The 56964-nt window shown below is 71.9% G+C and carries 51 protein-coding genes and 3 pseudogenes (1 of these 54 only partly in view); 36 read left to right on the top strand and 18 right to left on the bottom strand.

All coding sequences use genetic code 11. The features are described 5' to 3' along the window. From NI25_RS00540 to NI25_RS00550, 3 genes are all read right to left on the bottom strand, one after another. Positions 1 to 646, bottom strand: partial view of an SDR family oxidoreductase gene (locus NI25_RS00540; RefSeq protein WP_061440503.1) — the 5' portion only. The gene continues 104 nt to the left of window position 1, outside the view; the window shows 646 of its 750 coding nt (coding positions 1–646); its start codon is at positions 644 to 646; its stop codon lies off the left edge, out of view. Between the two features lie 211 nt (positions 647 to 857). Continuing rightward, on the bottom strand, positions 858 to 3485 hold the full coding sequence (locus NI25_RS00545) for a SpoIIE family protein phosphatase (RefSeq protein WP_324610061.1): 2628 nt from the start codon (positions 3483 to 3485) through the stop codon (positions 858 to 860). Positions 3486 to 3631: 146 nt separating this feature from the next. Then, on the bottom strand, positions 3632 to 3997 hold the full coding sequence (locus NI25_RS00550) for a DoxX family protein (RefSeq protein WP_061440504.1): 366 nt from the start codon (positions 3995 to 3997) through the stop codon (positions 3632 to 3634). Positions 3998 to 4057: 60 nt separating this feature from the next. Here NI25_RS00550 and NI25_RS00555 point away from each other — a divergent pair, with 60 nt between their 5' ends. Further along, positions 4058 to 4939, top strand: a complete 882-nt coding sequence (locus NI25_RS00555; RefSeq protein WP_061440505.1) for a LysR family transcriptional regulator — start codon at positions 4058 to 4060, stop codon at positions 4937 to 4939. A gap of 132 nt (positions 4940 to 5071) precedes the next feature. On the opposite strand, the gene NI25_RS00560 is transcribed toward NI25_RS00555, so the two are convergent. The 5 genes and pseudogenes from NI25_RS00560 to NI25_RS00575 all read right to left on the bottom strand — a co-directional run. Next, positions 5072 to 5983 carry an SDR family oxidoreductase gene (locus NI25_RS00560; protein ID WP_061440506.1) on the bottom strand — a complete coding sequence of 304 codons (912 nt, stop codon included), beginning with the start codon at positions 5981 to 5983 and terminating at the stop codon, positions 5072 to 5074. A 96-nt stretch (positions 5984 to 6079) separates the two neighbouring features. Beyond that, positions 6080 to 6394 (bottom strand): YrhK family protein, encoded by a 315-nt coding sequence (locus NI25_RS00565; protein WP_061440507.1) that lies wholly within the window; start codon positions 6392 to 6394, stop codon positions 6080 to 6082. A gap of 168 nt (positions 6395 to 6562) precedes the next feature. After that, positions 6563 to 6718: pseudogene (locus NI25_RS40590) on the bottom strand (helix-turn-helix domain-containing protein); the annotation flags it as partial. A gap of 574 nt (positions 6719 to 7292) precedes the next feature. After that, positions 7293 to 7733: an OsmC family protein gene (locus NI25_RS00570; RefSeq protein WP_061440508.1), complete on the bottom strand. Its 441-nt coding sequence runs from the start codon at positions 7731 to 7733 to the stop codon at positions 7293 to 7295. 237 nt (positions 7734 to 7970) lie between these two features. Further along, positions 7971 to 8387, bottom strand: a pseudogene (locus tag NI25_RS00575) (MarR family winged helix-turn-helix transcriptional regulator); the annotation flags it as partial. A gap of 101 nt (positions 8388 to 8488) precedes the next feature. Between NI25_RS00575 and NI25_RS00580 the strand changes: the two are divergent. The 4 genes from NI25_RS00580 (at position 8489) to NI25_RS00595 (ending at position 14350) form a co-directional block, all read left to right on the top strand. After that, positions 8489 to 9130, top strand: a complete 642-nt coding sequence (locus NI25_RS00580) for an MBL fold metallo-hydrolase (protein WP_061446680.1) — start codon at positions 8489 to 8491, stop codon at positions 9128 to 9130. 182 nt (positions 9131 to 9312) lie between these two features. Continuing rightward, a complete protein-coding gene (locus NI25_RS00585) occupies positions 9313 to 11631 on the top strand; it encodes a beta-L-arabinofuranosidase domain-containing protein (RefSeq protein ID WP_061440509.1) in 2319 nt (772 codons plus the stop codon). Between the two features lie 173 nt (positions 11632 to 11804). Next, complete coding sequence (locus NI25_RS00590) at positions 11805 to 12233, top strand: cold-shock protein (RefSeq protein ID WP_061440510.1); 429 nt, start codon at positions 11805 to 11807, stop codon at positions 12231 to 12233. 206 nt (positions 12234 to 12439) lie between these two features. Next, positions 12440 to 14350: an ATP-binding cassette domain-containing protein gene (locus NI25_RS00595; protein ID WP_061440511.1), complete on the top strand. Its 1911-nt coding sequence runs from the start codon at positions 12440 to 12442 to the stop codon at positions 14348 to 14350. Between the two features lie 19 nt (positions 14351 to 14369). Here NI25_RS00595 and NI25_RS00600 read toward each other — a convergent pair whose 3' ends face one another. The 3 genes from NI25_RS00600 to NI25_RS00610 all read right to left on the bottom strand — a co-directional run bounded on the left by NI25_RS00600 (position 14370) and on the right by NI25_RS00610 (position 16158). Continuing rightward, positions 14370 to 14885: a hypothetical protein gene (locus tag NI25_RS00600; protein ID WP_061440512.1), complete on the bottom strand. Its 516-nt coding sequence runs from the start codon at positions 14883 to 14885 to the stop codon at positions 14370 to 14372. After that, a complete protein-coding gene (locus NI25_RS00605; protein WP_061440513.1) occupies positions 14886 to 15614 on the bottom strand; it encodes an SDR family oxidoreductase in 729 nt (242 codons plus the stop codon). 130 nt (positions 15615 to 15744) lie between these two features. Beyond that, positions 15745 to 16158: a Fur family transcriptional regulator gene (locus NI25_RS00610; protein WP_061440514.1), complete on the bottom strand. Its 414-nt coding sequence runs from the start codon at positions 16156 to 16158 to the stop codon at positions 15745 to 15747. 187 nt (positions 16159 to 16345) lie between these two features. Here NI25_RS00610 and NI25_RS00615 point away from each other — a divergent pair, with 187 nt between their 5' ends. Next, positions 16346 to 17809 carry a catalase gene (locus NI25_RS00615; protein ID WP_061440515.1) on the top strand — a complete coding sequence of 488 codons (1464 nt, stop codon included), beginning with the start codon at positions 16346 to 16348 and terminating at the stop codon, positions 17807 to 17809. 97 nt (positions 17810 to 17906) lie between these two features. Then, positions 17907 to 18302, top strand: a complete 396-nt coding sequence (locus tag NI25_RS00620) for an ankyrin repeat domain-containing protein (RefSeq protein WP_061440516.1) — start codon at positions 17907 to 17909, stop codon at positions 18300 to 18302. A gap of 95 nt (positions 18303 to 18397) precedes the next feature. Here the strand turns inward: NI25_RS00620 and NI25_RS00625 are convergent, their stop codons facing one another. After that, a complete protein-coding gene (locus NI25_RS00625; RefSeq protein ID WP_061440517.1) occupies positions 18398 to 19177 on the bottom strand; it encodes an NAD(P)H-dependent oxidoreductase in 780 nt (259 codons plus the stop codon). 143 nt (positions 19178 to 19320) lie between these two features. Between NI25_RS00625 and NI25_RS00630 the strand changes: the two genes are divergently transcribed. The 22 genes from NI25_RS00630 to NI25_RS00735 all read left to right on the top strand — a co-directional run bounded on the left by NI25_RS00630 (position 19321) and on the right by NI25_RS00735 (position 48264). Further along, on the top strand, positions 19321 to 20169 hold the full coding sequence (locus NI25_RS00630; protein ID WP_061440518.1) for a helix-turn-helix transcriptional regulator: 849 nt from the start codon (positions 19321 to 19323) through the stop codon (positions 20167 to 20169). A gap of 447 nt (positions 20170 to 20616) precedes the next feature. Continuing rightward, entirely contained in the window at positions 20617 to 22095 is a 1479-nt protein-coding gene (locus tag NI25_RS00635; RefSeq protein ID WP_061440519.1) for a sugar transferase, read from the top strand. Between the two features lie 70 nt (positions 22096 to 22165). Then, on the top strand, positions 22166 to 23491 hold the full coding sequence (locus tag NI25_RS00640; protein WP_061440520.1) for a nucleotide sugar dehydrogenase: 1326 nt from the start codon (positions 22166 to 22168) through the stop codon (positions 23489 to 23491). Further along, positions 23481 to 24764 carry a glycosyltransferase family 4 protein gene (locus NI25_RS00645; RefSeq protein ID WP_199560794.1) on the top strand — a complete coding sequence of 428 codons (1284 nt, stop codon included), beginning with the start codon at positions 23481 to 23483 and terminating at the stop codon, positions 24762 to 24764. Before NI25_RS00640 ends, NI25_RS00645 begins: the two co-directional genes overlap by 11 nt. Further along, on the top strand, positions 24761 to 26128 hold the full coding sequence (locus NI25_RS00650) for a Wzz/FepE/Etk N-terminal domain-containing protein (protein WP_061440521.1): 1368 nt from the start codon (positions 24761 to 24763) through the stop codon (positions 26126 to 26128). The genes NI25_RS00645 and NI25_RS00650 overlap by 4 nt, the downstream gene beginning before the upstream one ends. Then, a complete protein-coding gene (locus NI25_RS00655) occupies positions 26125 to 27687 on the top strand; it encodes a Wzz/FepE/Etk N-terminal domain-containing protein (protein ID WP_061440522.1) in 1563 nt (520 codons plus the stop codon). The genes NI25_RS00650 and NI25_RS00655 overlap by 4 nt, the downstream gene beginning before the upstream one ends. 3 nt (positions 27688 to 27690) lie before the next feature. Next, positions 27691 to 29625: an asparagine synthase (glutamine-hydrolyzing) gene (gene asnB / locus NI25_RS00660; RefSeq protein ID WP_061440523.1), complete on the top strand. Its 1935-nt coding sequence runs from the start codon at positions 27691 to 27693 to the stop codon at positions 29623 to 29625. 62 nt (positions 29626 to 29687) lie between these two features. Further along, positions 29688 to 31898 (top strand): bi-domain-containing oxidoreductase, encoded by a 2211-nt coding sequence (locus NI25_RS00665; protein ID WP_061440524.1) that lies wholly within the window; start codon positions 29688 to 29690, stop codon positions 31896 to 31898. Then, positions 31895 to 33856, top strand: a complete 1962-nt coding sequence (locus tag NI25_RS00670) for an alginate lyase family protein (protein WP_061440525.1) — start codon at positions 31895 to 31897, stop codon at positions 33854 to 33856. The genes NI25_RS00665 and NI25_RS00670 overlap by 4 nt, the downstream gene beginning before the upstream one ends. Positions 33857 to 33888: 32 nt before the next feature. Then, positions 33889 to 35433 carry a right-handed parallel beta-helix repeat-containing protein gene (locus NI25_RS00675; RefSeq protein ID WP_061440526.1) on the top strand — a complete coding sequence of 515 codons (1545 nt, stop codon included), beginning with the start codon at positions 33889 to 33891 and terminating at the stop codon, positions 35431 to 35433. Position 35434: 1 nt separating this feature from the next. After that, positions 35435 to 36667 carry a hypothetical protein gene (locus NI25_RS00680; protein ID WP_061440527.1) on the top strand — a complete coding sequence of 411 codons (1233 nt, stop codon included), beginning with the start codon at positions 35435 to 35437 and terminating at the stop codon, positions 36665 to 36667. A 2-nt stretch (positions 36668 to 36669) separates the two neighbouring features. Continuing rightward, the gene (locus tag NI25_RS00685; RefSeq protein WP_061440528.1) at positions 36670 to 37914 is read left to right on the top strand and encodes a glycosyltransferase; all 1245 of its coding nucleotides are present in this window, start codon (positions 36670 to 36672) and stop codon (positions 37912 to 37914) included. Further along, positions 37911 to 39161: a class I SAM-dependent methyltransferase gene (locus NI25_RS00690; RefSeq protein ID WP_061440529.1), complete on the top strand. Its 1251-nt coding sequence runs from the start codon at positions 37911 to 37913 to the stop codon at positions 39159 to 39161. The genes NI25_RS00685 and NI25_RS00690 overlap by 4 nt, the downstream gene beginning before the upstream one ends. Further along, positions 39158 to 39967, top strand: a complete 810-nt coding sequence (locus NI25_RS00695; protein WP_061440530.1) for a hypothetical protein — start codon at positions 39158 to 39160, stop codon at positions 39965 to 39967. Before NI25_RS00690 ends, NI25_RS00695 begins: the two co-directional genes overlap by 4 nt. Then, the gene (locus NI25_RS00700) at positions 39964 to 40611 is read left to right on the top strand and encodes a PIG-L deacetylase family protein (protein WP_061446682.1); all 648 of its coding nucleotides are present in this window, start codon (positions 39964 to 39966) and stop codon (positions 40609 to 40611) included. The genes NI25_RS00695 and NI25_RS00700 overlap by 4 nt, the downstream gene beginning before the upstream one ends. A 6-nt stretch (positions 40612 to 40617) precedes the next feature. Next, complete coding sequence (locus NI25_RS00705) at positions 40618 to 41643, top strand: NAD-dependent epimerase/dehydratase family protein (protein WP_061440531.1); 1026 nt, start codon at positions 40618 to 40620, stop codon at positions 41641 to 41643. Continuing rightward, on the top strand, positions 41631 to 42914 hold the full coding sequence (locus NI25_RS00710) for a DUF4910 domain-containing protein (protein ID WP_061440532.1): 1284 nt from the start codon (positions 41631 to 41633) through the stop codon (positions 42912 to 42914). Before NI25_RS00705 ends, NI25_RS00710 begins: the two co-directional genes overlap by 13 nt. Positions 42915 to 42919: 5 nt before the next feature. Beyond that, positions 42920 to 44209, top strand: coding sequence for a hypothetical protein (locus NI25_RS00715; protein WP_061440533.1), 1290 nt, complete (start codon positions 42920 to 42922; stop codon positions 44207 to 44209). After that, positions 44206 to 45153, top strand: a complete 948-nt coding sequence (locus NI25_RS00720; RefSeq protein ID WP_061440534.1) for a glycosyltransferase family 2 protein — start codon at positions 44206 to 44208, stop codon at positions 45151 to 45153. Before NI25_RS00715 ends, NI25_RS00720 begins: the two co-directional genes overlap by 4 nt. Next, a complete protein-coding gene (locus tag NI25_RS00725; RefSeq protein WP_061440535.1) occupies positions 45150 to 46382 on the top strand; it encodes a polysaccharide pyruvyl transferase family protein in 1233 nt (410 codons plus the stop codon). Before NI25_RS00720 ends, NI25_RS00725 begins: the two co-directional genes overlap by 4 nt. Then, a complete protein-coding gene (gene rfbC / locus NI25_RS00730) occupies positions 46379 to 46930 on the top strand; it encodes a dTDP-4-dehydrorhamnose 3,5-epimerase (RefSeq protein WP_061440536.1) in 552 nt (183 codons plus the stop codon). The genes NI25_RS00725 and rfbC overlap by 4 nt, the downstream gene beginning before the upstream one ends. An 8-nt stretch (positions 46931 to 46938) precedes the next feature. Next, positions 46939 to 48264, top strand: a complete 1326-nt coding sequence (locus NI25_RS00735) for a glutamate-1-semialdehyde 2,1-aminomutase (RefSeq protein WP_061440537.1) — start codon at positions 46939 to 46941, stop codon at positions 48262 to 48264. A 45-nt stretch (positions 48265 to 48309) separates the two neighbouring features. On the opposite strand, the gene NI25_RS00740 is transcribed toward NI25_RS00735, so the two are convergent. After that, positions 48310 to 49071: a phosphatase PAP2 family protein gene (locus tag NI25_RS00740; RefSeq protein ID WP_404964029.1), complete on the bottom strand. Its 762-nt coding sequence runs from the start codon at positions 49069 to 49071 to the stop codon at positions 48310 to 48312. Between the two features lie 283 nt (positions 49072 to 49354). Here NI25_RS00740 and NI25_RS00745 point away from each other — a divergent pair, with 283 nt between their 5' ends. After that, complete coding sequence (locus NI25_RS00745) at positions 49355 to 49789, top strand: VOC family protein (protein WP_061440538.1); 435 nt, start codon at positions 49355 to 49357, stop codon at positions 49787 to 49789. Positions 49790 to 49806: 17 nt separating this feature from the next. Here NI25_RS00745 and NI25_RS00750 read toward each other — a convergent pair whose 3' ends face one another. Next, entirely contained in the window at positions 49807 to 50622 is an 816-nt protein-coding gene (locus NI25_RS00750) for an SAM-dependent methyltransferase (protein ID WP_061440539.1), read from the bottom strand. A gap of 97 nt (positions 50623 to 50719) precedes the next feature. Between NI25_RS00750 and NI25_RS00755 the strand changes: the two genes are divergently transcribed. Genes NI25_RS00755 through NI25_RS00765 form a run of 3 tightly spaced genes read left to right on the top strand, consistent with a single transcriptional unit; the run spans position 50720 to position 53204 of the window. Next, a complete protein-coding gene (locus tag NI25_RS00755) occupies positions 50720 to 51394 on the top strand; it encodes a HEAT repeat domain-containing protein (protein WP_061440540.1) in 675 nt (224 codons plus the stop codon). Between the two features lie 3 nt (positions 51395 to 51397). After that, positions 51398 to 52486, top strand: a complete 1089-nt coding sequence (locus NI25_RS00760; protein WP_078884469.1) for a MerR family transcriptional regulator — start codon at positions 51398 to 51400, stop codon at positions 52484 to 52486. Beyond that, the gene (locus tag NI25_RS00765) at positions 52458 to 53204 is read left to right on the top strand and encodes a class I SAM-dependent DNA methyltransferase (RefSeq protein ID WP_061440541.1); all 747 of its coding nucleotides are present in this window, start codon (positions 52458 to 52460) and stop codon (positions 53202 to 53204) included. The genes NI25_RS00760 and NI25_RS00765 overlap by 29 nt, the downstream gene beginning before the upstream one ends. A gap of 80 nt (positions 53205 to 53284) precedes the next feature. On the opposite strand, the pseudogene NI25_RS00770 reads toward NI25_RS00765, so the two are convergent. Further along, positions 53285 to 53703, bottom strand: a pseudogene (locus NI25_RS00770) (NAD(+)/NADH kinase); the annotation flags it as partial. Here NI25_RS00770 and NI25_RS00775 point away from each other — a divergent pair. Both NI25_RS00775 and NI25_RS00780 read left to right on the top strand, forming a co-directional pair. Next, positions 53697 to 53936 (top strand): hypothetical protein, encoded by a 240-nt coding sequence (locus tag NI25_RS00775; protein ID WP_030183180.1) that lies wholly within the window; start codon positions 53697 to 53699, stop codon positions 53934 to 53936. The pseudogene NI25_RS00770 and the gene NI25_RS00775 overlap by 7 nt on opposite strands. Then, positions 53936 to 54319, top strand: a complete 384-nt coding sequence (locus tag NI25_RS00780; protein WP_061440543.1) for a hypothetical protein — start codon at positions 53936 to 53938, stop codon at positions 54317 to 54319. Before NI25_RS00775 ends, NI25_RS00780 begins: the two co-directional genes overlap by 1 nt. 12 nt (positions 54320 to 54331) lie before the next feature. Here NI25_RS00780 and NI25_RS00785 read toward each other — a convergent pair whose 3' ends face one another. Both NI25_RS00785 and sigJ read right to left on the bottom strand, forming a co-directional pair. Beyond that, entirely contained in the window at positions 54332 to 54934 is a 603-nt protein-coding gene (locus NI25_RS00785; protein ID WP_061440544.1) for a GPP34 family phosphoprotein, read from the bottom strand. 40 nt (positions 54935 to 54974) lie between these two features. Continuing rightward, a complete protein-coding gene (gene sigJ, locus NI25_RS00790; protein WP_061440545.1) occupies positions 54975 to 55871 on the bottom strand; it encodes an RNA polymerase sigma factor SigJ in 897 nt (298 codons plus the stop codon). Between the two features lie 101 nt (positions 55872 to 55972). Between sigJ and NI25_RS00795 the strand changes: the two genes are divergently transcribed. Next, positions 55973 to 56335: a hypothetical protein gene (locus NI25_RS00795; RefSeq protein ID WP_061440546.1), complete on the top strand. Its 363-nt coding sequence runs from the start codon at positions 55973 to 55975 to the stop codon at positions 56333 to 56335. Positions 56336 to 56355: 20 nt separating this feature from the next. Here the strand turns inward: NI25_RS00795 and NI25_RS00800 are convergent, their stop codons facing one another. After that, the gene (locus NI25_RS00800; RefSeq protein ID WP_061440547.1) at positions 56356 to 56946 is read right to left on the bottom strand and encodes a DUF998 domain-containing protein; all 591 of its coding nucleotides are present in this window, start codon (positions 56944 to 56946) and stop codon (positions 56356 to 56358) included. Positions 56947 to 56964: the final 18 nt, after the last annotated feature.

Below are 56964 nucleotides of genomic sequence, written 5' to 3' on the forward strand. Positions count from 1 at the left end.
TGAGCTGGTCGCCCATGGCCTGCGACTTGTGGAACTCCACGCGTTCCGGCGTCTCCTGCGGGTAGAAGAACGGCGTGTCCATCGGCCCCGGCGCCACCACGTTCACCGAGATCGACCGGTCGGCGAACTCCTTGGCCGCCGCCCGGGTGAAGTGCTCCAGCGGCGCCTTGCCACCGGCGTAGGTGGAGTACCCGTCGGTGAAGGCTGCCAGCAGGGACGTGCCGAGGCTGATGATCTTGCCGTGGTCGGCAAGGCGGCGCCCCGCCTCCTGGATGAAGAAGTACGCCGCCTTGGCATTGATGCCGAACATCCGGTCGTACTCTTCCTCGGTGGTCTCCAGGATCGGCTTGCGCAGCACCATTCCGGTCGTGTTCACCGCGATGTCGACGCCGCCGTAGGTGTCCACCGCGGTGTCGAACAGTCGCCGCGTACTCGCCACGTCCGTCAGGTCCCCCTGCACGGAGACCGCCTGACCGCCGGCGTCCTGGATGGCCTGGACGGTTTCCTCTGCTTCCTTCTGCGACGTGTGGTAGTGCACCACGACCTTGGCCCCGGCCTCGGCGAACGACCTGCTGAGCAGTCCGCCCAGATTCTTCTCCCCGCCGCCGACGACCGCGACCTTGTCCTTCAGCATGTGCTCGGCCATGTCCACAAACTCCTCATATCACCATCGGTGACCGGGTTGATCACTTCCACTCACGAGATTAGGCAGGCATGCCGGACCCGGGCCAACACGATCTGTGCGTCGCCCCACAAAAGCTCTTGATAACCGCTGGTCACGCCGCGCGTGGGTTGACCGCGCGCAACCTCCGGAGCGGCCGGGCCGGTGTCTTCGCCTCGCAGGCCAGAACGGCCGCTCATGGAGCGAGTGACTGTTCGGCCCAGATGACCTTGCCTTCTGGCGTGTAGCGCACGCCCCACCGATCGGCGAGCTGGGCCACGAGGAACAAGCCGCGTCCGCCCTCGTCGAACTCGGCTGCTTGGACGACGCGCGGCGCGGTGCTGCTCGCGTCGTGCACCTCGCAGATCAGGACGTGGTGCCGGAGCAGCCGGACGGTGACCGGCGGCGCGCCATACCGTACGGCGTTCGTGATCAGTTCGCTGAGGATGAGCTCCGTGGCGAAACCGGTGTCGACGCCCCACGTCTCCAGTTGCCGCATGCACTGGGTCCGGACCGCGCCGACCGCCTCGAAGTCGGCGGGCACGTCCCACTGCGCGATGTTCTCGGCCGGGAAGCTGCGGGTGCGGGCGACGAGCAGGGCGGCATCGTCGTGCGATCCGGTGGAGACCATGGCCTCGATGACGGTACGGCACGTGCTCTCGCAGTTCGGCTCCGTGTCGGTGAGTACCGTCCGCAGCAGGTCCATTCCGGCGTCGATGGTCCTGCCCCGGCTCTCCACCAGCCCGTCGGTGTAGAGGACGAGGCGACTGCCCGGCGGGATGCTGATGTCGGTGGTCTGAAACGGAACGCTTCCCAGGCCGAGCGGCAGGTTGGCCGGCACGTCGACGAACTCGACCGAGCCGTCGGGCAGGGCCAGCGCCGGCGGTGGGTGTCCGGCACCGGCGAAGGCACACCGGCCGCTGGTCGGGTCGTAGACCGCGTACACGAGGGTCGCGCCTGTGATGGTGTGGTCTTCGCCGCCTGTCTGATGGGCGGCGTCCACACGCGTGACGAGTTGGTCCAGGGAGAGGAGGAGGTCCTCCGGCGTCAGGTCGAGGGCCGAGAAGGTCAGGACCGCGGTTCTCAGCCTGCCCATGGTGGCGGCGGCCCGCAGTCCGTGTCCGACCACGTCGCCCACCACCAGGGCGACCCGGGCGCCCGAGAGGGGGATGACGTCGAACCAGTCGCCGCCGACGCCTGATTGGGCCGGCAGGTAGCGGTGGGCCGCTTCGACGGCATCCTGTCGGGGCAGGTCCCGCGGCAGCAGGCTGCGCTGGAGGGAGACCGCGGTGGCGTGCTCGCGCGTGTAGCGGCGCGCGTTGTCGATGCAGACCGCAGCGCGGGCCGACAGTTCCTCAGCGGGCGACACGTCGTCCGGCTGGAAGGGAGGTTGGCCGCTGCGCCAGAAGACGACGAGTCCCAGCACCACTCCCCGGGCGCGCAGCGGCACCGCGAGGAGTGAGTGGAAACCCAGTCGGAGAACATGCTGCGCGCCTTCCGGGTCCGGTACCCGCCAGTCCTGCGACTGCGCCAGGTCGGAGACGAGGACGGCGTCCTCACCGTCCATCGCCCGACGCTGCTGCGCGACGGGCCCGTACGACAGACTGGTGCCCGCCTTGTGGAAGGGCCAGGCTTCGACCGCTCCGCGTACGGCGACGCGGCGCACCGGCGACGCCACGCCCGGTGCGGGTTCCTCTCCGCGCAGTACGGCGTCGAAGAGGTCGACGGTGGCGACGTCTGCGAACCGGGGGACGACGAGGTCGGCGAGTTCTTCGGCGGTGCGCACCACGTCCAGGGTGCTGCCGATCTCGGCGCTCGCCCGGTACAGCAGTTCCAGGCGTTCGTGCGCGACTTCCGCTCGTCCGGCGAGGGCGCGGAGCTCGGTGGTGTCTCGCAGTGTGGCCACGCCGCCGGCCGGGCCGTGGCCGCCACGGCTGGTCCGTCGCACACTGACGGCGAGCAGGCGTCCGCCCACCGGCTGAACGGCGTCGTCCACACCGCGGTCGGACGCCAGGAGCCGCACCATCGAGTCGGGCAGACCGAGGTCTCGCAGCGGCCGGTGCTCGGCATCCGCCGGCAGCCGCAGCAGTCGTCGTGCCTCGTCGTTGACCAGCGACAACCGGCCGTCCGCCCCGATCACCAAGACTCCTTCGCGCGCCGCGTGCAGCACCGCGTCGTGGTGTTCGTACATGCGCGTCACCTCGGTCGGTCCCAGCCCGTGTGTCTGCCGCCGCAACCGCCGGCTGACCAGCCACGCCGCGCCCGTGGCCAACGCCAGTGACCCTGCGGCGCCGACTGCCAGCAGCGGAAGTTGCCGGTAGAAGGTGCTGCTCACCGTGCTGATCTCCAGCCCGGCCGTCACCAGGCCCGTCACCGCGCCGTCCGCGTCGGTGACCGGTACGACCGCGCGGACGGCATCCGTCGGCGCTCCCCTGAACAGTTCGGTGTAGGACTCGCCGTCCAACGCCCGGCTGAAGTCTCCGGTTGCCCGCTTGCCGATCAGATCAGGGCGGACGTCGGTATAGCGGACACCGTCGCGGTCCAGGACGGCGACGAAATCCACGCGCGAGGTCTGCCGGGCCTCTTCGGCCGGCGGCTGAAGCACAGCGGTCGGGTTCGTACCTTTCAAGGCCGCCGCGACCCCGGGGGAACTGGCGAAGCCCGCAGCCGCCGCGAGTGCTTGGCGCCGTGCCCCGCGCACCGTCTGGCTCCGCGTTTCATACACCAGGGTGACGTCACTCAGTACGGCCAGGAGCAGCATGACCAGCAACTGCAGAACGAAGACCTGCGCCGCGACGCTCTGCGGCCATGGTTTGCGCGCCACCGCTGATACGCCACTCATCCCCTTGCGCATTCACCCGTTTTATCACTTTTCAGGGTATTTCCCTCTGGTACAGCACGGCCTCTGCGCCCCTGATGACGAGCACTCTCCGACGGGACGCGAGTCGTCACCGACCAGGCCTGTCACCGTCAGGAGAGAACGGTCAAGGCCAGCGCGGCGACGGCGGTGGCGAGGAAGAAGCCGGGAAAGGCGAGGTTGTGCAGGACGCGGGCGCGCACGTGGAAGGCGAGCGCGCCCAGGTAGAACAGGACGAGGCCGCAGGCCGCGACGGCGCCGAGAGGGCGCAGTGCGGTGTCCTGGAGGCCGAGAATGAGGCCCGCGGCCCCGGCCAGCTTGAGGGCGGCCAGCCGGGACAGCCAGGAACGGGGGACCCCCACCTCGGCCGAGTTGGCCAGTACGAAGCGGGCCCCCGCGAGGTCGGCAGCGGCGATACCGATGTTGAGGGCGGCGGTGAGCAGCGTGACGACGAGAAGTGCGAGTGGGTTGTCCATCATGTCTTCAGGGTCCTCAGGCGCCCCGGCACCGTCCAATACCTGCTTCTATAACCTGGTGGCATGGACGTGGACACGCGCCTGCTTCGCTACTTCGCCGCCGTGGCGCAAGAGGGCACCCTGACCGGGGCGGCGCAGAAGCTGTTCGTCTCGCAGCCCGCGTTGAGCAAGCGGATCCGGCACCTGGAGGAGGATCTCGGGGTACGGCTCTTCGTGCGTTCGCGGTCGGGGATGACGCTGACCGAGGCTGGTCGTGAACTCGCCTCTCGGGTGCCCGCGCTGCTGGACGAATGGGACGAGGCGGTGCGGGCGGCCGGGCGGGCGGCGCGAGTGCTGCGCCTGGGGTTCCTGGACGCGGGCGCGGTGGAGGCCGTCCCCGAGGTCGTGGCGGAGTTCCGCCACACTCAGCCGGAGTGGCGGGTGGAGCTTCGGCAGTTCGACTGGTCCGAGCCGAGCGCCGGCCTGGGCCGGGGTGAGGTGGACGCGGCCGTGGTGCGTTTGCCGTTCCCCGGGCAAGAACGTTTCACAGTCGTGGAGTTGTTCGTCGAGGAGCGCGGGGTGCTGCTGCCCGCTCGGCATCCGCTGGCCAACAGCGAGACCGTGGAATGGCGGGAGCTGTGGGACGAGCAGTTCGCCGCCACCGGACCCGAGACGGGAGCCTGGCGGGAGCACTGGCTGGCGGTGGACGAACGGGACGGTCGCCCGGTCCGGGTCGGTGCCGTCACCAGACGGCCCGACGAGTGGCTCGGAGCGGTGGCGGGCGGCTGCGTGGCGCTGGCCCCGACGTCGGTGGCCCGTTTCTACGCCCACCCGGGTGTGGTGTTCCGTCCGGTGCACGGCGTGTCTCCGAGCCGGGTGGGGCTGGCCCGGCCCCGGGGCCGCACGCACCCGGCAGCGCTGGACGACTTCCTCGAGGGCGTCGTACGGCGGCTCGGGCGGACATGACCGCGGGGTGACCGGCCGCCGGCGGCCGGCCGCCGGACTGCCGTGCTTGGGGGCGCGCGGCTCCGCCGCGGTTCCCTGTGGAACGCCCGGGGGCCTTCGCACCCCCGTGGGCACGCAGGTGGGGCTCGGTCGTCAGCGGGTGGAGGTCAGCCCGCCGGTGACGGCGATGATTTCGCCGATGGTGTAGCTGGAGTCGGCGTCGGAGGCGAGGTAGACGTACGCGGGGGCGATCTCCTCCGGCTGGGCGACCCGGCCCGCGGGGCCTTCGCTGCCGAGGTGGGCGAGGCCCTCTTGCGGCATGTTCGGGTCGGCCACGTTGAGTACCGTCCAGGTGGGACCTGGTGCGACCACGTTCGCCCGGATGCCGTCCTTGGCCAGGTGTGCGGCGATCGATTTCGTGAAATTGACCAGGGCGGCCTTGGCCGCCGCATAGTCGATCATGGTGTCGCTGCCCTTGAGGGCCTCTTCCGAAGCCGTGGCGATGATCGCGTCACCCGCTTCGAGGTGAGGACGCGCGGCCTGGACCAGGTGGTAGTAGGCATACACGTTGACCTTGAAGGACCGGTCCCAGTCCTCGTACGACAGCTGTGACAGGTCCAGCTGGCTGTTCAGGTGGGCAGCGTTGTTGACCAGGATGTTCAGGCCGCCCAGCTCGCGCACGGTCTGTTCGACGGCCTCCCGGCAGAACGCCGCCTCGGCCAGGTCACCGGCGATCAGCAGGCACCGGCGCCCCTCCGCCCTCACCGCGCGGCGCGTCTCCTCGGCGTCCGCCTGTTCCTCCGGCAGGTGTACGACGGCGACGTCGGCGCCCTCACGCGCATACAGGACGGCCACCGCACGGCCGATGCCCGAGTCCCCGCCGGTGATCAGCGCGACCTTGTCCCGGAGCTTGTCGGCCGCTCGGTAGCGGGGGGCCAGGAAGCGTGGTTCCGGGGTCATGTCCCGCTCGAGGCCCGGGGGCTGCTGGCTCTGGTGCGGATAGGGCGGTGTCGGCTCCGAGGTGACCTGCGGGGCCGCGTCGCCGGTGTTGCCGCTGTCGTGCATGGCGTGATCCTCCTGCCGTTTCCGGAAGCGACTTCTCGCTGCCACGCGTGATCGCGTAACCGGCAGAACCCTGAGCAAACGGGTTCATCCGTACGTTCAGTAGTCCTGGGAGCCGTCGGGGGGAACAGGAGAGGAACCGGGTCCCGGGGCGTGGGAGTGGACGCGTCGCAGGTGAAGGTGGCGGGTGAGGCGAATGGCGGGGCGGATGAGGAGTTCGATGCTGCCGATGAGGAAGCACCAGGTGCCGGGCGTGGTCCAGTGCTCGGAGAAGAACATGACGCTGCCTGCGATGAACCAGAGGGCGATCAGGACGTCGTTGGCGATACTGGCGGCTTCGTAGCGTCGCCCGACGACCAGTTCCTCCCGGCCCAGGTGGATGACCAGCGACGTGCTTCGCGCGGTGTCTTTCATGCCTCCACGCTACGGACACTGCGGGCTGGGGCGTGAAGGTGTGCGCCTTCGGCCGGTGTCCGGCTCGACCGGAGGTGCGGTCGCAGAAGGCGCCCCGCCCACGCTCGGCGGGCGGCCCAGACGGGTGCGCTCGTCCTCGACGGTGGGGGCGGTGACTGCCTTCACCGCCAAGGTGGTGTCCAGTGCGCGGGCGAGGGTGACCAACTGGTCCGGGGCGTGGCGGCGCCGGCCGTTCTCGTTACGGCTCAGTGAGGACCGGCCGAGGTTGGCGCGCGTGGCCGACTCGTCCAGCGACCATCCCTGTACGACACGCAACGCACGGATGCGTTTGCGTACGAGGCTGGCCGACCCCCGTCTTGTTGCGGCATGGGCAACACGTTATGCCGTCGATGCAGCGCGCGCCTGACGTCGCGGGCGGGCCGGCCGGAGGTCTCCGGCCGACCGGCAAGCCCTCCCGTCCCCCGGCGGCCGGCCCTGTTCCGGCGCCGGTCCCGCACGCCCGCCTCGGAAGGAAGAGATGAGGACCAATCAGGCCCCCGTGGCGCCCCGCACACCGGTCAGCGGTGAGGGTGCGCCGGATGCACGTCAGCTGCGGGTCGCCATGCTCGGCGCACTCCTGGCCAACGGCTGTCGCGGCGCCGTCGACGACAAGCTGGACGGCCTCCCCCACGGACACCGGCGGACACCGCCCGCGAAGGCGCCGCCGCCAACGCCGTCCAGGTCGACCCCAGGACCGGCAGCCGTGCCCAGGAGCTGATCCACGCCGCACAGCAGCCCTTCGTCGACGGCCGGCAACAGGCCAGTGGGGCCGGCGCCGCCGTCATGACCGTACTCCTCCGCTACACGGCGCTGCGCGGGCCGCAGAGCAACGCCCCTCGCCCCGACGCGCAAAGGAGGGTCAGGCGTCGGTGACCGTCGTGGTCACCGGTGTGCCGACCTCCACGGTCCTGCTGACAGTGCAGAGACGGTCATGGGAAGTCCTGACCGCGCGGGGCAGGATGGCGCGAGCGCGCTCCGCTCCCTCGCCGTCCGGGAAGGTCACGGCGAACGTGACCTGGAGGTTCGTCATGCGGTTGCCCAAGTCGTCGCTGACCTTGTCCCCCGTGACCGTCACGGCGAACCGGCTGGGCTCCGCGTGGCGGGCGGTGGCGATGTCGACGTCCACAGCCGTGCAGCCGCCGATCGCGGCCAGGAACAACTCGACGGGGGTGAACCCGGTGTCCCCGCCACTGTCCGGGACCGTACCGAAACTGATGGTTCCGCCGCGGGCGTTGGTTGCCAGGAACTGGCCGCTGCCGGTGCGTTCGACGACGACGGAACGCTTCGATTCTTCGCTCATGGCCCTCACAGTAGCCACACGGCCTCGCCGCTCCACGGCGCCTGACCGGCTCGCCTCGGGGGAGATCCAGAACCGGATCCACAGCGCGGGTACCGGCAGCACGCCTCCCGGCAGCACGCCCTCTGGACGTCACGGACCCTCGGACGGGGGTCAGGCCTCGGTGCCCCCGCCCGGATTTCCTCGGGCCTGCCGCTCCTGACGCGCCCCTGCTGTTCGGCGGGCATCGCCTTCGAGTGCGGTGAGGTGGGCCGTCAGGCGGGACAGGAGGGCGACCGACTCGCTCAACCGCCGCCTTTCGTCGGGGTCGAAGGTCTCGCGGATGGCGGCGCCCAGGGCGCCGGCACGGAAGCCGCGTTCCCGCCGGAGGCGGGAGCGGCCGGCATCGGTGAGCCGCAGCAGGAGCTTGCGGCCGTCGTCGGGGTGGGGCTCGCCACGCACGAGGCCGCCGGCGGTGAGGTCCTTGACCGATTTGGCCGCCGACTGGTGTGTGACACCGCGCAGTCGGGCGAGGTCGGCCGTGGTCAGGGGGCCCTCTCGGTCGAGGAAGCCGAGGATGGCGGCCTCTCCCGGAGACATGGTGTCCGCCGCTCTTACGGCCCGCACCAGCTCACCGATCGACCGCCGCAACTCCTCGGCCAGCGCGTCTTCGTCCATGGGGCCATCCTAGCCCCACTCTTCCAAACAGCTTGTACAGTTAGATTGTACTATACGGTTGTACAAGTGATTGTCGATGACACGGAAAGGGCATGACGGTCATGGAACTCACCAAGTTCGGCCATGCGTGTGTGCGGCTCGAGAAGGACGGGCGCCGCCTGGTCGTCGACCCGGGCGGTCTGACCGACCCCGCGGCGCTGGACGGTGCCGACGCGGTGCTCGTGACCCACGAGCACTTCGACCACTTCTCCGAGGAGGCGCTGCGCCGGGCGGCCGCGGCGCGGCCGGGTCTGCGCATCTGGACCAACCCCCGCGTCGCGCAGCGTCTGGACGGCCTGGGCAACCGGGTCGTCACCACGGGAGACGGGGACGCCTTCAGCGTCGCGGGCTTCGACGTCCAGGTGCACGGATCCTGGCACGCCGTCATCCACCCGGACGTCCCCCGCATCCCCAACATCGGCTTCCTGGTGGACCAGTCGCTGTTCCACCCCGGCGACGCCCTGACCGTACCCGCCACACCGGTCGGCACGCTGCTGCTGCCCGTGCACGCACCCTGGTCCACGGTCGGCGACCTGATCGACTACGTCCGCGAGGTCGCCCCCCGCGCCGCCTACGCCGTGCACGACGGCGCCCTCAATGACGTCGGAACCGCGATGGTCGAGGGATTCCTCGGCGAACGGGGGCCCGGAGTCCCAGCCTCCTACCGTCGACTCGCCTCCGGCGCGAGTGTCCGCATCGAATGAGGGCGGCGGTGCCGCCCCGGGGCACCTTCCCGCCGAAGTGGCCGGGTGCGTTGACGGGCCGGCGACGCGGAACTATGGTCTCGACGATTCCACGAACAGCGTTCGACATACCGAACCGATGAACAGACGAGCCACAGTCTTCCGTCCCCCCGTCCCGTCACGGTGAGCGCAAAGGTGGTTCCATGCCTGTCCCCCTCAGCAGAAGGCGCATCCTCCAACTCGCAGGAACGACGGCTGCCGCGACCGCCGTCGGCCCGCTCGCCGGCGGCTCCCCCGCGCACGGCGCGGCCCTCCCGCCGGCCCGGAGCGACGTCGGGGCACTGGCGTTCCCCTTCGCCCTCGGCCGGGTGCGGATGACCGACAGCAGGTGGCTGGACAACCAGAACCGCACCCGGAGCTATCTCCGGTTCGTCGACGTCGACCGGCTGCTGTACAACTTCCGCGCCAACCACGGCCTCTCCGTGAACGGCGCCGCCGCGGCCGGCGGCTGGGAGGCTCCCGACTTCCCCTTCCGCAGCCACGTGCAGGGCCACTTCCTCACCGCATGGGCGCAGGTGTACGCCGTGACCGGGGACACCGTCTGCCGGGACAAGGCCCTGTACATGGTGGCCGAACTGGCCAAGTGCCAGGCCAACAACGGCGCCGCGGGCTTCGGCGCCGGGTACCTCTGCGGTTACCCCGAGTCGGACTTCGACGCCCTGGAGTCCGGGACGCTGACCAACGGCAACGTGCCGTACTACACGATCCACAAGACCCTCACCGGCCTGCTGGACGTGTGGCGGCACCTCGGCAGTGTCCAGGCCCGGGACGTACTGCTCGCCCTGGCGGGCTGGGTCGACCGGCGCACCGGGCGGCTGAGCACCACGCGGATGCAGGCCGTCCTGGGCACCGAGTTCGGCGGCATGAACGCCGTTCTGACCGATCTCTGCCAGCAGACCGGCGACACCCGGTGGCTCGCGGTGGCCCAGCGGTTCGACCACGCCGCGGTGTTCGACCCGCTGGCGGCGGGCCAGGACCGGCTGGCCGGGCTGCACGCCAACACACAGGTGCCGAAGTGGATCGGGGCCGTGCGCGAGTACAAGGCCAGCGGCACCACGCGCTACCGGGACATCGCCGCCAACGCCTGGCGCATGTGCGTGACGACCCACACCTACGCGATCGGGGGCAACAGCCAGGCGGAACACTTCCGCGCCCCGAACGCCATCGCCGCGCACCTGGCGAACGACACCTGCGAGAGCTGCAACACCGTCAACATGCTCACTCTCACCCGTGAGCTGTTCGCGCTGACACCGGACCGGGCCGAGCTGTTCGACTACTACGAGCAGGCGTGGCTCAACCACATGATCGGTCAGCAGAACCCGGCCGACCCCCACGGCCACGTCACCTACTTCACCCCGCTGAAGCCGGGCGGCCGGCGCGGTGTGGGGCCTGCCTGGGGCGGCGGCACCTGGAGCACCGACTACACGACGTTCTGGTGCTGCCAGGGCACCGGACTGGAGATGCACACCCGGCTGATGGACTCCGTCTATTTCCACGACGGCGGCACCACCCTGACCGTGAACCTGTTCGTCCCCTCCGTGCTCACCTGGGCCGAACGCGGCATCACCGTCACCCAGACCACCTCGTACCCGGAGAGCGAGACGACGGCGCTGCGGGTCAGCGGCCACGTGGGCGGCACCTGGGCGATGCGCATCCGCATCCCCGGCTGGACCACCGGTGCCGTCATCAGCGTCAACGGCGTCACGCAGGACGTCACCGCCGCGCCCGGGACCTACGCCACGGTGGAGCGCGCCTGGACCTCCGGGGACACCGTCACCGTCCGTCTGCCGATGCGCACCGTCGTACGGCCGGCCAACGACAATCCGTACGTCGGTGCCGTCACGCACGGCCCGGTCGTCCTGTCCGGGAACTACGGCGACACCACGCTGTCCGCCCTCCCTTCCCTGGACGTCGCCTCGATCAAGAGGGCCGCTCCCACCGCGCTCGCGTTCACCGCGACCGCGAACGGTGCCACCGTGCGCCTCGGCCCGTTCCACGACGCCCACGGGCACAACTACACCGTCTACTGGAACACCGGCGGCCGTGCCTCCGTCCGCATCGCCAACGCCGCGGGCGGTCTGGTGCTGGGCATCCAGGACATGTCCACCGCCGACGGCGGCCGTGCCCTGCTCTGGACGGACTCCGGGACGGCCGACCACGACTGGGAGCTGGTGCCCGACGCGGGCGGCACCCACCGTCTGCGCAACGTGCACAGCGGCAAGGTGCTGGGCGTCCTCGACATGTCGACGGCCGACGGCGCCACGGTGTTGCAGTGGGCGGACAACGGCACCGCGGACCACCGCTGGACGCTCCTCGACCAGGGGGACGGCACCTGCACGATCCGCAACGCCCACAGCGGGAAACTCCTCGCGGTGCGCAACGACTCCCCCGCGGTCGGCGCCTTCGTCGTACAGGACGCGGACGACGGCACGGCGGACAACCGCTGGCGCGTCCTGCGCTGACCGCGGCGGCCTTCGGCGGCTCCGTCGGGGGCCGCCGTGACGGCCCGCCGGGCGCCGGCCCTGAAGTGGTGCGACGCCCTCCGCCGGTTGGCGCGAACCGGGCCGGATAGCATGCACACGGCTCCGGGGAAGGGCCCCGGACGGATGTGGTTTTCCAGAGGTTGGGGGTCCGCATGGTCGCGGGTCGTGTGGTGCGTTTCGACAGTGCGCGGGGATATGGGTTCATCGCGCCGGACGGCGGCGGCGAGGACATCTTCCTGCACGTGAACGATCTGCTCATTCCCGAGGAGTACGTGCGCTCCGGTCTGGCCGTGGAATTCGAGGTGGAGAGCGGCGAGCGCGGGCTCAAGGCGTCGGGCATCCGGCTCGCCGAGGGCGAGCGGCCAGGGCCCGCGCGGCGCCACCAGGAGGCCGCGCCCAGGGTTGCGATGTCCGACGAGAACGGCCACCCGATGTGCGACGTGCTGAGCTCTGACGAGTACCGGCGCGACGTGACGGAACTGCTGCTGACCTCCAGCCCGCAGCTGACCGCGGAACAGGTCCTCACCATCCGCAGCGCGCTCCTGAAGTTCAGCGAGGGTCACGGCTGGGTCGAGGACTGAGGTCGCGCTCCCCCACCCGGTCCTACTGGATTCGGCCAACCTCCTTGCTCCGCACATGTGTTGCCCCGCCTGGGTCCGTGCATCCTGCACGCACCCGCACGCGCCGTATTCCGGGGTAGCGACGGCGACCGAAACACATGTGTTCGATATCCCGGTCCGGTCGTTGAGCTTCACGACCACGCTCAACGACCGTCAAGGGGGATCCGTTGACCTCGACCGACGCGACCGGACAGCAGAACGGACAGCACCAGGCCGCCCCTGCTCCTCCTCCACCGCCGCAGCCCGCGGAGATCACCTACAGCGGTCGGTATTCCGTCAATCCGCTCGCCGAGGTGTCGTTCCGGCGCATGTGCGCGCAGATCCCCGCCGTTCTCGGCCGGATCGCCCGCCTGTCGTGGCGGACGGACCGACGGGCCGTGCAACTGCTGCTCGGCTGCCAGGTGGTCACCGGTGTGTCGGCGGCCGTCCTGCTGACCGCGACGGCCCGTGCCATGGAGCCCGTCCTCGGCGAGGGCTCCGCGGGAGACCGGCTGCGCGGGGCCGTCCCGGCGCTGCTGGTGGTCGCGCTCGCCGCCGCGCTGGGCCGTGGCGCCACGGCGGTGGCCACGTACTCCGAGCGGCGGATCACTCCCAGGCTCACGACGGAGACGGACAGCGCTCTGGTCGAGGCGGTGTGCCGGGTGGAGGCCTCCGCATACGCGCAGGAGGGCTTCTCGGACCGGCACGAGGCGGCGGAGATGGGGGTGATCCGCACCCAGGTGATGGTCACCGACGCCCAGCGGTTCCTGTCCGCGCTGATCCGGATGGTCACGGCCGGCGGTGTCCTGTCGGCACTGAATCCGCTGATGCTGCCGCTGCTCCTGCTCGCCGTACTGCCGGCCGGTGTGGGCGCGGTCCTGAGCGCCCGGGTCGACTACGAGGTCCACTACGCCAACATCGCCGACCGCAACGTACGCGGCATGATGCGCTGGTGGGCGACGACGTCGAAGTACGGTGACGAGGTCCGCGCCAACTCGATGACGGACTACCTCGTCCACTGGTACCGGACGCTGTCCGACCGCTGCGACCGGCGCACGCTGGCAGCCGCGCCGCGCACGTTGCGGATCGCGGTGCTGTCCGCGTCGGCCGGTGGTGTCTTCCTCGTGGCGACCTGGGGGGTGCTCGCCTGGCTGGCGGTCTCGGGCCGGATCGACATCGCGGTCGCGGCCACGGCCGTCATCGCGGTGCAGACCACGCTCGCCGCACTGTCCCAGGTCGTCGTCAACGGCGCCGCGGTCTTTCACACCAGCCTCTATCTGAGCGACATGCAGGCCTTCCTCGACGACGCCGCGGCCCGCGTCCCGAAACGCGGGCCCCGCAGGCACGAGGCGCCGACCGAGCGAATCCGGCTCGAGGAGGTCGTCTACCGGTACCCGGGCAAGGACCAACCCGCCGTGGACGGCGTCTCCCTGACCCTGGAGCGCGGTCAGATCCTCGCCGTCGTCGGGGCGAACGGCTCGGGCAAGTCCACACTGACCCGGCTGCTCACCGGCATCTACCTGCCGGACAAGGGCCGGGTCACCTGGAACGGCACGGACCTCGCCGAGGTGGATCCCGCCACCGTGTGGGCGCAGGTCGGTCTGGTGCCGCAGATCTTCGCCCAGTGGCCGATGCCGGTCCGCGAGAACGTGACCCTCGGCCAGCCCCGCACCCACGACGACACCCCGGTGTGGGAGGCCGTCGACGCCGTCGGCCTGCGCGAGACCGTCGACCGCCTTCCCTCGGGACTGGACACCCTGCTCTCCCGTGACGTCTTCGGCGGCACCGAGCTCTCCGGGGGCCAGTGGCAGCGCGTGGCGTGCTCGAGGGCCCTGTACCGCCGCCCGGGGCTGCTGATCCTGGACGAGCCGACCTCCCAGATGGATCCGCGCGGCGAGCATCAGATCTTCGAGCGGATCAAGGCCGTCGCCGCCGAGCGCATCACCATCGTGGTGACCCACCGCCTGGAGAACACCAGGATCGCCGATCACATCGTCGTCATGGAGCACGGGAGGATCACCGAGCAGGGCCGGTACGAGGACCTCGTGCATGCCGGTGGGACCTTCGCCGAGCTCCTCGCGCTCTCCCAGGACCGCTGACCGGGGGCGGGCGCCGCCGTCACTCGATGAGCGCGTCCGCGACGATGACCACCAGACCGAGCAGCATGTCCATGGCACCCGCGCGGCAGGAGGCCAGACGGCCGAGTCCGGCGGTGCGGGCGGCCGAGGTGCCCAGGCAGAAGAGGGCGACCGTGTTGACCACCAGGGCCGTGTCGGCGGCCGTCTCCTCGGTCCACCACCCGGCCGTGGCGGCGAGCAGCATCGCCACGGTCGGCAGCACCGCGACGACCAGCGGCCACTCGGCGAGCACCGCGCGGAGTCTGCTCGGCCCGGCCGTGCCGTCGCCGGACGCACGCCGGGCGATGACGTGTGCGTAGCCGTGGGCGGCGCCCGACGTCAGCGCGGTGAGCAGGACCCACAGCGCGTCCTGGCCGGGGTTGGCCTCCTCCCCCGGTACGTCCAGGGCGGCCACCAGGGCGCTCGCCAGTACCAGGCCGTAGATGCCCTTGAACAGCCACCGCTCGGGGCGGCTCCGGAGGATCCCCGTCGGCGTGGGACCGGCGTGTTCGGTCATTCAGGCGAGCCAGTCGGTGTAGCGGGTGGGGGCCAGACGGGCGCCCGTGTCGGTGAGGACGTCACCCTTGACCGCCGCGAACATGCCGGCGGTCGGATCGGTGACGACCGTACGCCCGTCGCCCTTGCGGGAGAGGGTCAGACGGCCCAGTTCGTCCAGCGGGAACACATCCGGTCCGCCGATGTTGCGGATGCCGTTCAGCGGGGCGCCCACGGCGACGTCCGCGACCTCGGCCGCCACGTCCTTCGCCGCGATCGGCTGGATCGGCGTCGCGGGCAGCCGGACGGTGTCGCCGTCGGTGGTCCAGGACATGGCGGCCTCCATGAATTCCATGAACTGGGTGGCGCGCACGATCGAGTACGGGACGGGGCCGCGCCGCAGGATCTCTTCCTGGAGGACTTTCGCACGGTAGTAGTCCAGCTCCGGCACCCGGTCGACGCCGACGATCGAGAGGACGACGAAGTGCCCCGCCCCGGCCCGGTCCGCCGCGGCCAGGAGGTTGTCCATCGAAGCCCGGAAGAAGGCCGGCGAGGCGTCGTCGAAGGTCGGGGAGTTCGTCAGATTGACGACGACGTCGGCTCCCTCGACCGCCCGGTCCACGCCGGCCCCGTCGACGACGTCGACACCCGTGGACAGCGAGTGGGGCACCGCCTGGTGTCCGGCGACGTTCAGCTTCTCGACGACCTGCGACCCGATCAGTCCCGTACCGCCGATGACCGCGATCTTCATGACGTGTCCCTCTTCCCTCCGGATCCGGGTGGCTCAGGAACCACTGTGTCGGCGTGCGGAGAGGACGGCTCTTTGAACGCCCCGAAGGGATGAGGCTTCGCCGGACCCGGTGTGCGGTCCGTCCGCGCGCTCAGGCGGCGCAGTCGGGGCAGATGCCGCGGTACGTCACTTCCACCTCGGAGACGGTGAAGCCGAAGGACTGGGACGGCGGGAGGTCCGCGAGAGGGTCGCCCGTCGGCCGGACGTCGCGCATCGAACCGCAGCGCGAGCAGAGCAGGTGGTGGTGGGGGCGGTGCGCGTTGGGGTCGTAGCGCTTGGCGCGGCCGTCGGTCGACACCTCGAGGACCTCGCCCCGGTGGACCAGTTCGCGCAGGGTGTTGTACACCGTCGCCCGGGAGATCTCGGGCAGTCGCCGCGCGGCGCGGGCGTGCACCTCGTCCGCGGTCAGGTGCACGTGGTCTCCGTCGAGGACCTCGGCGACGACGCGGCGCTGTGCGGTCAGGCGCCAGCCGCGTTCGCGAAGCCTCTCCAGGAGATCACTCATGTGGGCACCCTAGCAGGGAACGGCGCCAACTCAAGAGCCGATATCGCTCTGGATGGCACCTTGCCTTAGATCCTGTCCAAGGTAGGGTGTGCTCAGGAACGCGCGGGGCAGCTTGCCCCGGACTGCCGGCCGGCCGGGACCGTCAGGCCTTTGAGCGCCATGCGATGACCACACCGAGGAGCAAGCCTTGCCTGAGAACAACCAGAAGCCGCTGACCACGGTCGCCGGTGCGCCGGTTCCCGACAACCAGAACTCCCTGACGTCGGGTCCGCGTGGACCGATGCTGCTGCAGGACGTGTGGTTCCTGGAGAAGCTCGCCCACTTCGACCGCGAGGTCATCCCGGAGCGCCGGATGCACGCCAAGGGCTCGGGCGCCTTCGGCACCTTCACGGTGACGCACGACATCACGCGCTACACCAGCGCGAAGATCTTCTCCGAGATCGGCAAGAAGACCGAGCTGTTCGCCCGGTTCTCCACGGTCGCCGGTGAGCGCGGCGCCGCCGACGCGGAGCGCGACATCCGCGGTTTCGCCGTGAAGTTCTACACCGAAGAGGGCAACTGGGACCTCGTCGGCAACAACACCCCCGTCTTCTTCTTCCGCGACCCGCTGAAGTTCCCGGACCTCAACCACGCGGTGAAGCGCGACCCGCGCACCAACCTGCGCAACGCCGAGAACAACTGGGACTTCTGGACCAACCTCCCCGAGGCCCTGCACCAGGTCACGATCGTGATGTCCGACCGCGGCATCCCGGCCACCTACCGGCACATGCACGGCTTCGGCTCGCACACCTACAGCTTCATCAACGCCGACGGCGAGCGGTTCTGGGTCAAGTTCCACCACCGCACGCAGCAGGGCATCAAGAACCTCACCGACGCCGAGGCCGAGGCCCTGGTCGGCAAGGACCGCGAGTCGCACCAGCGGGACCTGTTCGACTCGATCGAGAACGGCGACTTCCCGAAGTGGAAGCTCTACGTCCAGGTCATGCCGGAGGCGGACGCGGAGAACTACCGCTTCCACCCCTTCGACCTCACCAAGGTCTGGTCGAAGAAGGACTACCCGCTGATCGAGGTCGGCGAGTGGGAGCTCAACCGCAACCCCGACAACTACTTCGCGGACGTCGAGCAGGCCGCGTTCAGCCCGGCCAACGTGGTCCCGGGCATCAGCTTCTCCCCCGACCGGATGCTGCAGGGCCGCCTCTTCTCCTACGGCGACGCCCAGCGCTACCGTCTCGGCGTCAACCACCACCAGATCCCGGTCAACGCCCCGAAGAGCCCGGTGAACTCCTACCACCGCGACGGCGGCATGCGCGTCGACGGCAACCAGGGCGCCACCCCGGGCATCGAGCCCAACTCCTACGGGCGCTGGCAGGAGCAGCCCGCCTACCGCGAGCCGGGCCTGGCCGTGGGTGCCGTCGCCGACCGGTTCAACTACCGCGAGGACGACGACAACTACTTCGAGCAGCCCGGCAACCTGTTCCGCCAGATGAGCCCGGAGCAGCAGCAGGTTCTCTTCGAGAACACGGCGCGCGCGATCAACGGTGCCTCCGAGCAGACCGTCGAGCGGCACATCGCCAACTGCACCAAGGCCGACCCGGCCTACGGCGAGGGCGTCCGCAAGGCGATCGAGGCCCTGGCCGCCGGCAACCTCTGACCGTCCGGTCAGCGACACGCGCGGTACCCGGCACCCCGCCGGCGTGGGCACCCGTGAGGTGCCCACGCCGGCGGGGGCGTGCCGCCACGGAGACTTCATGGACAAGCACAACAGCGGTGCTCTGACCGCCGAGCAGACGGAGCGCGTCGTCGCCATCGCCATGGATCTGGCCCGGGAGGGCGACACCGGGCAACTGGTGGAGTTCGTGACCCACGGCCTGCCGGTGGACGTGCGCGACCCGGCCGGCAACACCCTGCTCATGCTCGCCGCTTACCACGGTCACGCCGCCACCGTCCAGACCCTGATCGAGCACGGCGCCGACCCCGACCTGCGCAACGACAGGGACCAGTCCCCCATCGCCGGTGCCCTGTTCAAGGGCGCCGACGACGTGGTGGCCGTACTGCGCGAGGCCGGTGCGGACCTGGACTCGGGTACCCCGACCGCGCGCGCCGCCGCGTCCATGTTCGGCCGGGCCCACCTGCTCGCGGGCTGATCCCACCGCCGGGAGCGGCACCGGGCACCTCCTGGGGCCTGTCTGACGATTCCCGTCTGCCGCTTCGGGCGACGACGCGAATCGTCAGACAGGCCCTAGCCCCGCACGTGCAGGCCGAAACCCCGGCGGCCCGGTGCCTCCAGGCCCTGCTTCAGGCGCAGTGACGGGATCTCGTAGTCGCCGAGGTTCTGGGGCCTGAAGGCGATCGGCTCGGTCGTCTCCAAGGACAGCAGCCGCTCCTTCCACGCCTTGGCGGCGTCCTCGAAACCGCCCTCGGTGAGCCGGTCGGCACCGTGGAGCACGAACGGCGGCAGCACCTCCAGACCGGGGTAGTACAGGATCCCGTGGTGAATCGGGAACAGCAGGTCTTCGATCGGGCCGTTGATGCCCCGGTCGGAGTAGTGGGACTCGGGGCCGCCGACGGTGACCGACAGGATCGCCCGCCGTCCCCGCAGCGTTCCCTCCCCGAAGCGCTCGCCGTACCGGGTCTCGTCGTGCACTCCGACGCCGTACGCGAAGCGGTGGGTGAACACGCGGTCCACCCAGCCCTTGAGGATCGCCGGCATCGTGTACCACCACAGCGGGAACTGGAAGATCACCGTGTCCGCCCACAGCAGCTTCTCCTGCTCGGCCACCACGTCGGGCGTGAGCGCGCCGACCTCGAACGCCCGGCCGGAGCTTGGCACCACCCGCAGCGGGTCGGTGGCCTGCTCGCCGTAGTCCGCCGCGTCCGCCACCGCCTTCCAGTCCATCGCGTACAGGTCGCTCACCCGCACCTCGTGTCCGGCGGCCTCGAGCGTGGACACGGCCAGGTCCTTCAGCGCGCCGTTCAGTGAGCGCGGCTCGGGGTGGGCGTGGACGATCAGGGTCTTCATGGCTGTTCCCTTCGACGGGGTCGGTCGCCACCGATGTTCGGCCGCCGCGGCCGCGTTGTTCAGGGGCGCCGCTTCCGTCGGACGGGACTTCCTGGTACCGGCAGGGCCACCCTCACGCGCGGCGCCGGAGCCATACTGGGGGCATGGACGATCTCGCGGGCTTCCTGCGCACCCGGCGGTCCCGGGTCGACCCCTCCTCCGTGGGCATCCCCGTCGACAGCCGTCGCCGCGTCGAGGGGCTGCGCCGCGAGGAGGTCGCCCACCTTTCCGGGGTCAGCGTCGACTACTACGTGCGCCTGGAGCAGGGGCGCGCCACTCAGCCCTCCGACCAGGTCCTCGACGCCCTCGCACGGGTGCTCGGCCTCGACGAGACCGAACGCGGGCACCTGGGCCGGCTCGCGTGCCAGCGCCGCCGGGCGAAGTCACCCAGCGGGCGTCTGCGTCCCGAGTTGCTGCGCGTGCTCGACCTGGTCACCGACGCGCCCGCCCTGATCATGAATCACCGGCTGGACGTGGTCGCCGGGAACCGTCTCGCCGGGCTTCTCTACGGCCGGCAGCCGCGGGGTCTGAACACCGCCCGCCACATCTTCCTCGAAGAGACCGAGCGCGGCCTGTACGCCGACTGGGAGACCTGCACCCTGGACGTGGTCGGGCACCTGCGTCTTGCGGCCGGGAAGCACCCCGACGACCCGCGACTGGCGTCGCTCATTGGCGAGTTGGCGATGGGCAGCGACCGCTTCCGCCGTCTGTGGGCACGCGCGGACGTACGCGCCCGCACCCATGGGCGCAAGGCGTACCGGCACCCGCTGGTCGGGCTGCTGGAACTGCACCAGGAGAACTTCGCGTTGCCGGACGAGTCGGGCATGGAACTGCTGGTGCTGTCCGCGGCGCCCGGGAGTCCCGCCCAGGACGGGTTGCGTCTGCTGGAGACGCTCGGCGGTGACGACGCGCCCCGTGCCGGGAGCCGAACCCTCGGTCCGCACGTGCCGTGATGCCGCACCGGCGCGCGGTCCGCCGTGGCTTGATCCATCGGCGCCCGCACGCTCGGGCAGCGGGAAACGGGCGCAGAACTCGACGCACACAAAAGCGTGTGGCGCAAAGACATCCATGGGGATTCACGAGTTCATTGATCAACTCCCAAAGCTTGACCATGAATTACACACATCCCCTCTACACGGTGGCCGCGATGGTCTAGATTGACCGTGCTTCAGCTGTTCAGGCATGAGGCGACCGAAAATGATCTTTAGGTCGGGGGCAGGGGGGTCTGCTGCTACCACTGTGAGTTGTTCACGTTTCTGTGACACGTCCAGAACGCCGTGCGCGGGCAGGCGGGGGCCGCCCGTGGGGAGGAACAGCGCGGCGCGGGAGGCGGGGGCCTCCCGAGGGGGAGGAACAGTGCTAGGCGAACACGTCGAACCACTGGGAACCTGGGGGGTTCTGTGCGGCAAGGGGGATTGGTCAGCGCGTTTCCGTCGGCACGCGGGCACCTGACGGAGGGGGCCATCGGCCGGCCCGCTGTCGACTGGGAGCAGCGGTACCGCCGTACCGTGATCACCAGCGATACCGTGACCACCGCCGTCGTGGTGGCGGGCATAGGCAATTTCTTCGGGGTCAGGGACGCGGCCAACTGGCACGAGAAGTGGGGAATTCTCGCCTTCGGCACCGAACTGCTGGTGCTGGGGGCACTCGCGGTCAGCCGGTCCTGGTCCCCGGCGGTACTCGGTCAGGGAGCCGAGGAATTCCGCCGGCTCGGACGCTCACTGTTCATGGCGACCGTCGTACTGGCGCTCGGCGGAATCGCCCTCACCTCGCGCAACATCAAATTGTGGATCTTCGTCGCCGTCCCCGCGATCGCGATCGTCACCATGGTCGCGCGGTATCTGCTGCGTCTGTGGCTGCACCGGCAGCGCAAGGAAGGCCGGTGTCTGAGACCTGTGCTCGCGGCCGGCAGTCCGGCCACCGTGCGCGACCTGATCACCCGCACCCGGCGTTTCCCGCACCTCGGCTGGCGGGTGGACGCGGTGTGCACCGACGGCGCGGAACCGGAGGACGGCGACCAGCTGGACGGCGTGCCGGTCGTGGGTCCGCTGTCCGACGTCGCCGACCACGTCCGCCGCGACGGCTACCGGGTCGTCGCCGTCACCCCGGACCCGCACTGGTCACCGCACCGGTTGCAGCGGCTGGCCTGGAACCTGGAGGGCAGCGACGCCGAAATGGTCGTGGCCCCCGTACTGATGGAGGTGGCCGGACCCCGGCTGCACGTCGACGCGGTGCTCGGGATACCGCTGCTGCGGGTCAGCATGCCGGCCTTCACCGGAGGCCGCCGGGCGGTCAAGGCGGTCGTCGACCGGTTGGGCGCGGCGATCCTGCTGACGCTGTTCGCGCCGCTGATGGTGTTCGTCGCACTGCTCATCCTGGTGGACAGCCGGGGCGGTGTGCTCTACCGCCAGCGCAGGGTCGGCAAGGACGGCCGCGAGTTCACCATCGTCAAGTTCCGCACCATGGTCGCCGGTGCCCACGGGGCGCGTGCCGCGCTCGCCGACCGCAACGAGGGCGCGGGCCTGCTGTTCAAGCTCCGCCGGGATCCGCGGGTGACGCGGGTCGGCACGGTGCTGCGCCGTTACTCGATCGACGAGTTGCCGCAGCTGTTCAACGTGCTCACCGGATCGATGTCGCTGGTCGGGCCGCGACCGCCGCTGCCGGAGGAGTCCGCGGCCTACGGTCCGGACATCCGCAGACGGCTGCTGGTCAAGCCCGGCCTCACCGGCCTGTGGCAGATCAGCGGGCGCAGCGACCTGCCGTGGGAGGAAGCGGTCCGGCTGGACCTGCGGTACGTGGAGGACTGGTCGCTCGCGCTGGACACGGTGATCTTGTGGAAGACGCTCCGTGCGGTGCTGCACGGACAGGGGGCCTATTGATGCGCGCCGGTCGTCGGGCCGGCGCGCGGACGGCAGGCCGTCGGGGCCTGCCCGGGGGGAGGAACGGGTCATGAGGGTCAGTGTTTTCGGCCTGGGCTATGTGGGCTGCGTGTCGGCCGCGTGCCTGGCGGGCAAGGGGCACGAGGTCATCGGGGTCGACGTGAACCAGGTGAAGGTCGACCTGGTCAACGACGGCAAGGCCCCGGTGGTCGAGGAGCGGATCGGCGAACTGATCGCCGAGGTCGTGGACAGCGGCGCGCTCCGCGCCACCCGTGACGTCCGCGAGGCGATCATGGAGAGCGAGATTTCCCTGATCTGCGTGGGCACGCCGTCGGAGCCCAACGGCAGCCTGTGCACCACCTACTTGGAACGTGTCACCGAGGAGATCGGCGCCGCGCTGGCGGAGCGTCGTGGCAGCGGCCGGCGGCACACCGTGGTGTTCCGCAGCACCATGCTCCCGGGCACCTGCACCAACCTGCTGATACCGATCCTGGAGAAGTACGTCGGCGGCACGGCCGGGGTCGACTTCGGGGTCGCGGTCAACCCGGAGTTCCTGCGCGAGGGCACCAGCGTGCGGGACTTCTTCGACCCGCCCAAGACCGTCGTCGGCGAACTCGACCCGGCGAGCGGCGACGCGGTGCTGGCGCTGTACGAGGGCCTGCCCGGCGAGGTGTTCCGGGTGCCGGTCCCGACGGCCGAGGCGATCAAGTACGCGGACAACGCCTTCCACGGGCTCAAGATCGGATTCGCGAACGAGCTGGGCGCGGTCTGCCAGGCGCTCGGGGTGGACTCGCACCAGGTGATGGACGTGTTCCTCGCCGACCGCAAGCTGAACATCAGCCCCGCCTACCTGCGGCCCGGCTTCGCCTTCGGCGGGTCCTGCCTGCCCAAGGACCTGCGCAGTCTGGTCCACGCGGCGCAGCGGGCCGACGTGTCGGTGCCCATCCTCTCCCACGTGCTGCCCTCCAACTCGGCGCACCTGGAGCGTGCGGTGGAGCTGGTGGAGCGCGCCGGCAAGCGCCGGGTGGGCCTGTTCGGGCTGTCCTTCAAACCCGGCACCGACGATCTGCGCGAGAGTCCGCTCGTCGAGCTGGCGGAGCGGCTCTTCGGCAAGGGCTACGACCTGAAGATCCACGACGCCAACGTGAGCCTGTCCCGGCTGCTGGGCGCGAACCGCGAGTACGTCGAGACCCGGCTGCCGCACCTCGCGCAACTGCTCGCGGACTCCGTCGACGAGGTGCTCGAGCACGCCGAGGTCTGCCTGGTCGGCACCAGGGACCCGGACGTGCTGTCGGCGCTCCCTCACGACGGAGACCCGCTGCTGATCGACCTCATCCACCTTCCCGACGCCGACACGCGCCGGACCGAACCGGGGTACATGGGCCTTGCTTGGTGACACGACGTCCGGCGGCGCGGCCTCCGGCGACATCCCGCACACCGGCGGCGACGGCGGCCGGCGGGGGCGGCGCGCGCTGATCCTGGTGGAGAACCTGTCGGTGCCCTTCGACCGGCGGGTGTGGCAGGAGTGCACGACCCTGCGCGACGCGGGCTGGACGGTGGACGTCATCTGTCCCCGGGGCAGCAAGCGCGACACGGAGGCGGAGATCGAGATCGACGGGGTGCGCATCCACCGCTACCCGTTGCGCGCGGCCACCGGAGGTCCGGCCGGATACCTGCGGGAGTACGGGGCGGCGCTCTGGCACACGGCCCGGCTGGCGCGCAGGGTCGGACCGGTGCACGTGGTCCACGCCTGCAACCCGCCCGATCTGCTGTTCCTGCCGGCGCTGTGGCTCAAGCGGCGCGGCGCGCGGTTCGTCTTCGACCAGCACGACCTGATCCCCGAGCTGTACCTCTCCCGGTTCGGCCGCGGCAAGGACCTCCTCTATCGCGGCGTGTGCGCGCTGGAGCGGATGACCTACCGGGCCGCGGACATCGTGCTCGCCACGAACGAGAGCTACAAGGCGGTCGCGGTGCACCGGGGCGGACGGCGCCCGGCGGACGTCTTCGTGGTGCGCAGCGCTCCCGCCACCGACCGGTTCCAGCCGGTGCCGCCCGAGCCGGAATTGAAGCGGGGCAAGCCCCATCTGCTGTGCTATCTCGGCGTCATGGGACCCCAGGACGGCGTCGACTACGCCCTGCGGGCCCTCGCGAAGCTGCGCGACGAGCTGGGGCGGACGGACTGGCACGCCGTCTTCGTCGGCTCCGGTGACGCCTTCGAGGCGATGGTCGAGCTGTCCCGGTCGCTGGGGCTGTCCGACCAGGTGCAGTTCACCGGGCGCATCCCGGACGCCGACCTGGTGCGCTACCTGTCCACCGCGGACGTGTGCCTCTCCCCCGACCCGCGCAATCCGCTCAACGACGTGTCGACCATGAACAAGGTCCTGGAGTACATGGCGATGGGCCGGCCGATCGTCTCGTTCGACCTCCGGGAGGCGCGGGTCTCCGCCGGTGATGCCGCCGTGTACGCGCCCGCCAACGACGAGGGCGAATTCGCCGCGCTGGTCGCGCAGTTGCTGGACGACCCGGAGCGGCGGGCCCGGATGGGCAAGATCGGCGAGGAGCGGATCAACGGACCGCTGGCCTGGCGGAACTCGCAGGCGTCGCTGCTCGCCGCGTACGCCGCCGCCTGCCGCACGGCGATCGACGCAGGGAGAAGGCAGCGCCGTTGAGTGACGACACGATACGCCTGGTCACGGTCGGGCGAATTCTCCGCAGGCGCCGGCGGCTGCTCGCCGTCCTCGTCGTGGTGGGCGCGCTCGTCGGCTACGGCGTCTCGGTGCTGTTCCCGCCGCGCTACACCGCGTCGGCCTCGGTCCTGCTGCCGGGGCAGTGGGAGCAGCGTGAGCTGGTCACCCAGGTGGAGATCGCGACCAGTTCGACGGTCGTCGACAAGGCGGGCGAGGCACTGCGCTGGAGCGACGTCAGCGAGAAGGAACTGCGGGAGAGGGTGAGCGCCGAGATCACCGACGGCAACATCATCAAGATCTCCGGGAAGGCCGGCACCCCGGAGCGCGCGCAACGGCTCTCCGACGAGGTGGCCCGGCAGTTCGTGGCGTACGCGGCGCTCATCGCCACCGGCACCACCGATCCCGACGGTGCGACGGGTCCCGAGGCACTGCGGCAGCAGGTGGCGCGGACCAACCAGCGCATCACCGACCTCGCCAACGCGGCCGACCCCGGGCAGACCGTGGAAAGCGTGCAGGCCCGCACCGAGCTCGAGAAGCTGCGCACCGCGCTGCAGGACGCCATGCAGAAGCTCGACGAGTCGAACCCCGCGACCAGCAAGGCCGGTCTGGTCGTCATGGGCCCCGCCCCGCGGCCGACCGGCGAGGCGCCCCCGACCAGGTGGCAACTCGTCGGCGGCGGAGCGCTGCTGTTCTTCGTCCTCGCGATCGCCGGCCACCTCGCCGCCGCGCGGGTGAACCGGCGGCTGCGCTCCGAACCGGAGATCGCCGCGGCGCTGGGCGCGGCGCTGCTGGGGACCGTCGACGTACCCGGTCAGCGGCGCGAGCACCGGCCGAAGGCGCGCGGGGCAAGGGCGCGCCTGAAGCGGCTGCTGGGCATCGACACGCGCTGGGACCTGCCGGCCCCGCGGTCGTCCGGCGACGAGGCCGGCCGGCGGATCCGCTACCGGCGGGTGTGCGCCCGCCTGCGGGAGCGCCTGCCGGCGGCCCGGCGGGTGCTGGTCGTCGTACCGGACGACGACGAGGTCGCCCGCCGGGCGGCCGGACAGCTCGCCGCCGAGGCCGAGGGCGATCCGCTGCTGCGGGTGGTGGAGGTCTCGGTGGCCCGGCCGCTGGTGCCGGACCGCGACGCCGAGTCCGGCGCCCTGGTCGTACTCAGCGCGGGTGCCCGGAGTGCCGAGGAGCTCGCCGGTGTCGCCGGGGCGTGCGCGGACGGAGGGCACGAGGTCGTCGGCGTCGTCGTCGCCGGCGCCGTCCTGGCCCGTGCTTCGGGGCCGGCCGACCGGCCCGTGGATCCCCCCACCGCGGTGGCCGCGGTGCACGACCACGCGAGGGGAGGTTCCGCATGACGACGCGTACGGACGCCGGTTCGCCGGCCTCCGCTCCGCTTCTCGACCTGCAGTCCCTGGTGGTGGCGGTGCGCAGGCGGCGCCGTCTGTGGGGCGCCCTGGCCCTGCTGGGGCTGCTGGCCGGTGCGGCCGTCGCGGTGCTGCTGCCGCCCCGGCCCGCGGCGGTGGCCAAGGTGCTGGTCGCGCACAAGGAGGACCAGCCCAACGACACGGGAACCCTGATCCGCACCGATGTCGAACTGCTGGCCACCACGCGGATCGCCGAGCAGGCCCTGCGCTCCCTCGACTCCCGGGAGAGCCCGGAAGACTTCATGGAGGACTACCGCGGCACCGGCCTGACCAACAACCTGCTGCGGATCGACGTGACGGGTGACAGCGACGCCCAGGCGGTGGCCCGGGCCAAGGCGCTGGCCGACGCGTTCGTCGCGGACCACGTACGGCGGATGCGGCAGTCAGCCGAGGCCGAGGCCGAGTCCCTGCTCGACCAGCGCGACCGCATGCGCAAGGAGCTCGCCGAGGTCAACGAGGCGATCGGGGACCGCTCACCGGACGACGACCCCAAGGCGTCGGCGAGCATCGAGTCCCTGTACGCCCGCCGCGCCGAACTCGACTCGCGGATAGCCGAGTTCGACCAGCGGGCCGCGGAGGCCCGCACCGGCACACCGGAGGTCGTCGCCGGCACGCAGATCGTGGACGCCCCGCACGCGGTACGGCACTCGCTGCCCAAGGCGGTGGGCGTCGACGCCGCGATCGGGCTCGTCCTCGGGCTCGTCCTCGGGCTTGCGCTGGCCGCGGTCGGCGCGGTGGTGGCGGACCGTCCCGTGCTGCGCCGGGAGATCGCGGCGAACCTGGGCGCCTCGGTCCTCGCGGAGCTGCGCCGCGGGCCCCGCCGCGGGGCGGGACGGTGGCAGCGCCGGCGGACCCGGGTGGCCCGCGAGCGGCTCACCACCACCCTGGGCCGCATCGTGCGCGGCTCCCCGGAACCGGTGTCCCTCCTGGAGCTGGGCTGCCCGCGTGCCGCCGCGGTGATCGCTCTGGACCTCGCCCGGGCACTGGAGGCCGACGGGCCCGTGGCCGTCGTCGACGGCCTGCCCGGCACACAGCTCGCCGACGGCCGGCGGGGGACCCCGGGGCCGACCGTGCTCCGCGGTGAACGTGCCGCGGCCGAGCCGGCCGGGGGACGCCGGCTCGGCGTCGGCTCGGTGGCGCCCGGGACGGCGTGGACGGATCTGCGGTACCTCGGCGGCCGCACGGTGCTCGTCGTGCGGGCCGGGCACGGCAGTGCCGCCTGGCTGCACACCGTGGCGCGGCAGCTCGCGGACCAGCGCATCGCGGTGATCGGCGTGGTGCTGATCGACCCCGATCCGCGGGACCGGACCGACGGCACCCTGTGGGACGGCCCGCGTCCGGCGCCGCGCGGCATCGACGAACGGCCCAGGCGGGCGGGCGGCGGGGGCACCTCCCGCGCCGTCCAGGCGGTGGGGGAAGGGCGGCCGAGGACGGAACGGCCGTCGCTGTCGGCCGCGCGGGTCCCGGACAGCGACCAGGAGGCGCGGTAGCACATGTGTGGCATCGCAGGCACGTACCACTGGCCGGACGGCAAGGCCGTGGCCGACCGGCTCACCGACGTCCTCGCCCACCGCGGTCCCGACGGGGCGGGCCGCTACAGCCACCCCGCCGGGGACGGCGAGGTGCAGCTCGGGCATCGCCGGCTGGCCATCCTCGACCTGTCCGGGACCGGCGCCCAGCCGATGGTGTCGGACGGCCTCGCCCTGACCTACAACGGCGAGCTGTACAACGCGCCCGCGCTCCGCGGCGAGCTGGAGTCCGCGGGAGTGCGCTTTCGCGGAACGTCGGACACGGAGGTGGTGCTGGAGGCCTGGCGGCGCTGGGGCACGGACTGCCTGCCCCGGCTGCGCGGCATGTTCGCGTTCGCGGTCTTCGACGAGCGCACGGGTGAGCTGGTGCTCGCCCGCGACCAGCTCGGCATCAAGCCGCTGTTCCTGCTCCGGCGCGGCGGCGGCCTGGTGTTCGCCTCCGAGCTCAAGGCGCTCGCCGCGGTGACCGGCGGGAAGCTGGAGGTGGACCCCGCGGCGCTGGTGGCCTCGTTGCTGTACTACTGGGTGCCGGACTCGCGGTGCGCGTTCCGTGAGGCGGAGAAGCTGCCGCCGGGCAGCTGGCTGCGGTGCCGGCCCGACGGCCGGGTGGAGCGCGGCCGGTACTGGAACCTGAGGGACGTCGCCGCCGAGGGCCAGGAGCGTGCCCGCAGCGGCGAGCGGCCGGACCTGGCCGCCGTCGTCGAGGAGTCGACCCGCCACCACCTGCTCTCCGACGTGCCGGTGGCGACCTTCCTGTCCGGCGGGCTCGACTCCAGCTATCTGACCGCGCTGGCGGCCCGTCACCGGCCCGGGATCTCCGCCTACACCATCGGGTTCCGCGCCGAGGACGCCCGGTTCGAGGCGATGCCGGACGATCTGCGCTACGCCCGGCAGGTGGCCGCGCGGTTCGGCGTCGACCTGCACGAGATCGAGATCGCCCCGGACGTGCTGGAACTGCTGCCGCGGATGACGTACCACCTGGACGAGCCGATCGGCGACCCCGCCGCGATCAACACCTTCCTGATCTGTTCGGCCGCCCGGGAGGCCGGGGTCAAGGTGATGCTCTCGGGGATGGGCGCCGACGAGCTGTTCGCCGGCTACCGCAAGCACCTGGCCAACCTGCTGGCGCTGCGCTACCAGCGCGTCCCCGGGCCGTTGCGGCGCGGGGTGTCCGCGGCCGTGGACCGGCTGCCGGTCGCGACGAGCCGCCGGGGATTGCGGTCGGTGCGCTTCGCCAAGCGGTTCCTCTCCTTCGCCGATCTGCCGGAGGAGACCGCGTTCCGGCGCAGTTACACCATGTACGACCGGGAGGAGCTGCTCGGTCTGATCGACCCGGAGCTCGCGGGGACGGTGGAGGACGTGCTGACCGAGCACGCGGACGTCTACGCGGACAACGACCTCGACGACTTCGTGAACCGCATGTGTCTGGGCGACGCCCGGATGTTCCTGCCGGGCCTGAACCTCGCCTACACGGACCGCTCCAGCATGGCCGCGTCGACCGAGGTGCGGGTGCCGTTCGTGGACGTCGAGGTGGTGAAGGCGGCGTTCGCCGTGCCCGGTGACCGCAAGATCGTCGGCCGGCAGGGCAAGGCCGCCCTCAAGGAGGCGGCCACCTCGATCCTGCCCAGGGAGATCGTGTACCGGCCCAAGGGCCTGTTCAGCGCCCCGCTGCGGGCCTGGATGAGCCGGGACCTCGCACCGCTGGTGCGCGAGGTGGTCAACGACGGAGAGCTGGTCCGTTCCGGGTTCCTGCGCCGGGACGCGCTGCGGCGGCTCGTCGCCGAGGACGCCGCCGGGCAGCGGGACTTCTCCAAGCACCTGTGGCACGTACTGACCCTCGAGTACTGGTATCGCGGCGCGATCTCCGGGGCCGGCCAGGACTCCACATCGACCGTGTAGGGCCTGCGGGCAGACAGACGACGGGCACACCGGCAACCGGCACAGAGACAAGAGGACTTCGGGTGAAACAGGTCGTACAGAACTACAAGAGCGGCGAGTTGGCGCTGCTCGACGTGCCGGTGCCGGGCTGCAAGCCGGGTGGCGTGCTGGTGCGGACCGCCTACTCGCTGATCTCCACCGGCACCGAGCTGATGAAGGTGTCCGAGGCCGGCATGTCGATGCTGGGCAAGGCGCGTTCCCGGCCGGACCAGGTGGCGAAGGTCGTGCAGAGCGTGGCCGTCAACGGGGTGCCCGCCACCTACCGCAAGGTGATGGGCAAGCTGGACTCCTACACGCCGCTGGGCTATTCGCTGTGCGGGGTGGTCGAGCAGGTCGGCGCCGGAATCGACGACGTGAAGGTCGGCGACCTCGTGGCGTGCGCCGGCAACGAGCACGCGTTGCACGCCGAACTGAACTGGGTGCCGAAGAACCTCTACGCCCCGGTGCCGGACGGTCTCGCACCCCGGGACGCGGCCTTCGGCACCGTCGGGTCGATCGCCCTGCAGGGCGTGCGTCAGGGCGAGTCGCGGCTCGGGGAGGTGGCGCTGGTCGTCGGGCTCGGGCTGATCGGGCAGCTGGTGGTGCAGCTGCTCGCCGCCTCGGGGGTCCGGGTGGTGGGCGCCGATCCCGACCCGGTGCGCTGCGAGCTGGCCGAGCGGCTCGGCGCGGCGGCCTGCGGGGACCCCGCGTCCGCGGACGTGGAGAGCGCCGTGGCCGAACTCACCGACGGTCACGGCGTGGACCAGGTGTACCTGGCCGCCGGGGGCGGCAGCAACCAGCCCGTCGAGCTGGCCGCGCGGCTGTGCCGGGACCGCGGCCGGGTGGTCGACATCGGCAAGTGCCGGCTGGACCTGCCGTGGAACGCGTACTACGAGAAGGAGCTCGACGTCCGGTTCTCCCGCTCCTACGGCCCCGGGCGCTACGACCCGGAGTACGAGCTGGAGGGGCGGGACTATCCGATCGGGTACGTGCGCTGGACCGAGCGCCGCAACCTGGCGTGTTTCCTCGACCTCGTCGCCCGCGGCCGTGTCGACGTGGCGCCCTTGATCTCCCACACGGCCGCCTTCGAGGACGCCGTCGAGACGTACCGGCGCCTCAAGGACGGCGACCTGAAGGCCGTGGCCGTACTGTTCCGGTACGCGGAGCAGGCCGACGGGGCGGGAGCAGCGGCCGAGGCGCCCTCGGTGACGGTGCCCGCCGTGCGCGTGGGGCGGAGTCCGGCGCGCGCGGCGGGGACACCGGTGCGTCTCGCGTTCGTCGGCGCGGGGAACTACGCGAGCTCGATGCTGCTGCCGCACCTGGCCGGGCGCGACGGCGTCGAGCTGTCGACGGTCGTCACCACCACGGCGCTGTCCGCGGCCAACGCCCAGCGGAAGTTCGGGTTCGCCGAGGCCACCACCGACCTCGACGCGGTGCTCGGCGACGCGTCCGTGGACGCGGTGTTCGTGGTCACCCGGCACAGCTCGCACGCCGAGCTGACCCGGAAGGCGCTGCTGGCGGGCAAGGCCGTGTTCGTGGAGAAGCCGCTGGCGCTCACCGAGGAGGAGCTGGCCGGGGTGCTCGCGGCGGTCGAGGAGTCCGGGAACGACCGGCTGCAGGTGGGCTTCAACCGCCGGTTCGCGCCGCTGCTGCGGCAGGCCCGGAAGCGGCTCGGCGACCGCACCGGGCCGGCGAGCCTGCGCTACCTGGTCAACGCGGGCCGCCTCGACCAGGGCAGCTGGTACCTGCGGCAGGACACCGAGGGGTCGCGGTTCGCCGGTGAGGGCGGGCACTTCGTCGACACGGCGAGCTGGCTGCTCGGGGCCGACCCGGTCTCGGTGTACGCGGTCGCCGCGTCCGGCAACGAGGATCTGCAGGTCGTGCTGGGCTACCCGGACGGGTCCACCGCCACCGTCAGTTACGTCACGACGGGGGCGTCCGGGTTCCCCAAGGAGACGCTGGACCTGGTCGCGGACGGCAAGGTGCTGCAGCTCGACGATTTCGTCCGCACCTCCGTCTACGACGGCCGCAAGCGGTGGCTCAGTTCGCGGCTGCCCAAGGCCCGGGACAAGGGCCAGTCGGCCGAACTGGCCGCGTTCGTCAAGGCGGTGCGCACCGGTGGCCCGATGCCGGTGCCGCTGGAGTCGCTGGTCGCCACCACGGCGGCCACGCTCGCCGTACGGTCCTCGCTGGCGGCCGGCGCTCCGGTGACCCTGGCGGCCGGCGCTCCGGTGACCCTGGCGGAGGCGCGATGACCCTGGGCACGGGCTGGTACCTGCGCCGGCTGTCCCGGATGGGTCCGGGTGAGGTCGGCGGCCGGGTGGGCGACGCGGTGCGCAGGCGCCGGTGGCGGTCGGCGCCGCCGCTCGCCCCGGTCGTGACCGGCGCCCGGTTCACCGCGGTGCTGCCCGCCGGGGCGGTCGCCGCGGTGCCGCCGGAGGCCGTGAAGCGTCTCGTCGCCGAGGCGGACCGGCTGATGGCCGGGCACGCCGAGTACTTCGGCGTGCCCCGCGACGACCTGGCCGACCCCGACTGGTGGTACGACCCGAAGACCGGCCGCCGGGCTCCGGGCGGCTACGCCTTCGACGTGCCGTACCGCGACGAGGACGCGACCGGGGACGTCAAGCAGATCTGGGAGCCGTCCCGCCACCAGTACCTCACCGTGCTCGCCGCCGCCTACGCGGTCACCGGGAACGAGCGGTACGCCGAGCGGGTGGCCGAGCACCTGCGCTCGTGGTGGTCGGCCAACGCGCCGCTGCGCGGGGTGCACTGGATCAGCGGCATCGAGCTGGGGATCCGGCTGCTGTCCTGGGTGTGGATCCGCCGGCTGCTCGACGGCTGGCCGGGCGCGGCCGCCCTGTTCGAGGAGAACCCGGTGGCGCTGAAGCAGATCTGGCACCACCAGCGCTGGCTGGCCGGCTTCCCCAGCCGGGGCTCGTCGGCGAACAACCATGTCGTCGCCGAGGCCGCCGGTCAGTTCGCCGCGGCCTGCGCCTTCGGGTGGTTCCCCTCCTCCGCGCGCTGGCGGGAGGACGCCCTGCGGTCCCTGGAGCGGCACCTGCGCGCCAACACGTTCCTGTCCGGCCTCAACCGCGAGCTGGCCACCGAGTACCACGGGCTCGTGCTGGAACTCGGCCTGGCCGCGGTGGCGGAGGCCGACGCCGCCGGTGTGCCGGTTCCCGCGACGGTCCGGCTGGTGCTGCTGCGGATGACCGACGCGCTCGCCGCCGTCGTGGACGACCGGCTGCGGCCGCCCCGCCAGGGGGACGCCGACGACGGACACGGCCTGGTCGTGGACGGTGCGGACACCGACCGCTGGGCCTCCCTGCTGGCCACCGGGGACGCCGTGTTCGGCGCGCTGCCCTGGTGGCCGGCGGTGACCGGTACCGATGTGCGCACCCCGCTGCTGGCCGCGCTGATCCGGCCGTACGCGAAGGAGGGGACCGGCCCGGCCGTCGCTCGGCCGGCGAGCCGCCCGGTCCACTTCGCGGACGCCGGGCTCACCGTCCTGCGCGGCCCCGGGGGGATCTGGTGCCGCTGCGACGGCGGCCCGCACGGCTTCCTGTCCATCGCGGCGCACGCCCACGCCGACGCGCTGTCGGTGGAGGTGCGGCACGACGGGGTCGACGTGCTCGCCGACCCGGGGACGTTCTGCTATCACGGGCAGCCCGAGTGGCGGCGGTACTTCCGCTCGACCCTCGGTCACAACACCCTGGAGCTGGACGGCGCCGACCAGTCCGTCTCGGGCGGCCCGTTCCTGTGGACGCGGCACGCCCGCAGCCGCGTCCTGGCCGTGGACACGTCCGACGCCGAGGTGTCGCGCTGGTGCGCCGAGCACGACGGGTACGGGGCCTCGGTGCACCGCCGCCGGGTGGAGCTGAGGGCGGGAACCCGTGAGGTGCGGGTGGTGGACGAGGTGCGCGGCCCGCGGCGGGCCGTGCGGCTGGCGTTCCACCTCGGTCCGGCGGTCTCCGCCGGCCTGGAGGGCCACCGTGCCGTGCTCACCTGGCGGCGGGACGGCGAGGAGCGTGGCGCGGTCCTGGACCTGCCCGGCGAGCTGTCCTGGCGGACGCATCGCGGGGAGACCGACCCGCCGCTGGGCTGGTACTCCCCCGGCTTCGGGCGCAAGGAGCCCGCCACCACGCTGATCGGCACCGGGTTCACCGACGGCGCGCGGGAGTTCACGACCGTGCTCGGGTTTCGCGACCGGTAACAGGAACCAGGTAAAGGAAGGGGGGAGGACGCATGGAGATCACGTGGAGGAGCCGGGCGCGGTCGGCCGCGGCGCCGCTGGCACTGGCATTGGCGCTGCTGATGACCGGCTGCGACGACGCACCGGACGATCCGGCGCCGAAGCCTTCCACGTCGTCGTCCTCCTCGTCCGGTGCGAAGTCCGTGGCACGGGTGTGCGAGAAGCCCGCGCCCGGCCCGGCCGAGCCACCCGAGTCAGCGGTGACCGTCGACCCGGCGGTCCCCGGCGACCTGGCCGCCAAGACCCGCAACAGCCCCGCGCACACCACCTTCTGGCTCCGGCCGGGCAAGCACCGGCTCGAGTCCGACCGCTTCTCCCAGGTCGTTCCCAAGGAAGGGAACCGGTACATCGGCGCGCCGGGCGCGGTGCTCGACGGCCGCGAGACCAACCAGTACGCGTTCGGCGGCACCGCGCGCGACGTCACCATCAGCCATCTCACCGTGCAGAACTTCGCCGCACCGCACGACGAGGGCGTCGTCAACCACGACTCCGCCGACGGGTGGGTGATCGAGCACGCCACGATCCAGAAAAACTCCGGCGCCGGGCTGATGGCCGGCGACCGGCAGAAGGTCCGCGCCAGCTGTCTGCGCGACAACGGCCAGTACGGCATGAACGCGTACAAGGGCGACGGCGTCATCAACGACCTGGTGGTCGAGGGTAACGAGATCACCGGCAACAACACCGGCGACTGGGAGCGCGAGCGGCCGGGCTGCGGCTGCACCGGGGGCATCAAGTTCTGGGCCGTGCAGGGCGCCGACGTCCGGGGCAACTGGGTGCACGACAACCGCGGGACCGGTCTGTGGGCGGACACCAACAACAACGACTTCCTCATCGAGAACAACGTGCTGGAGTCCAACGACGGTGCCGCCCTGATCTACGAGACCAGCTACAACGCGGTCGTCCGGGGGAACACGATCCGGCGCAACAACTGGGTCGAGGGCCGCGAGAACACCGACGGCGGCGACAACTTCCCGTACGCGACCGTCTACATCTCCGAGTCCGGTGGCGAACCGCGGGTCGAGGCCCGCACGGACGAGATCGAGATCTACCGGAACCTGCTGGAGGACAACTGGTCCGGGATCACCCTGTGGGAGAACGCCGACCGGTTCTGCAACAGCCCGGCCAACACCTCGTCCGGCGACTGCACGTTGCTGGTGGCGGACGTCGACCGCTGCGCGCGGCCGGGCATCACCAAGGCGCCCCTGTACGCCGACTGCCGGTGGAAGACGCAGCGGGTGGACATCCACGACAACCGCTTCGTCCTGGACAAGACCGTCGTCGAGTGCACGGAGAGCTGCGACCGCATGGCGCTGCTGGCCAACTACGGCACCTACCCCGACTGGTCCCCGTACCAGGGCGAGAAGGTGGCCAAGGCCGTCACGCACCTGCAGGACAACCGCTGGCACGACAACGTCTACGTCGGGCCGTGGCGGTTCGTCGCCCACGACCCGAGCCGGGTCCTCGGCTTCGAGGCGTGGCGGGCCGCGCCCTACCGGCAGGACGCCGGCAGCACCTTCCGTGCGCGGGGAGGTGACTGAGATGGACACGAGCCGCACGCCCAAGCTGGTCGGGACGGCCTGGGGACTGCTGATCCTCAACACGCTCGGCTCCACGGGGGCCGAGACCATCGTCCCGCTGCCCCGCTCGCTGATCCAGATGGTCACCATGGGCGCGCTGGCCCTCGCGTTCACGCTGGCGCTCGTGCTCAATCTCCGGTTGCGGGTGCGCCCCAGCGCCTATCTGCTCCTGCTCACCCTGCTGCTGGTGCCGAGCGTGATCTCCAGCGCCGACCTGCAGTCCGGGTTCGGCGCGCTGTTCCGCTGCGCCCGGCTGGCTCTCTTCGTCGGCACCCTGTGGCTGCTCAGCCGCTGGTGGGACGGCGGCACCACGTTCGTACGGCACCACATCCGGTGGTACTTCGTGGTGCTGTGCTCGGTCGCCGCGGGTGCGCTCGTCTCTCCGGGCGCGGCCCTGCCCGACCTTTACGGCGGGCGGCTGGTCGGCGCGCTGTGGCCGCTCACCCCGCCGCAGATCGGACAGTACGCCGCGGTGATCATCGGGCTCTCCGTACTGCTCCTCCTCAGCGGCCGCACCGACCGGCGCAGCGCGGCCCTCGTGATCGTGCCCTCGCTGGTCCTGCTGCTGCTGACCCACACCCGTACGGCGACGCTCGGTCTGCTCGTCGGTCTGGCGCTCGCGATCGGTTCCCTCACCCTGACCAGTGCGGCCGCCCGCCGGTTCTTCTCCTGGGCGGTGCTCACCGCGGCGGTGGCGGCGGTGGTGTTCGCCTCGGCGCTGCAGGCGTGGTTCCTGCGGGGGCAGAGCGAGGAGAACTTCAGCAACCTCACCGGCCGGGCCAAGGTGTGGGACGCCCTGCTGGCGGCGCCCCGGACGACCGGGGAGAAGGCGTTCGGCATCGGCCTGGGCGACAAGTCGTTCGACGGGCTGCCGATCGACAACAGCTGGCTGGCCGTCTATCACGAGCAGGGCCTGATCGGCGTCGCCCTGGTGGCGGCGGTCTTCGTCGTGCTGGGCGGCGTCGCGCTGCTGCGACCGCCCTCCCCGGCCAGGGCCTGCGCGATCTTCCTGATCAGCTACTGCTCCCTCGCGTCGTACACCGAGGCGGGCCTCGGCGACGCCTCGCCGTATCTGCTGCACCTGGCCGTGGCCGCCTCCCTGCTGGCGGCACCGGCCCCGGCCGCGCCCCTGGCGGCCCCCGAACCCCCTCGGCGCCGCGTCCCGCGCTGGGCCCGCACCTCGGAGGTGTCCTGATCATGCACGTCCTCGTGGTGCACAACCGCTACAACTCGGCCCAGCCGAGCGGCGAGAACAACGTCGTCGACCAGGAGGTGGCGCTGCTGCGCGGCGCCGGCCACCGGGTCGGGGTGTTCGAGCGGCGCAGCGACGACATCGCCGGCCGGTCCCTGCCCGGCAAGGCCGCGGTGCCGCTCCTGGTGCCGTGGAATCCGGCGGTCCGCAGGGAGCTGGCCGCCCGGTTGCGTGCCGAGCGGCCGGACGTGGTGCACGTCCACAACGTCTTCCCGCTCCTGTCGCCCGCGGTGCTGGCGGCCTGCGCCGACGCGGGGGTGCCCGCCGTGGCCACGCTGCACAACTACACCCAGGTCTGCCCGCCCGGCACGCTGCAGCGCGAGGGCCGGTCGTGCACCGAGTGCGTCGGGGCGGCGACACCGCTGCCGGCCGTACGGCACGGCTGCTACCGCGACTCGCGGCTGGCGACGGTGCCGCTCGCGGTCAGCCTGTCGGTCAACCGGCGGCGCTGGTGGTCCGGGGTGGAGCGGTTCTTCTGCATCTCGGCGGCGCAGCGGGACGTCCTGGTGGCAGCGGGCATGCCGGCCGAACGGCTGGCGGTGAAGCACAACTTCGTGCCCGACCCGGACGCCCGCCGCTCGGGCGCGGGCGAGCACGTGCTGTATCTGGGCCGGCTCGCGGAGGCCAAGGGCGTACGGCTGCTGATGGCGGCGTGGGACGAGGTGGCCGCGGGCGGCGGGGTCGGGGCGCCGCTCGTCATCGCCGGCACCGGACCGCTGGAGGGCGAGGTGACCGCGTGGGCGGCGGGCCGGGACGACGTGCGCTACGTCGGCCTGTACGACGCGGAGCAGTGCCGTCGGGCGGTCGCGCGTGCGGTGGCCGTGGTGGCGCCGTCGACATGGCTGGAGGCGTTCGGGCTGGTGGTCGTGGAGGCGATGGCGGCGGGCGTTCCGACCGTCGCCGCCGGTCACGGCGCCTTCGTGGAGCTCGTGGAGGACGGGGCGACCGGGTTGCTGCACCGGCCGGGCGACACCGCCTCGCTGGCCGCGTGCCTGCGCCGGATCACGGCCGAGCCGGACCGGAACCGGCGGATGGGCCTGGCGGCCCGGCGCCGTTACGAACAGGGTTTCAGCCCGGCCGTCGGGCTGGAGCGCCTGGTGGAGGGGTACCGCGCCGCGATCGCGGGGCGGTCAGTACTGGCTCGCGGCGGGGACACCCCCGCGGGCAGGGGGGATGGGGGCAGGAGATGACACGATGCCGACTCTGCGGCTCGGCGGCGATGGAGAGCGTCGTCGATCTGGGAGCGACGCCGCCGTGCGAGAGTTTTCTCGCCGCGGACCAACTGGACCGGCCGGAGCCGGCGTACCCGCTGCACCTGCGGGTGTGCACCGACTGCTGGCTCGCGCAGATCCCCGCGCTGATCACACCGGAGGAGACGTTCACGCAGTACGCGTACTTCTCCTCCTACTCGACCTCCTGGGTGGAGCACGCGCGGACGTTCGTCACCGGTGCCGTGGAGCGGCTGGGCCTCGGCCCGGACTCCTTCGTGGTGGAGGTCGCGAGCAACGACGGGTACCTGCTGAGGCACATGGTGGACCGCGGGATCCGCTGCCTGGGCGTCGAGCCGTCGGTGAACGTCGGGGCGGCGGCGCGGGAGGCGGGCGTGCCCACGCTCACGGAGTTCCTGAGTCCGGACACCGGCGCGGGGGTGCGCGCCGAGCACGGTCCGGCGGACCTGGTCGTGGCCAACAACGTGTACGCGCACATCCCGGACGTCATCGGCTTCACCAAGGGGCTGCGTGCCCTGGTCGCCGACGACGGCTGGGTCTCCGTCGAGGTGCAGCACCTGCTGACGCTGATCGAGGAGAACCAGTACGACACGATCTACCACGAGCACTTCCAGTACTACACGGTCGCCTCCGCGATCCGGGCTCTGGCGAGCGGCGGACTCACGCTGGTGGACGTCGAGTTGCTGCCGACGCACGGCGGTTCCATCCGGCTGTGGGCCCGGCCGGCCGAGGCTGCCGGTGAGCCGAGCGGGCGGGTGGCCGAGGTGCTCGACCGGGAGAAGGCGGCCGGACTGCGGGAGCTGTCCGGGTACACCGAGTTCTCCGCCCGGGTGGCCAAGGTGCGCCGGGACCTGCTGCGGTTCCTGATAGAGGCGGCCGAGCGGGGCGAGACGGTGGTGGGCTACGGCGCCCCGGGCAAGGGCAACACCCTGCTCAACCACTGCGGAATCCGGCCCGACCTGCTCGCCTACACGGTCGACCGCAACCCGTACAAGCACGGCAGGTTCACCCCGGGCACCCGCATCCCGATCCTGCCGCCCGACCGGATCGCCGCCGACCGTCCGGACTACGTCCTGGTCCTGCCGTGGAACCTGCGGGCCGAGCTGGTCGAGCAGCTCTCCTTCGTGCACGAGTGGGGCGGCCGGCTGGTCTTCCCCATCCCGGAACTGAGCGTCGTCGAGGCAGCGTCCCGAGAGGTCACAGCATGAAGGTCGTACTGTTCTGCGGCGGTTACGGGATGCGGATGCGCGAGGGCGCGTCCGACGACGTGCCCAAGCCGATGGCGATGGTCGGTCCGCGGCCGCTGATCTGGCACGTGATGCGCTACTACGCGCACTTCGGGCACAAGGAGTTCATCCTGTGCCTCGGCTACGGGGCCCACCACATCAAGGACTTCTTCCTCAACTACGAGGAGACGACGTCCAACGACTTCGTGCTGCGGGGCGGGCGGACGGAGCTGCTGTCCACGGACATAGCCGACTGGACGATCACGTTCGCGCAGACCGGCATCGAGTCGCCGATCGGGGAGCGGCTGCGCCGGGTGCGGCACCACCTGGACGGCGACGAGATGTTCCTCGCCAACTACGCCGACGTGCTCACCGACGCACCGCTGCCCGAGATGATCGACTCCTTCGCCCGGCGGGACGCCGGTGCCTCGATGATGGTGGTGCCGCCGCAGTCCTCCTTCCACTGCGTGGACCTCGGCGAGGACGGTCTGGTGGGCGGCATCACGGCGGTGAGCGACCTGCCGCTGTGGGAGAACGGGGGCTACTTCGTGCTCCGCCAGGAGGTCTTCGACCACATACCGGAGAACGGGGACCTGGTCGCCGACGGCTGCACCCAGCTGGCCAAGCGGGGCCGGCTGGTGGCGCACCAGCACCGCGGCTTCTGGAAGCCGACCGACACCGTGAAGGAGCGGGCCGCGCTGGACGCCGCCTACGCCCGGGGTGAGCGTCCGTGGGCCGTGTGGGAGCGGGACGGCGCCGCGGCGCGTGCCGGGGTGAGGTCCGCGTGATCGGGCTCGGTGCCGGGCGCCCGGACCAGGTCGTCGCGGTGGGCGCGCACTGCGACGACATCGCCATCGGCGCGGGCGGCACCCTGCTGACGCTGTGCATGGCCCGTCCGGGGGTGCGCGTCGACGCACTGGTGCTCTCCGGCGGCGGCGGCGAACGGGAGCAGGAGGAGCGGGCCGCGCTCGCCGCCTTCTGTCCGGGCGCCGACCTGCGGCTGACCGTGCTCAAGCTGCCGGACGGCCGCATGCCGGCGCACTGGGAGGAGGCCAAGGCGGCGGTCGAGGAGCTGCGCGAGCGGACGGAGCCCGACCTGGTGCTGGCCCCGCGCACCGAAGACGCGCACCAGGACCACCGCGGCCTGGCGAAACTGATGACGACCGCGTTCCGCGACCATCTCGTGCTCCGCTACGAGATCGTCAAGTGGGACGGCGATCTGGGCCGCCCGACGGCGTACCAGCCGCTGTCGGAGGACGTCGCCGAACGGAAGGTACGGCTGCTGCAGGAGCACTATCCCTCGCAGCGGCACCGGCCCTGGTACGACCGGGAGGCCTTCCTCGGGCTCGCCCGGATCCGCGGCATCGAATGCCACGCCCGCTACGCCGAGGCGTTCGACGTCGCCAAACTCACTCTCAACCTGGGGGGTTGAACCACCTTGCGCGTACTGCTCACCGGACACCAGGGCTACCTGGGCACCGTGATGGCCCCGGTCCTCACGGCCGCCGGACACGAGGTCGTCGGCCTCGACGCCGGCCTGTTCGCCGACTGCGTCCTGGGCCCGGTTCCCGACGACCCGCCCGGCCGCCGGGTGGACCTGAGGGACGTCACCGCCGAGCACGTGGCCGGGGTGGACGCGGTGATCCACCTGGCCGCGCTCTCCAACGACCCGCTGGGCTCGCTGGCGCCCGAGCTCACCTACGACATCAACCACCACGCGTCCGTGCGACTGGCCCGGCTCGCCCGGGACGCCGGGGTGCAGCGCTTCCTGTACGCGTCGACGTGCTCCGTCTACGGCGCCGCGGGCGGCGGCGAGCTGGTGACCGAGGACGCGCCGCTGCGGCCGGTGACGCCGTACGCGGAGTCCAAGGTGCGGGTGGAGGACGACCTGCACGCGCTCTCCGACGGCGACTTCAGCCCGGTGTACATGCGCAACGCCACGGCCTTCGGCTTCTCGCCCCGGCTGCGCGCGGACATCGTGCTGAACAACCTGGTGGGACACGCCCTGTTGTCCGGCGAGGTGCTGGTGCTCTCCGACGGCACCCCCTGGCGCCCGCTCGTGCACGCCGCCGACATCGCCCGGGCCTTCACGGCCGCCCTGGAGGCACCGCGCGAGGCGGTGCACGACCGGGCGTTCAACATCGGCAGCGAGGTCAACAACGTGACGGTCGCCGAGATCGCCGAGGAGGTGGCCGCGGCGGTGTCCGGTTCGAAGGTGGTGATCACCGGGGAGACGGGTGCCGATCCGCGCTCGTACCGGGTGGACTTCTCCCGGTTCCGGACGGCGATCCCCGGCTTCGACTGCGAGTGGACGGTGAAGCAGGGCGCGCTCGAACTCGCCGACGCCTACCGGGCGCACGGGCTGACCCGGGAGGACTTCGAGCGGCGCTTCACCCGCCTGGCCGTGCTGCGCGAGGCCTCCGAGTCCGGCGTCGTCGACGACACCCTGCGGTGGCGCCGATGACCCAGTCCGGAGAGGAGATGTACGCGCTGGTGGAGCGGATGTACCCGCTGTGCCGGAGCATCACGGGCGACGGTGTGCGCGCGACCCTGCGGATCGTCGACGAGTACATCCCTCTGCACGTGCACGAGGTACCGACCGGGACCCAGGTGCTCGACTGGACGGTGCCGCAGGAGTGGAACATCCGGGACGCGTACGTCGCCGACGGCACGGGCCGCCGGGTCGTCGACTTCGCGGCGTCCAGCCTGCACGTGCTCGGCTACAGCGTGCCGGTGTCGGCGACCATGCCGCTGGCCGAGCTGCGTGAGCACCTGCACACCCTGCCGGACCGGCCGGCCTGGGTGCCGTACCGCACGAGCTACTACCGGCCGGAGTGGGGCTTCTGCCTGGCCCAGGAGACACTGGACGCGCTGCCGGAGGGGGACTACGAGGTCCGCATCGACTCCACGCTGGCGGACGGCCACCTCACCTACGCCGAGCACGTGGTCCCCGGCCTCGTGCCCGACGAGGTGATCGTCTCCTGCCACGTCTGCCACCCGTCGCTGGCCAACGACAACCTGGCCGGCGTCGCGGTGGCCGTGTTCCTGGCCCGGGAGCTGGCCGAGCGGCAGCCGTACTACACGTACCGGTTCATCTTCGCGCCCGGCACCATCGGGGCGATCACCTGGCTGGCCCGCAACCGGGACCGGGTGGAGCGGGTCAAGCACGGCCTGGTGCTGGCCTGCGCGGGGGACTCGGGGCAGCTGACGTACAAGCAGAGCAGGCGCGGCGACGCCGAGATCGACCGTGTCCTGCGGCACGTACTGACCGCTTCCGAACGCCCGCACCGGATCGCCGAGTTCACGCCGTACGGCTACGACGAGCGGCAGTACTGCTCGCCCGGGTTCGACCTCGGTGTGGGCTCGCTCACCCGGACCCCGTACGCGGGCTACCCCGAGTACCACACGTCGGCCGACAACCTGGACTTCGTCTCCCCGGCGGCGATGGCGGACACCCTCGCCGTCTGCCGCGAGGCGTTCGGGCTCCTCGACCGCAACCGGCGGTACGTCAACCTCAGTCCCTACGGAGAGCCGCAGTTGGGGCGGCGCGGGCTGTACGACTCGCTGGGCGGCCGCAGCGACGCGAAAGAGGCGCAGATGGCGATGCTGTGGGTGCTCAACCTCTCCGACGGCGAGCACAGTCTGCTGGACGTCGCCGAGCGCTCCGGACTGCCGTTCGACACCGTCGCCGTCGCGGCCGAGGCCCTGCACGGCGCCGGGCTGATCAAGGCATGACGCCGATGACCGTCGAGGGGGAGAAGTCCACGGCACCGGCGGGGCCCGCTCGGCGGGGTGTCCTCGGCCGGCTGTCGTGGGGGCTGGCCGACCAGGCGGCCTCCAGCCTGTCCAACTTCGTGGTGGGCATCTACGTGGCGCGCTCGCTGGGGCTGACCGCCTTCGGCGTGTTCAGCCTGGCCTGGGTGACGTACGGCGTGGTGCTCAACGTCTCGCGCGGGCTGGCCACCGACCCTCTCGTGGTCCGCTTCAGCGGCGTGTCGGACGCGTCCTGGCGCGGGGCGGTGGCCCGGTCCTCGGGCACCGCGCTCCTCGTCGGCACCGGCATCGGCACGGTGTCGCTGGTCGCCGGGCTGTGCATCGGCGGCCAGGTGGGTGCCGCGTTCGCCGCCCTCGGCGTGGTACTGCCGGGACTGCTGCTCCAGGACGCCTGGCGGTACTCGTTCTTCGCCGCCGGAGTCGGCCGCAAGGCCTTCGTCAACGACGTCGTGTGGGCCGTCGCACTCGTCCCGGCGATGGTGGTGGCGGCCCACGTGGGCAGCGTGACGGCCTTCCTCCTCGCCTGGGGCGGCTCCGCCGCGGCGGCCGCCGGGTACGGCTGCCTGCAGTCCGGCATCCGGCCCCGGCCGGCCGGCGCCCGCGCGTGGCATCGCGACCACCGGGACCTCGGCTACCGGTACCTGGTCGAGAACGTCGGCGTCAGCGGTGCGGGGCAGATCCGGGCGTACGGCCTCGGGGCGATCGTCGGCGTCGGCGCGGTGGGCGTGATCCGGGGCGCGGAGCTCCTGCTCGGCCCGTTCCTCGCGGTGCTGATGGGTCTGTCGCTGGTCACCGTGGCGGAGTCGGCGCGGGTGCTGCGGCAGGCGCCGGAGCGGCTCGGGAGGTTCTGCTTCCTGCTCGGCGCGGGGCAGACCGTCGCCGCCGTGCTGTGGGGTGCGGCGCTGCTGCTGGTGCCGGACCGGCTCGGCGAGCTCGTGCTCGGTGACGTCTGGAGCGGTGCCTCGGAGCTCATCGTGCCGGTCACGCTCAGCGTCGCGGGCGCCGGACTCGGCACCGGCGCGGCGGCCGGGCTGCGGGCACTCGCCGCGGCCCGGCGCAGTCTGCGCTGTCAGTTGTTCGCCTCCGCCTGCTACGTCGCCGGCGGGCTCGGCGGTGCGGTCGCGGGCGGCACGGTCGGCTCGGCCTGGGGCGCCGCCGCGGCGTCCGTCTGCGGTTCCGTCGTGTGGTGGCTGCAACTGCGGGCCGCCCTGCGCGAGCGCGACCACCAATCCCTTTCCGAAGTGAGGACCACATGACCCCCCACCCCCGGCTGAGCATCGGCCTTCCCGTCTACAACGGCGAGGAGTATCTGGCCGAGTCGCTGGACGCCCTCCTCGGGCAGACCTACGAGGACTTCGAACTGGTGATCACCGACAACGCGTCGACCGACGGCACCCAGGACATCTGCCGCCGGTACGCCGCGCGGGACTCCCGCATCCGGTACATCCGGCTGCCCCGGAACATCGGTGCCGCCCCGAACCACAACTACGTGTTCACCCAGTGCCGCGGCGAGCTGTTCAAGTGGGCCTCGCACGACGACCTGTACGCCCGTGACCTGCTGCGCCGTTGCGTGGAGGCGCTGGACGAGCGGCCGGAGGTGGTCCTGGCGCACAGCGGGCAGGCGGTCATCGACGGCGACGGCAAGGTGAAGGTCCCCTACGAGTACGGGCTCGCCACCGACTCGCCGCGTGCTCCGGAGCGCTTCCGCAGCCTGCTGTTCGAGCCCGGGGGCGACGACTTCTACGGCGTGATGCGGGCCGACGTGCTGCGCCGGGTGAAGCCGCACGACAGCTACCACCACGCGGACCGCACGTTCGTCGCCGAGATCACCCTGCACGGCCCCTTCCACCAGGTGCCGGAGCTGCTGTACTTCCGCCGCGACCACCCCACCCGTGCCGAGCGGGCGAACCCGTCCAAGCGCTCCCGGTGCGTCAACCTGGACCCGCGCCGGGCGGGCCCGCTGCACCCGACGCCGCGTCTGCTCGCCGAGTACGTCTGGGGCTTCGTCTCGGCGATCGGGCGGGCGCCGTTGTCGTCGGCCGACCGGCGCGCGTGCCACCGCCATCTGGCCGCGTGGATGACCAGCCGGGTGCGGCCGGGCGCCGGCGAGCGGGTCGAGGACCGCGCCCCCGTCGGCCCCGGCCGGCTCACCGTCTCCGTCGACTCCCTCGTCGCCGGCCGCGAGGGGAGGCAGGGATGAACTCCATGCGCGAGAAGCCTTTACGCATCGGCGTGTTCGGCCTGCTCGGTGCCGGCAACAGCGGCAACGACGGGTCGCTCGAGGCGGTGCTCGACCACCTCCGTGCCACGCGTCCCGGGGCGGTCGTGGACGCGATGTGCGGCGGACCCGAGATCGTCGCGACCCGGTACGGGATCCCGGCGACACGGCTGAACTGGTATCGCGGGGAGTACCGCACCGCGTCGCGGGTGAGCGCGATGGCGGCCAAGGCCCTGGGCAAGCTCGTGGACGTCGTGCGCACCGCCGCCTGGGTGCGCCGGCACGACGCGGTGATCGTTCCGGGCACGGGTGTCCTGGAGACCACGCTGCCGCTGCGGCCGTGGGGCTTCCCGTACTCGTTGTTCCTGCTCTGCGCGACGGGCCGGCTCTTCGGCACCCGCGTCGCGCTGGTCAGCGTCGGCGCCGGGCCGATCGGCGACCGGCCGACCCGTATCCTGACGCGCTGGTCGACGCGGCTGGCCGCGTACCGGTCCTACCGGGACGTCCAGTCGCGCGACGCGATGCGTGCGATGGGCGTGAACACCGCGCGGGACGAGGTCTACGCGGACCTGGTGTTCGCCCTGCCGGCGCCGGCGGGGAACGAGTCCGCGGGCATGCCCGGCCCGGTCTGCGTCGGCGTCATGGACTTCCACGGGAGCAACGACGAACGCGACCGGGCCGAGGAGATCCACCGGCGCTACCTCGACGGGACGACGCGGTTCGTCCGCGCGCTGGTCGAGGAGGGCAGGCCGGTGCGGCTGCTCACCGGCGACGAACTCGACCGGCCGGTGGCCGCCGCGATCGTCGACGCGGTGGGTTCGCCGCTGGTCACCGTCGCCGAGGCGGCCTCGCTGGCCGACCTGATGAAGGAGACGGCGTGCGCCGACAGCGTGGTGGCGACGCGCTACCACAACATCGTCTGCGCCCTGAAGGTCGGCACACCGACCCTCGCCCTGAGCTACTCGGCGAAGAGCGACGTGCTCATGGCCGAGATGGGCATGGGCGCCTACTGCCACCCGGCCCGCGAGGCCGACGCCGACCGGCTCCTCGAACAGTTCCGCGAGCTGGAGCGGAACGCTGCGCGGGTGCGGCGGACCCTGGCCGAGCGCAACCTGGCCGTCGCCCGGCGCGTCGAGCGGCAGTTCACCGACCTGGCCGCGGCGCTGTTCCCGGCGACAGGACCCACCCACGCCCTGCGGGAGACACCATGAAGGCGACAGAAGTTCCCCCGATCGCCGGCGCATACCTGTTCGAACCGGTGCCGCACGCCGACGAACGCGGCTTCTTCTGCCGCACGTTCGACGCCGACGTGATCCGCTCGGTGGGTCTCGATCCGGCCGCCTTCGTGCAGGACAGCGTGTCCCGCTCGGTCCGGGGCGTGCTGCGCGGCATGCACCTGCGTTCCGGCGCGGGTGAGGCCAAGCTGGTGCGGTGCTCGCACGGCAGGATCTTCGACGTCGTCGTGGACCTGCGGCCGGACTCGCCCACCTACCTGGGCCTGGCCACCTTCGAGCTGTCCGGCGAGACCCAGGCGACCCTGTACGTCCCGGCGGGGTGTGCGCACGGCTTCCAGTCGCTGACGGACACCTCGGACGTCTCGTACCGGATCGACCGGCCGCACGATCCCGCCGAGGACGTGACGATCGCCTTCGACGACCCGGACCTCGCCATCGACTGGCCGCTGCCGGTCACCTCGATGTCCGAGCGGGACCGGCGGGCACCGAGCCTCGCCGAGGTCCTCAAGCACAGGGAAGGGTGAAGCACGCAGTGAACGCGGAAGAGCCGAGTCTGCCCCGGTCGCGGCAGGCGAACGAGCGGCTGCACGCCATGGTCCCCGGAGGCGCGCACACCTACGCCAAGGGCGACGACCAGTACCCGGAGAACCTGGCCCCGGTGATCAGCCACGGCAGCGGTGCCCACGTGTGGGACGTCGACGGCAACCGGTACATCGAGTACGGCTCGGGCCTGCGGTCGGTCAGCCTCGGGCACGCCCACCCCCGGGTCACGGAGGCCGTGCGGCGCGAACTCGACCGGGGCAGCAACTTCGTCCGGCCGTCCGTCGTGGAGGTCGAGGCCGCGGAGCGCTTCCTGGCGACGGTGCCGACCGCCGAGATGGTGAAGTTCGCGAAGAACGGCTCCGACGCCACCACCGCCGCGGTGCGCCTGGCCCGTGCGGCCACCGGGCGGTCCCGGGTGGCCGTCTGCGCCGACCATCCGTTCTTCTCCGTCGACGACTGGTTCATCGGCACCACGCCGATGTCCGCCGGTGTTCCGGCGGCGACCGACGAACTGACCGTGGCGTTCCCCTACGGGGACCTGGCCGCCACGGAGGAACTGCTCGTCCGGTACCGGGACGAGGTGGCCTGCCTGATCCTCGAACCCGCCACGCACACGGAGCCGCCGCCCGGGTACCTCGCGGGGCTGCGCGCTCTGGCCGACCGGCACGGCTGCGTACTGGTCTTCGACGAGATGATCACCGGGTTCCGCTGGTCGGAGGCGGGCGCCCAGAGTCTGTACGGCGTCGTCCCCGACCTCTCCACGTTCGGCAAGGCGCTGGGCAACGGGTTCGCCGTGTCCGCGCTGGCCGGGCGCCGCGAGCTGATGGAGCGGGGCGGGCTGCGTCACTCCGGCGAGCGGGTCTTCCTGCTGTCCACCACGCACGGTGCGGAGACGCACGCGCTGGCGGCCGCGATGGCGGTGCAGGCCACGTACGTCGAGGAGGGCGTCACCGCGCGGCTGCACGCCCTCGGGGAGCGGCTGGCGGCCGGTGTCCGCGAGGCGGCGGCCGGGATGGGCGTCGGCGACCATGTCGTCGTCCGGGGCCGGGCCAGCAACCTGGTCTTCGCCACCCTCGACGAGAACGGGCGGCCGTCGCAGGAGTACCGCACCCTGTTCCTGCGCCGGCTCCTCGCGGGCGGGGTGCTGGCCCCGTCGTTCGTGGTGAGCGGCGCGCTCAGCGAGGCGGACGTCGATCAGACGATCGACGTGGTGGCCCAGGCGTGCGCGGTGTACCGGAAGGCGCTGGACGCCGCCGATCCCACGCCCTGGATGGGCGGGCGTGCGGTGAAGCCGGTTTTCCGCCGCCTGGCGTGACGTGAGGTGAACGGCGGCGGAGGGACGACACCGTCTGGCGGGGCGTCAGCGGCACTGCCGGCGACCGGCGTCGGCCCTCCGGTCGCCCTGCCGCTCGTCCGTTCGTTCGTGCGTTCGTTCAACCGGTCGTTCAGCCGTCCGGTCGGCCCCGTAGGACGCCTGCCGGACGGTGCTCGGGTCGGTCAGCCGGTCGGCCGTCCGGTCGACCAGCCACGCGGTGACCGGCAGCACCGCCATCGCGGTGCACCAGCCCCCGAGCGTGTCGGTCGCGTAGTGCGAGCCCAGGGCGACCTGCGCCCAGCCCATGAGCGCGCCGGCCGCCAGCCCCGCGGCGAACACCAACGGCACACCTGACGCCCTGCCCAGGCCGAGCCGGCCGGTCGCGAGCAGCGACAGCATGAGGGCGAGGGCGGTGAGGAAGGCGGTGTGCCCGCTCGGGTAGGACAGGTTGTCGCCGTGGATGGTGCGTCCCACCACCGGTTTGAGCAGTGTCGTCGTTCCCACGGTCAGGCCGGAGCCGGTCACGAGGAACGCCGCCGCGCGCGGGTCCCGAAGCAGCAGACAGCCCGTCACCAGGGCCGCGACCAGGAGCACGGCTCCCACGGGCTCCCCCAGGAAGTCCGTGACCACGGCGACGTGCCGCCACGGCGGGCCCATCCCGTCCACCGCCGCCCAGATCCGCCCGTCCGTCGGGCTCGGACCGCTTTCGCCGGCGTACCCGGCCCCGAGGACGACGACCACCAGCGCGGCGAGGCACGCGACCAGTCCGAACCACACGCGCAGCGACGGCGGCAGCACCGCGGACACCGACCGGCCGGTCGCGCGCCCACCGCCCCCGGGGGACCTGCCGCACACTCCCACGTTCTCGTCCACTCCCCCGCGTCGCCCGGCTCACGGGCGGTCCCACCGGTCACCCTCGGTTCGAGGCCACCGTAACCGCTCCCGCGGACCTGATAACAGCCGATTCGGGCCATTGGACAAAGGGTGCCGGGAAATGTTCGGCGGTGTCCCGGACATCCCCTCGCCCCGGGGGCCGCGAGGCGCCGAAAAGGGTCGTCGGGCAGTGCGACGTCCCTGCTAGGGTGCGCGGATGCCGTCGATCAAGCAGGTCCAGATCACCTTCGACTGTGCGTCGCCCGAGCGCGTCGGCCGTTTCTGGTGCGAGGTGTTGGGGTACGTCGCGGTGTCGCCGCCGGAAGGGTTCGCCACCTGGGACGATTTCAACCGCTCCCTGCCTCCCGAGGACCGGGACGCGTGGTTCGCGTGCAGTGATCCCTCCGGGGTGGGCCCGCGCCTGTACTTCCAGCGCGTTCCCGAGGGGAAGGTCGCCAAGAACCGGGTCCATCTCGACGTGCGGGCCGGCACCGGACTGGTGGGAGACGAGCGCCTCGCCACGCTCGAGGCCGAATGCGCGCGGCTGGTCGCACTCGGCGCGGTCAAGCAGCGGGTGCTGGTCGCCGACGAGGAGAACGAGTCCTGCATCCTGATGCAGGACGTCGAGGGCAACGAGTTCTGTCTCGACTGAGCACATCTCCCTCGGCGTTACGGCTTGCGGGCCATCCCGGCGGCGATGAGACGCTCCCACACGGTCAGCTCCCGCTGCCCGCCCTTCCAGGGAGTGCCGGCCTCCTCGGAACGCCACAGGGGCGCCGGCACTATCCCGGGCTCCAGGATGTCCAGACCGTCCAGCAGGGCCCCGATCTCCGCGTCGGTCCGCCACCGGCCGCGGCCGAACGTCGCCTGGAGGACCTTCTCGGCCTCCGCCGTCTCCGGGTTGTTCCCGGAGCGGAAGTGACTGACGAAGAAGCAGCTTCCGGACGGCACCCGGTCGCGCCAGTAGCGGACGATCCCGGCGGGGTCCTCGTCGTCGTTGACGTGGTGGAGGATGGCGCTGAACATGACGGCGACGGGGCGGTCGAAGTCGATCAGTTCCCGGGTGTCCGGGTGGTTCCTGATCCCCTCGGGATCGCGCACGTCGACGGGTACGACCCGGGTCCGGTCGTTCTCCTCCAGCAGCGCCCGGCCGTGGACGAGCACCTGGGGATCGGTGTCGACGTACACCACGCGGGCGTCCGGCACCCGCCGCTGCGCGACCTGGTGCACGTTGTCGGCGGTGGGCAGGCCGCTGCCCAGGTCGATGAACTGCCGCACCCCGGTCGTCGTGACGATCTCCGTCACCGCCCGGGTCAACGCCGCGCGGTTGGCGAAGGCGATCGCGACCGATCCGGGAAGGTCCCGCTTGAACACGTCGCCGATCTCCCGGTCCACGGCGTAGTTGTCCTTGCCGCCGAGCAGGTAGTCGTAGACGCGGGCGATGCTGGGCCTGGTGCTGTCGATCGCGGAACTGTCTCCCGTCATGGCCCCATCCTCTCCCCCGAAGCACCGCCCCGACCACCACTTCTTTGACCTTGACACGGTGACAAGGTCTTCACTGGCCGCCGAGGAGGTGGTCCCGATGACCATGACGAGACAGGGCGGGGACCCGATGCGGGCGCTCCGGGGTCTGGAGGACGGGCGTGCGTCCGTACGGCTGCGGGCGGCCCTGGCCGTCGGCTCGGCGCCGGACCCGGGCTTCGTGGACAAGCTCGTCGAGCGGTCCGCGATCGAGCCGGAGTTCTTCGTCCGCGACATGCTGACCTGGGCGCTCACCCGTCACCCGGTGTCCATGACGCTCCCCCGGCTGGTCCGCGAGATCCGCTCGCAGCGCCCGCAGGCGCGGAGCCAGGCGCTGCACACGCTGTCCAAGATCGGGGACCGGCGGGCGTGGCCGGCGATCACACCGGCGGTGCTGTCCGACGCGGACGACGAGGTGGCGCGCAGTGCCTGGCGGGCCGCGGTCGTACTCGTCCCCGACGGGGAGGAGGCCGCCCTGGCCGCGGCGCTGGTGACGCAGCTGGGGCGCGGGGACCGGGAGACGCAGTCGAGTCTCAGCCGGGCACTGGTCGCACTGGGCGAGGCGGCGACGGCGGTGGTGCTGGAGGACGCGGCGAGCACGTCGGCCCCGCCGGTGCGTGCCCACGCCCTCGCCACGCAGCGGCTGCTGCGCGACCCCGACAGCGGGTTCGAGGCGGCGATCGAGGAGGCGAAGCGCGTCGTGGCTCTCGGCGGGGCGGGTGACGGGGGACGATAGAAGGTGTTGATCGGTGAGGTGGCGCGACGGTCCGGGGTCAGTGCCCGCATGCTCAGGCATTACGAGTCGCTCGGCCTGGTGCGGCCCTCGGGCCGCACGGGCTCGGGTTATCGGGAGTACTCCCAGGACGACATCCGGCGGATCTTCCACATCGAGAGCCTGCGCTCGCTCGGGCTGTCGCTGCGCGAGATCGGCCGCGCGCTCGACGAGCCCGGCTTCGCGCCCTCGGCGCTCGTCGAGGACCTGGTCCGGCGGACACGCGAACGCATCGCGGCGGAGACCGAGTTGCTCACCCGGCTGCGCCGGATCGACGCCGCGAGCCCGGCCGGCTGGGAGGACGTCCTCCAGGTCGTCGCGCTTCTCCAGGCGCTGGGTTCGAAGAGCGCGGACGCCCGTCAGCGCGCGGCGCTGTCCGCGGCCCACGAGGCCGCGGTGCCGGTGGAGGCCCTGGTGGAGGCGGTGTTGAGCGAGGCGGACCACAACGTCGCCGGAACTCTCAGGTGGGCGCTGGCACGTGCGGGCGACGAGCCCGCGGCACTGCTGGCGGAGGGTCTCGCGTCTCCGGTGCCCGCGGTGCGGGAACGTGCGGTCAAGGCCCTCGCCGAGCTGCCCGGCGATGAGGCCGCCGCACAGTTGCGGCACGCGCTCGACAGTCCGGACGCCGTGGTGCGCGGACACGCCGCACCGGCGCTGGGGTCGCGTGGGGTGAGCGATGCGGTTCCGACGCTGATCGACATGGTCGTGGAGGGGCGGAACGACACCGACGCGGCCGACGCGCTGAGCGTGCTGGCGGCCGACGCCACGACGGCGGACCGGATCGCGAACGCACTCGTCGGCCGCATCGCCCACGACAGCACCGGAGCGCCCGCGCGCGGCCGGCTGACCCAGGCGCTGGCGGGCATCCCCGGTGAGAGGGCGTCCGGTGCCCTGGTGGAGCTGACCGAGGACGAGGACCGCGCGGTCGCGCTGACCGCGACGTATCTGCTGCGGCTGCGCGAAGCCGGTGACGTCCCGGCCGAAAAGGCTTCGACAGGGTCCTGCGCGCCCGGCACAATCGCCGACCGTGACGAGCAGCGAACTGTGGAGCCGTGAGACCGCCGACCGCTACGACGCCGAGGAGGCCGAGACCGGGATGGCCTCCGCCGCCGTCCTCGGACCGACCCTCGACTTCCTCACCGAACTGGCCGGAGACGGCCGGGCGCTGGAGTTCGCCATCGGAACCGGCCGCGTGGGCGTCCCGCTGCGGGAACGGGGTGTGCCGGTGGTGGGCATCGAGCTCTCCGCACACATGGCGGCGGTCCTGCGCCGAAAGACCGACGAGGAGAGCCTGCCGGTGGCCCTCGGGGACATGGCCACGACCGTCGTCCCCGGCGAGTTCACCCTGGTCTACCTCGTCTACAACACCATCACCAACCTGCTCACCCAGGACGAGCAGGTCGAGTGCTTCCGCAACGCGGCACGTCATCTGAGCCCCGGCGGCCGGTTCGTCATCGAGCTGGGCGTGCCACCGCTGCGGTTCCTGCCGCCGGGACAGGTCGCGGTGCCGTTCGACGTCTCGGAGCGGCATCTGGGCTTCGACACCTTCGACCTGGTCGAACAGGTCCTCGTCTCGCACCACTTCACCCGCGACCCGGACGACGGCACCTACCGTCGCGCCAACTCCCGGCACCGGTACGCCTGGCCGGCGGAGCTCGACCTGATGGCACGGATCGCCGGGCTGGAGCTGGAGCGCCGCGTCGGGGACTGGGACGGGACTCCGTTCACCCAGGACTCCCCGAAGCACATCTCGGTGTGGCGCAAGGTCGCCTGACGCGATGAGGGCTCCGTCGTACGGCCCGGCCCTCACGGTTGTTCACGGCCGTTCGCGGGGAGACCGGCACGGTCGGCGTCGGGCGGCGGCAGCGGTCCTCGTCCGTGCCGCGTGAGCGCCTCCATCTCCGTCGGAATCTCCGGCGTCCGGGAGGCACGCAGAGTGAGCAGCATGCGGGTCTCCGGCTCCAGGTGACCGCCCCGGACGGCGTCCAGCGCGGAGCGCACCGCCGGGTTCGGGGACCTCGGTCGGGAATCCGGCGCGGCCCAGGTCCACGCCCATGGCCAGGGCGTCGTTCTCCGCCGCAGCCGTGCGCCGCGCAGGAAGGTGCCGTCGCCGCCCAGGGTGACCACGAGGTCCGGGTCGCCCGCCGCGTCCACCTCCTCGCGGGCGCTGCGCCGGCCGTCGTGGCGGTGCGGGCATCGACATGCCGGGCGGTCCTCCCCCGTTCGGTGAGTCGCACATCAGGTACCGAGTAGGTACCATGCCGGTATGCCATCACTCAACGTGACCTTCACCGAGGAAGAAATGGAAGGCGTGCGCGCGGCTGCCGCGGCCGAGGGCAAGAGCCTCAAGCAGTACATGCACGACCTCGGTGTGCGCGAGATGCAGCGCAAGCGGTTCGTCGCCGGCGCCGCCTCGTGGGCGGACCGGCTGCGCGCCGAGTTCGACGAGGCGTTCCCGGACGAGATCCCGCCGTCCCAGCGCGGCGAGGGAGTCAGCGCCGCCTGATGAGCGAGCCCCTGTACATCGATGTCCCGTGGCTCCTGGACGTCCAGGACGCCGCTCTCGACGACGAGGACGTGTCGGTCACGGACTACTCGGCCCTCGTCGCGGCGGTGGCCCGGCACAAGACCCGCATGCCGACCCTGGCCGCTTCCAACCCGGACAGCGCCTGGCGGGCGGCCGCCCTGCTGCACACCATCGTGCGCCTCGAACCGCTCCCCCACCGCAACAGCCTCTTCGCCGCCTTCGTGACCGGTCAGTACATGGACCAGTCCGGTGAGGGGATCGATCCGCCCTACGGGGCTCTGTCCGACCTGATCAGGAAGGTCCGCGAGACGCGGCTGAGCATCTACGACGTCGCCGAGTCGCTCCGTTCCTGGCGCATCTGACCCGCGGGGCCCTCACATCCCCCGCCAGATGTTGTCGAACGCCGCCTCCTCGATGCTGCGACGCTGCCGGGTGGCGGCCAGCTCCACCACGGCGTCGTGCACGGCGGCGAGCACGGTCGCGATCCCGTCGTCCTCCGGGTCCGCCACCCGATCGGCCGCCTCGTGCCGGATGCCCACCGCGGCCGCGAGACCCACCAGCACCGGATCGCCGCCCGACCAGCGGTCGGTGGCACGCCGACGGGCCGAGGCATCGGCCGGGACCGGCCGGTCGGCGGTACGGCGCACGTTCCACCGCGAGCGTCTGCGGCCGCCGTCGTCCGCACCCGCCGCGGCGAGGTACTGCGCCGCCAGGCCGTGTCCCCGGCGCCACAGCCAGTCCTCCACGGACTCGGGCGGCTCCTCGGCGATCATGCCCGCCGCCGTGTCGAGGAGCGCGTCCCCGGACCGTGTGGGCGACACGGGCCGCACGAGGGGGCCGTCCAGCGCGACCGTCCCCGCCTCCAGCAGATCGATCAGTTCGGCTCCGGCCAGGGCCAGCGACAGGTCGCCACGCTCGACCGGGTAGTCGGAGGGGACCTCCAGAGAGACGATCGTCAGGTCGTGCGCTGTGGTCATGGCACATGCTCCCCGTCTGGCGCATCGGCTGCGCTCCGGTTCAGCCTACCCAGGGCCGCAGCTTCTCGGGGTTGCGGACCGCCCAGATCCGGGTGACGCGGCCTTCGGCGACCTCGAACGCTGCCACGGTCGCCACGGCGCCGGCGTGGCGGGCCACGAGGCCGGGCACGCCGTTGACGGACCGCTCCACGAGCTCCAGCCCCGGGCTCTTCTCGGCCATGACGGCCATGTACCGGGCGATGCGCGTGCCGCCCTCGATCGGGTGCGGGGCGGCACCGGCCTTGCCGCCGCCGTCGGCGGTCATGACGGCGGCCGGGTCGAGCAGGTCGACCAGGGCCGCGATGTCCTTGGTCTCCCACGCCTCCTTGACCTGCCGTACCACGTCGGCCCGCACGGCCGCCGCCGTCGCCGGAGCCCGCGCGGCACGCACCCGGCGCCGGGCCGATGCCGCGAGCTGCTTGCAGGCCGCGGGGGTCCGCCGGAGGATTCCGGCGATCTCGGCGAACGGGTAGCGGAAGACGTCGTGCAGCACGAAGGCCACCCGCTCGGCGGGTGTCATCGACTCCAGGACGACGAGGAAGGCCATGGACACCGATTCGTCCAGGATCATCTGGTCGGCGGGATCGGCGCCGGGGCCGTGCTCCCGCTCGGCCCGGTCGGGGAGCGGATCGGGCAGCCACGCGCCGACGTAGCGCTCGCGCCGGGCCCGCGCCGAGCCGAGCACGTCCAGGCAGACGCGACCGGTCACGGTCGTCAGCCAGGCGCCCGGGGACGCGATCTCGGCCTGCCGGCTCGGGGGCAGTGCGTACCAGCGCGCGTAGGCCTCCTGCACGGCGTCCTCGGCCTCGGCCAGCGAACCGAGCAACCGGTACGCGACGTTGATCAGTTGACGCCGTTCACCGACCGTCGCGTCGGTGCTCGTCCCAGCCGTGCCCATGCCCGACCGCCCCCCGCCTTACCTTTCGCCGGCCCGTGTCGTCGGGCTGGTGAGAGCCTATCGATCTACTGCCCCCGGGGGGCGGAAAAGAGGACCGCGGCATGGCAACCCAGGTGACGGCGCAGCGCCGATTCCCGTTCCTGCGGATCGCGATAGCCCTGCAGACACTGACCATCTTCCTCCAGGCGGTCTCCGCCGGACTGCTGCTGACGGCGTCCTACGGAGAGACGCTGCACAGTGCGGGGGCGCGGGTGATGTACGGGGCCTCGATGCTGTACGTGCTCGCGGCGGTACTGGCGTGGAAGCCGGGCGGTGGCCCGCTCGCGCCCGTGTGGCACGCCTCGGGCTTCCTCGTCCCCGCCTCGGTCCAGGTGGTGCTGGGCATCGCGCACGTTCCGTCGGTCCATCTGCCCCTGGGTGTCCTGATGTTCGGGCTGAGTGTGCTGGCCCTGGTGCGTCGTTGAGCGTTCCGGTGCTCAGGGGATCAGCTCTGTCGCCGGGCGTGACGGAGGCAGGAGGCGGCCACCACGAAGGGCCACACCGACTGGAAGGACGTGACGACGCGTTCGGCGACGCCGGCGTCGCCGTGCCGCTGCATCTCGATCAGGAACCACACGCCGCCGGCGGCCATCAGGGACGTCGCCACGATCGAGGGTGCCAGGCGCAGCGCCCAGGGAGCGGCCGGTCCGCCGTTGACGGCCAGCACCGGCCACACCGCCAGAAGCGTGAACCCGACCACCACCACCGCTCCGTGGCGCAGCGAGCCCCCGCTGCTGGGCGCGGGAAGCGCCACCAGGACGAGCGCGGCGAGCCCTCCGCCGCCCAGCGCGACGCGTCCGGCGGTGGCGGCCGCGCGCAGTCCCCATGCGGTCAGCAGGTGGCAGACGCCCAGGGCCAGGAAGCCGGCCGTCATCACCCAGAACCCGGCGGCTCCGTAGGAGCCCAGCGTGCTGATCGTCTCGGTGACGGGGTCGTAGGAGGAGCCCTCGAACCGCGCCGCGCCGGCCCAGCCCGCGATCAGCATGACGGGCGCGCATCCCGACGAGACAAGGACCCATCTGGGGACAAATCGCATCGGCCCACCATAAACCGT

Origin of the sequence: Streptomyces sp. CCM_MD2014 (genome assembly GCF_000772045.1) — a bacterium.
Classification (GTDB): domain Bacteria; phylum Actinomycetota; class Actinomycetes; order Streptomycetales; family Streptomycetaceae; genus Streptomyces; species Streptomyces salinarius.

Excerpts from the sequence above, each read along its gene's own strand:
- NI25_RS00680 (WP_061440527.1), top strand. The coding sequence starts at position 35,435 with ATGGACACGAGCCGCACGCCCAAGCTGGTCGGGACGGCCTGGGGACTG.
- NI25_RS00755 (WP_061440540.1), top strand. The coding sequence starts at position 50,720 with ATGACCATGACGAGACAGGGCGGGGACCCGATGCGGGCGCTCCGGGGT.
- NI25_RS00620 (WP_061440516.1), top strand. The coding sequence starts at position 17,907 with ATGGACAAGCACAACAGCGGTGCTCTGACCGCCGAGCAGACGGAGCGC.
- NI25_RS00600 (WP_061440512.1), bottom strand. The coding sequence starts at position 14,885 with ATGACCGAACACGCCGGTCCCACGCCGACGGGGATCCTCCGGAGCCGC.
- NI25_RS00550 (WP_061440504.1), bottom strand. The coding sequence starts at position 3,997 with ATGATGGACAACCCACTCGCACTTCTCGTCGTCACGCTGCTCACCGCC.
- NI25_RS00800 (WP_061440547.1), bottom strand. The coding sequence starts at position 56,946 with ATGCGATTTGTCCCCAGATGGGTCCTTGTCTCGTCGGGATGCGCGCCC.
- NI25_RS00585 (WP_061440509.1), top strand. The coding sequence starts at position 9,313 with ATGCCTGTCCCCCTCAGCAGAAGGCGCATCCTCCAACTCGCAGGAACG.
- NI25_RS00695 (WP_061440530.1), top strand. The coding sequence starts at position 39,158 with ATGAAGGTCGTACTGTTCTGCGGCGGTTACGGGATGCGGATGCGCGAG.
- NI25_RS00655 (WP_061440522.1), top strand. The coding sequence starts at position 26,125 with ATGACGACGCGTACGGACGCCGGTTCGCCGGCCTCCGCTCCGCTTCTC.
- NI25_RS00565 (WP_061440507.1), bottom strand. The coding sequence starts at position 6,394 with ATGAAAGACACCGCGCGAAGCACGTCGCTGGTCATCCACCTGGGCCGG.
- NI25_RS00685 (WP_061440528.1), top strand. The coding sequence starts at position 36,670 with ATGCACGTCCTCGTGGTGCACAACCGCTACAACTCGGCCCAGCCGAGC.
- NI25_RS00580 (WP_061446680.1), top strand. The coding sequence starts at position 8,489 with ATGGAACTCACCAAGTTCGGCCATGCGTGTGTGCGGCTCGAGAAGGAC.
- NI25_RS00795 (WP_061440546.1), top strand. The coding sequence starts at position 55,973 with ATGGCAACCCAGGTGACGGCGCAGCGCCGATTCCCGTTCCTGCGGATC.
- NI25_RS00675 (WP_061440526.1), top strand. The coding sequence starts at position 33,889 with ATGGAGATCACGTGGAGGAGCCGGGCGCGGTCGGCCGCGGCGCCGCTG.
- NI25_RS00605 (WP_061440513.1), bottom strand. The coding sequence starts at position 15,614 with ATGAAGATCGCGGTCATCGGCGGTACGGGACTGATCGGGTCGCAGGTC.
- NI25_RS00560 (WP_061440506.1), bottom strand. The coding sequence starts at position 5,983 with ATGCACGACAGCGGCAACACCGGCGACGCGGCCCCGCAGGTCACCTCG.
- NI25_RS00775 (WP_030183180.1), top strand. The coding sequence starts at position 53,697 with ATGCCATCACTCAACGTGACCTTCACCGAGGAAGAAATGGAAGGCGTG.
- NI25_RS00630 (WP_061440518.1), top strand. The coding sequence starts at position 19,321 with ATGGACGATCTCGCGGGCTTCCTGCGCACCCGGCGGTCCCGGGTCGAC.
- NI25_RS00785 (WP_061440544.1), bottom strand. The coding sequence starts at position 54,934 with ATGACCACAGCGCACGACCTGACGATCGTCTCTCTGGAGGTCCCCTCC.
- NI25_RS00745 (WP_061440538.1), top strand. The coding sequence starts at position 49,355 with ATGCCGTCGATCAAGCAGGTCCAGATCACCTTCGACTGTGCGTCGCCC.
- NI25_RS00625 (WP_061440517.1), bottom strand. The coding sequence starts at position 19,177 with ATGAAGACCCTGATCGTCCACGCCCACCCCGAGCCGCGCTCACTGAAC.
- NI25_RS00780 (WP_061440543.1), top strand. The coding sequence starts at position 53,936 with ATGAGCGAGCCCCTGTACATCGATGTCCCGTGGCTCCTGGACGTCCAG.
- NI25_RS00555 (WP_061440505.1), top strand. The coding sequence starts at position 4,058 with ATGGACGTGGACACGCGCCTGCTTCGCTACTTCGCCGCCGTGGCGCAA.
- NI25_RS00590 (WP_061440510.1), top strand. The coding sequence starts at position 11,805 with ATGGTCGCGGGTCGTGTGGTGCGTTTCGACAGTGCGCGGGGATATGGG.
- asnB (WP_061440523.1), top strand. The coding sequence starts at position 27,691 with ATGTGTGGCATCGCAGGCACGTACCACTGGCCGGACGGCAAGGCCGTG.
- NI25_RS00750 (WP_061440539.1), bottom strand. The coding sequence starts at position 50,622 with ATGACGGGAGACAGTTCCGCGATCGACAGCACCAGGCCCAGCATCGCC.
- NI25_RS00670 (WP_061440525.1), top strand. The coding sequence starts at position 31,895 with ATGACCCTGGGCACGGGCTGGTACCTGCGCCGGCTGTCCCGGATGGGT.
- NI25_RS00690 (WP_061440529.1), top strand. The coding sequence starts at position 37,911 with ATGACACGATGCCGACTCTGCGGCTCGGCGGCGATGGAGAGCGTCGTC.
- sigJ (WP_061440545.1), bottom strand. The coding sequence starts at position 55,871 with ATGGGCACGGCTGGGACGAGCACCGACGCGACGGTCGGTGAACGGCGT.
- NI25_RS00720 (WP_061440534.1), top strand. The coding sequence starts at position 44,206 with ATGACCCCCCACCCCCGGCTGAGCATCGGCCTTCCCGTCTACAACGGC.
- NI25_RS00570 (WP_061440508.1), bottom strand. The coding sequence starts at position 7,733 with ATGAGCGAAGAATCGAAGCGTTCCGTCGTCGTCGAACGCACCGGCAGC.
- NI25_RS00610 (WP_061440514.1), bottom strand. The coding sequence starts at position 16,158 with ATGAGTGATCTCCTGGAGAGGCTTCGCGAACGCGGCTGGCGCCTGACC.
- rfbC (WP_061440536.1), top strand. The coding sequence starts at position 46,379 with ATGAAGGCGACAGAAGTTCCCCCGATCGCCGGCGCATACCTGTTCGAA.
- NI25_RS00725 (WP_061440535.1), top strand. The coding sequence starts at position 45,150 with ATGAACTCCATGCGCGAGAAGCCTTTACGCATCGGCGTGTTCGGCCTG.
- NI25_RS00640 (WP_061440520.1), top strand. The coding sequence starts at position 22,166 with ATGAGGGTCAGTGTTTTCGGCCTGGGCTATGTGGGCTGCGTGTCGGCC.
- NI25_RS00715 (WP_061440533.1), top strand. The coding sequence starts at position 42,920 with ATGACCGTCGAGGGGGAGAAGTCCACGGCACCGGCGGGGCCCGCTCGG.